We start from the raw sequence: 57,092 nt of genomic DNA, 5'->3' as shown, positions 1-57,092 counted from the left end.
GCGAGCAGGGCGCCGAAGACACCCTGGAGGGCGCGGGCGCCGAGCAGCATCGCGGTGTTGGCGGCGGCGCCGCCGAGCGCGGAGGCCAGCGCGAAGCCGGTCAGACCGACGATGAAGGTGCGCTTGCGCCCCCACAGGTCGGCCACCCGGCCACCGAACAGCAGCAGCCCGCCGAAGGCCAGCGCGTACGCGGTGATCACCCACTGGCGGTTGCCGTCGGTGATGCCCAGGTCCTTCTGGGCGGACGGCAGCGCGATGTTCACGATGGTGGCGTCCAGGACGACCATCAGCTGCGCGAGGCCGATGAATATCAGGGCCTTCCAGCGCCTCGGATCAGGCTGAACGGCGGGCAGGGCATCGGTTTTTGACATGGAGGTACTCACTTCACGGTGCGAGGTGTGCGGAAGACGTGCGGTGCGGTGCAAGGGACAACGGGTTAAGGGGAGAAGAACGTCGGCGGACGCGTCGGATCAGTGGTCGCCGTGGAAGTCCTCGAAGGTCGCGGCCCGGCCGGGCAGTGTCGAACGGGCGGGCGCCCGCATGCCGTCCAGGAACAGTTGCAGGTGCCGGTGGACGAATCCCTCCAGGATGTGGCACGAGGTGCCCGGCAGCGGGCGGGTCAGCTGGCTGAGCGCGATGAACAGGTCACCGTGGGCGACGTCCGGACGGATCTCGCCCGCCGCCTTCGCCCGGTCCAGCAGATCGCCGACGACCGCCAACAGGCGCTCGCGTGCCTCCGCCAGGTCCGGATCGTTCAGGTCGACCCGGTTGGTGAGCATCGGGCAGAGCGCGCCGACCTTCTCGTCGACCGTCTCGTGGGCGAACCGCTCCAGGGCGTCGAACGGGCCGGCGGCCTCGGTGGCGGCCCGCTCGGCGATCGCCACGATGCGGTTCTTGACGAGCAGTGCCACCTCGCGGATCAGTGCCGCCCTGGTGGGGAAGTTCCGGTAGAGCGTAGCGTTTCCGACGCCCGCCCGCTTCGCAATTTCGTCCAGCGGCGCCTCGGCGCCGTGCTCGACGAACGCGTCCCGGGCCGCCAGCACGATCCGCTCACGGTTGCGGCTGGCGTCCGCACGCAGTCGGGGCGTGCGGGCCGGTTCCGTGGTCGGGGTCGGCCGGGTGGCGGCGGTGCTCACGGCTCTGCTCCTCCCGAAGCATACAAGTTCCGGGGAGAAACTCCCCGCTTAGTCCTACGAAGGGCTAAACGGGGAATCGCTCCCCGGAAATTTCACGCTTCCGTGTGACCTGAGTCACATCACGGTCCGTGTCGGCGGCATCCGCCACCGTCACGACCGGCCGCGCCGCCACCGCGGGACGGACCGGGGCCGAAGGGTCACCCCACCGCGATCCGGGAGCCGGTGCCCGTCCCGGTGCGGACGGGCCGGTGCAGCGGGATCTCGAAGTGGACGGTGGCCACACCGGGGCCGTGCTCGCCGGTCGGACGGGCGTCGTGGACCTCCTCGGCGAGGCTGCGCCAGAACGGCTCGGCGCCCGGGATCGCGGTGTTGGTGTGCAGGTAAAGCCGCCGGTAGCCGCCCTCCGCCGCGGCGAACGCGCGGGCGCGCTCGACGAGTTCGCGGGCCAGGCCCTGCCGCCGGTGTTCCGCTCGGACGTACACCCGGACCAGCTGGGCGGTGGTCCCCGAGGGGTAGCGCTCGGCGACCTCGCGCGGGTGCGGCGGGTGGAGCGGCCCGGTGGAGTGCAGCGCGGTGGTGGCGACCACCTCCCCGGCGTGGACGGCGACCAGCAGGGCGTGCCGGGGGTGGTCCAGGTAGTACCCCTGGAGGTCGACCACATCGGCGTGCCACTCGGGCACGTAGCCGTAGCCGAACTCGCGGTAGAAGGTGTCGAGGATCAGTCGGCGCGCCCCGGGAACGTCCTCCGGCACGGCATGGCGGATTGCATAAGGAAGTTGACGCTGCATCAGAAACTCCGACCGAAGGTGGGGCGGGAGGGTGATGGTCAGCGTACATGAAAACCACTTTCATCTGATGCGTCGGCGGAAGTGCGGTCCGGCGTGTTGAAAATGAAAACGAATCCCGTTACCGTCCTGCCTGTCCACCGATCGTCGTGTCCGTCGAAGGGGAGAACCGTGGCGCATCTGCTGGTGATCGAGAGCTGGGTCGGCTCCATGAGCAGGCTGCTGCCGAGGGCCCTGGGGGAGGGCGGCCACCGCTTCACCTTCCTCACCCGCGACCTGCACCACTACCTGCGCGCCGCCCCCGTCGACGGCCCGCACCCGCTGCTCGCGGCGGAGAACATCCTCACCGTCGACACCAACGACGCGGCAGTGCTGCTCCCGTACGCCGAGCGGCTGCACGGCCTGCTGGGCTTCGACGGGGTGCTCTCCTCCTGCGACTACTACCTCCCCCAGGTCGCACGGGTGGCCCACCGACTCGTCCTGCCCGGGGCCGCCCCCGAGGCGGTCGAGGCCGCCTGCCGCAAGGACCTCACCCGGCGGAAGCTCGCCGAGGCCGGCGTCCCCGGGCCCGCGTACGCGCTCTGTACCGACCGCGAGCAGGCCCGGGCCGCCGCGCGGGCGATCGGCTACCCGCTGGTGGTCAAGCCGGTCGACCTGTGCGCCGGGATGTTCGTCCGTGAGGTCGTCGACGAGACCGAGCTCCTGGTCGCGCTCCGGGCCCTGGAGGGGTTCCCGGTCAACGCGCGCGGCCAGCGCCGGGAGCCGGTGGTACTGCTGGAGGAACTGCTCACCGGGCCCGAGGTCAGCGTCGAGACGGTCTCGGCGGGCGGCGCCGCGCACGTCGTCGGGATCACCGACAAGAGCGTCGCCGGGGCGCCCGCGTTCGTCGAGACCGGGCACATGTTCCCGGCCGCCCTGGAGCCGGCCGAGGCCGGGGCCGCCGCCGACACGGCCCTCGCCGCGCTGGCCGCGCTCGGACTTGACCAGGTCGTCGCGCACACCGAGATCAAGCTGACCCCGAGCGGGCCCCGCGTGGTCGAGGTCAACCCGCGTCCGGCCGGGAACCGGATCACCGAGCTGGTCCGGCGGGTCACCGGCGTCGACCTCGCGGCCGCCGCCGTCGACGTGGCCCTCGGCCGCCGGCCCGACCTGGCCGTCCACCCGACCGGGGTCACCAGTGCGGCGATCGCCTTCCTCGTCCCCGAGGGCGGGCAGGCCGGACTGCTGGACGGCTTCGACGGCGAGGACGCGGTGCGGCGCGACCCGGCGGTGGTCGAGCTCGCGCTCGCCGGGGCGGGCCGCGAGGTCCGGCCGGCGACCAGTAACAACGAGTACCTCGGGCACGTCATGACCGCCGACAGCGTGGGGGCCGGGGCCCGCGGCGCGGCCGAGCGGCTGCTGGCCGGGCTCACGCCGCGCCTCACGGCGACGGGTGCCGAGGCGGCCGTCGAGCACGCCTCCGGCGACGCCGACGCGGTCGCACCCGCAGGGATCGCACCCGTCGCGGCCGCACCCGCAGGGGTGCTCGCATGAGCGTCGCCGTCGCCACCACCGGCACCGCCGTCGCCCCTCCGGGTGCCGGTGTCCCCCCGGGCGCGGACACCCCCGCGCTCGACCTGATCACCGGGCGGGCCCGTACGGGGGCGTACGGGCCCGACCCGGCCTCCCTGCGGATCGCGCTCGCCTTCACCACCGCCCAAGCCGTCCGGCACGCCGGCCGCGCCCGCGGCTACCGCAACGAGGCGCTCAGTCTGCGGCTCGGCGCCGCCGTCGGCTCCTGTGCCGTCGAGCCGGGCGACCTCTCCGCCGACACCCTCACCGACTGCGTCGGCGCCACCGTCGACGAACTGCTCGACCACCCCCGCGTCGCCGTCCGGGTCGCCGCGCTGGACGCCTATCTCGGCCACTGCCGCCCGCACGGGCCGGCCGAGGGCGCCCGCCCGGTCTCCCTGCCCGCGGGCTCCTCGCTGGCGAAGTCCCGCGCCCGCGCCGCCGCCGTGGTGGGACTGCTGCCGCTCGCCGGCGTCCGCCGGGTGCTGGTTGTCGGAGTCGTCAACTCGCTCCTGGAGCAGCTCCGTTCGCGCGGAACGGAGTACGTTCCCTGTGACCTCAAGGGCGGTACCACCGAGTGGGACGAACCGGTGCGCACCGACGCCCTCGCCCACCTCGACGACTGCGACGCCGTGCTCGCCTCCGGCATGACCCTGGGCAATGGCTCGCTCGATCCACTGCTCACGCACGCCCGCGCCACCGGCAAGCCCTTGGTGCTGTTCGCCCAGACCGGCAGCGCGGTGCTGCCCCGACTGCTGGGGGACGGCGTCACTGCCGTCAGCGCCGAGCCCTACCCCTTCTTCTGGCTCGACGGCGGCCCCACCGTGGTCCACCTCTACGGCGGCCCGACGGGCCGAGGGGGTGCGGCCCGGTGACCGCCCTGCTCGACCCGGGGGCCGCGCTGGGCAATCCGGACCTGCTCCCGCTGCTCGGCGGCACCCCGCTGACCCGCATCACCACCCCGCTGCCGCACCCGCACCCGGGCTTCTGGGCCAAGCTGGAGGGGCTGGGCGCGGGTGGCATGAAGGCCCGCTCGGCCGTCGCCATGCTGCGCGGTGCCCACGCGCGCGGCGAACTCCGCCCCGGCGCCACGGTGGTGGAGTCCACCTCGGGCACCATGGGGGTCGGCCTGGCCTTCGCCGGGCAGGCCCTCGGGCACCCGGTCGTGCTGGTCGGCGACAGCGAACTCGAACCGTCCATGCGGCAGTTGCTGCACGCCTACGGTGCCCGGCTGGAGCTGGTCGAGCGGCCGGCCCGGCACGGCGGCTGGCAGGCGGCCCGGCTCGCCCGGCTGCGCGCCGTGCTCGACCTGCTGCCCGACGCCTACTGGCCCGACCAGTACAACAACCCCGACAACGCGGCCGGCTACCGGGCGATGGCCCAGGAGATCACCGCCGAGCTCGACCACCTCGACGTGCTGGTGTGCAGTGTCGGCACCGGCGGGCACAGTGCGGGGCTCGCCGAGGCCCTGCGCCGCCGCTGGCCCCGGCTGCGGATCATCGGCGTCGACTCGGTCGGCTCCACCATCTTCGGCCAGCCCGCCCGGCCCCGGCTGATGCGCGGCCTGGGCAGCTCGATCCACCCGCGCAACGTCGCCCACCAGGCCTTCGACGAGGTGCACTGGGTCGGCCCGGCGGAAGCGGTGGACGCATGCCGGCGGCTGGCCCGGGGTGCGTTCGTCAGCGGCGGCTGGTCCACCGGCGCGGTCGCCCTGGTCTCGGCCTGGGCCGCCCGGGTCCATCCGGGCGCCGCCGTGGCCACCGTCTTCCCCGACGGCCCGCACCGCTACCTCGGCACGGTGTACGACGACGCGTTCTGCCGGCGGCACGGTCTGGACGCCGAGCGGGCCGCGCCGCGCCCGATCGAGATCCCGCACCCGGCGGCCGTCGAGGTCAGTGGCTGGGCCCGCTGCAGCACCGGCCGGACGGCACCCGTCACCGCCTCCGCCGTCGTCACCGCCCCCGCCCCCGCTTCCGCCGTCGTCACAGTCCCGGCCGCCGCCGGACCCGCCCGCACCGAGGAGGACCGATGAGGCTCGACATCCGTACCGGACGGCTCCGCCTGGCCACACCGCTGCGCATCTCCCGCTCGGTGACCACCGAGCGGGACGCGGTCCGGCTCGCCCTCGGCCACGGCGGGCTGACCGGCCACGGCGAGGTGGTCAGTAGCCTCCACCTGGGCCTGCCCACCCACCGGATCCACCATGAACTCGCCTTGCTGCGGCCCGTGCTGGAGCGCCATCAGGACCCCGAGCAGGCCCTCGCCGACCTGTCCTCCGGTGCGGCCCCGTTCGCCGCGCTGCCGCCGGGCGTGCTGGCCGCCGTCGAGGCCGCCCTGCTGGACCTGGTCGGCAAGCGGGCCGGCGAACCCGTCCACCGCCTCCTCGGCCGGGCCGACCCGGTCGCCGCCGTCACCGCCCGCACCATCGGCATCGAGCCGCCCGCCCGCGCCGCCGTCCAGGCGGCCCGGCTCGCCGACGCGGGCTTCACCGTGATCAAGATCAAGGCCGGCAGCGCCGACCCCGGCCTCGACCTGGTCCGGGTCCGGGCCGTCCATGAGGCCGCGCCCGGGGCCCGGCTGCTGCTCGACCCCAACGGCGCCTGGACCCCGGCCGAGGCCCTCCGGCTGCTGCCCGCCTTCGCCGCCACCGGGGTCGAGGCCGTCGAGCAGCCGATCGCCCCGGGCGACCCCGACGCGCTCGCCGCCGTCGCCGAGCGCTCGCCGATCCCGGTGATCGCCGACGAGGACGCCGTCGACCACGAGGACGCGTGCCGGCTCGCCGGTCGGGTCCAGGGCGTCAACCTCAAGCTCGCCAAGTGCGGCGGCGTCCACCAGGTGCTGCGCATCGCCGAGGCCCTGCGCGGCAGCGGCACCGAGCTGATGCTCGGCTGCCTGGTGGCGAGTTCGCTGGGCATCGCGCCCGCCGTCCACCTCGCCGACCGGGCCCGCTGGCTCGACCTCGACGGCCACCTGCTGCTCGCCCACGACCCCTGGCAGGGCATCGGCGGCGCCGACGGAACCGTCCGCACCCCGGACCGGGCCGGCCTCGGCGTGCTGCCCGCGCCCGACGCTCCCGCTCCCGTTCCCGACGTCCCGGCCCCCGGGTCCGGGGCTCCCGCGCCCGAAGGCCGCGCCGGGTCGTTCGCCGAGGCCCGTCCGGCGGCCGGCCGGTGAGAATACTGCGCGCCGTACGGACCTTCCCCCTGCCCGTACGGCTGCTGCTGGTCAACCAGCTCGGCGTCAACACCGGTTTCTACCTGCTGATCCCGTACCTGGCCGGGCACCTCGGGCACGACCTCGGCCTGTCCGCGCTCGCCGTCGGCACCGTGCTCGGGCTGCGCAACCTCAGCCAGCAGGGCCTGTTCATCCTCGGCGGCTCGGCCGCCGACCGGCTCGGTGCGCGTCGCGTCATCATCGCCGGGTGCGCGCTGCGCAGCGTCGGCTTCGGCCTGTTCGCGCTCGGCGACACCCTCGGCGTGCTGCTCGCCGCCTCCGCCCTCAGCGGGCTGGCAGGTGCGCTGTTCAACCCGGCCGTGCGCACCTACGTCGCACGCGAGGCGGCGGACCGCAGGGCCGAGGCGTTCGCGCTGTTCTCGGTGTTCGCCACCACCGGCGCGCTGGCCGGCCCGCTGATCGGCACCGTCCTGCTGCTGGTGGACTTCCGGACCGCCGCGCTCACCGCGGCCGGCGTCTTCGCCGTCCTCACCGTCGCCCAGGCCTTCGCCCTGCCCGAGCGCGCCGCCGAGCCCGCCCCGCGCGGGGTGCTCGCCGACTGGCGCGAAGTGGCCTCGGACCGGCGGTTCCTGGCCTTCTCCCTGGGCATGGTCGGCCTGTTCGGCATGGAGAGCCAGCTCTACCTGCTGCTGCCCGACGCGGCGCGCCGCGCCACCGGCTGGGAGGGCGCCGTCAGCCTGGTCTTCCTGACCGCGACCCTCGCCAACCTGACCCTGCAACTGCGCATCACCACCCGCCTGCAGCTGCACGGCCAGCCCTCCCGCTGGATCCCGCTCGGCCTCGCCGTCGCTGCCACCGGCTTCCTGCTGCCGCTCGCCGCACCGGGCCTGCCCGGCGTCCTCGGCGGTGTCCTGCTGCTCCAGCTCGGGCTGATGATCGCGCAGCCCTTCGTCCTCGCCCTGATCCCGGCCTTCGGGCGCGACGGCCTGACCGGCACCTACTACGGCCTGTACTACGTGGTCTCCGGCTTCGCCGCGGCGCTCGGCAACACCCTGGTCGGCCGGGCCATGGACAGCGCCGCCACCGCACCCTGGCTGCTCTGCGCCGGCCTCGGCCTCGCCTCCGCCACCGCGCTCGCCCGGCTGCACCGCACCGGGCGGCTCCCCGCCCCCGCCCGCCCTCTCCCCAGCGAGGCCCGATGAACCGCCGCCCGACCCCGCCGCCCCCCGCCGGGACCCACCGGAACCTGCTCACCGACCGTCCGGAACTCTACGAACTGCGGTTCCCCGACCCGGAGTCCACCGCCGCCCGATGGGCCGAGGCGATGCTCCGCGCCCACGGCGCCGGGCCCGAGGTGCTCGACCTCGGCTGCGGCACCGGGCGGGACGCGGGATGGCTGCACCGCGTCGCCGGGCGCACCGTCACCGGCCTGGACAGCTCGCCGGAGATGATCGCCCACGCCCGCGCCCGCCACCCCGGACCGGCCTACCACATCGGCGACATGCGGGACTTCACGCTGCCCGGGCGGTTCGACGCGGTGCTCTGCCTGGACAGCGCACTGCTCCACTGCCACACCAACGAGGACCTCGACGCCCTCTTCGGCCGGATCCGCCGCCATCTGCGCCCCGGCGGACTGCTGGTCGCCGAGATGCGCAACGGTGCCTTCTTCCTCGGGCGCACCGAACTCCTCGACGCGCCGAGGCTGGACAGCATCACCCACGAGGGCATCACGCTCACCTCGCGCACCGTGCTCTGGATCGACCACGCCGCCCAACTCCTGCGCCGCACCCGCAGCTGGGCCGGGGACGACGGCGCGCCGCCGGTCGAGCAGCACTCCGCCTGGCGGCTGCTCTTCCCGCAGGAGCTGCGCCATCTGCTCGCCCACCACGGCTTCACCGTCCTCGCCCTGCACGACCGGCCCGGCCCGCGCACCGACCCCCCGTGGACGGACGACGTCGGGGCCGCCGGGACCGGCGACACCTCCTGCACCCCCGGCACCCCCGACAGCGCCGACGGCGACCGGCTGCACCTGGTCGCCCGGCTCGAACCCCCTGCCCGAAAGGGAAGTTGACCCCGATGCCCCGCCCACTCGCCCGCCGCACCCTGCTCACCGCCGCCTCCGCCTCCGGCGCGGCGCTCGCCCTCGCCGCCTGTTCCGCCCCGGGCGGCACGGCCGCCGCCGACCGCGAACCGGACGCCGCCACCCCCCGGCGCGGCGGCCGGCTGCGCGCCCTGTTCGCCGGCGGCGGCGCCGACGAGACCCTCGACCCGCACCGGGTCAACCTCTTCGCCGACGCCGCCCGCGCCAAGGCGCTCCACGACAAGCTCGCCGACTGGGGCCCCGACCTCGCCGCCGTCCCCCGGCTCGCCAGCGGCTGGGAGCCGGGCCCGGGCCTCGACGTCTGGACCGTCCGGCTGCGCGAGGCGGCCTTCCACGACGGCCGACCGGTCACCGCCGCCGACGTCCTGTACAGCTACCGCCGAATAGCCGACCCCGGGCGGGCGTTCCGGGCCCGGGCCTCGCTCGAACCGATCGACCTCGCCGGGAGCCGGGCCACCGACCCGCGCACCGTGGAGTTCCGGCTGAACCGCCCGTGCGCCGAATTCCCCAACGTCCTGGCCGCGTTCGGCGCCTACATCGTTCCGGAGGGCACCGAGGACTTCCGGGCGCCGGTCGGCTCCGGGCCCTTCTCCTTCGTCTCCTTCGAGCCCGGCCGCTCCCTGCTGCTGCGCCGCTTCGACGGGTACTGGGACGGCGCTCCGCACATCGACGAGCTGGAGATCCTCGCGGCCGCCGAGGAGTCCGCCCGCGCCAACGCCCTGCTGGCCGGGCAGGCCGAGTACGCCCACGAGTTGGCGCCGGCCACCGCCCGCGCCCATGCGTCCGGAGGGCGGATCGGCATCGTCCGGCTGCGCAACAGCGCCATGCAGGGCTTCGTCATGAAGACCGACCGGCCGCCGTTCGACGACCCCCGGGTCCGACAGGCGTTCTTCCACCTGGTCGACCGGCAGGAGCTGGTCGACGGCGCGCTCTCCGGTGCCGGCGAGATCGGCAACGACCTGTTCGGCAAGGGCAGTCAGTACTACCCGGCGGGTCTGCCGCAGCGAACCCGGGACCTCGACCGGGCCCGCGCGCTGCTGCGCGAGGCCGGCGCCGAGGGGCTGCGGGTCACCCTCGACACCTCGCCGGTCGCGGCCGGGCTGGTCGAGGCGGCGGGCATCCTCAAGGACCAGGCGGCGCGGGCCGGAGTCACGATCGACGTGCGGGTCGGCAACAAGGACACCTACTGGAAGGACATCCTGGACGGCGGGGTGCTCGCCTCCTTCCGTTCCGGCGCGATGCCGATCGAGTCGCACATCTCGCAGCGGCTGCTCTCCGGCTCCACCACCAACGCCACCCACTGGCGCCGCCCCGACTTCGACGACCTCTACACCCAGGCCCAGTCCACGGCCGATCCGGCGGCCCGCACCGCCCTCTACGAGCGGATGCAGCGCCGGCTGTTCGACGAGGGCGGACTACTGGTGTGGGGCTTCGCCGACTGGATCGTCGGCCACGCCCCGCGGCTGCACGGCGTGGCGGCGGACGCCCCGGCCAACACCCTCGACTGGGCCAGGTTCGACAAGGTCCGGCTGGCGTGACGGCCACGTCGCGCGGCTGGGTGCGGCGCCGGCTGCTGCTCGGCGCCGGGCAGATCGCGGCCGTCCCGGTCCTGGTCTTCGTGCTCACTGAGGCGCTCCCCGGCGACGCCGCCGTGGTCGCCGCGGGGGACGACCCCGACCCGGCGCGGATCGCCGCGCTGCGGGCCGCGCTGCGGCTGGACCGCCCGGCGGTGGAGCGCTTCGCCGACTGGGCGGGGGAGCTGGCGCACGGCGACCTGGGCCGCTCCCTGGTCGGCGGGCGCCCGGTCGCCGACCACCTGGCCGAGGCCCTCGGCCCGACCCTGCTGCTGGCCGCGCTCACCCTGACTCTGCTCGTCCCGGCGGCGGTCGGCCTCGGGCTGCTCGCCGCCCGGCGGGAGGGCGGACCGCTGGACCGCGCTGTCAGCACAGTGACCCTCGCGGTCTACGCGGTACCGGAGTTCGCCCTGGGCGTGCTGCTGACGGGGGTCTTCGCGCTGTGGCTGGGCTGGCTCCCGCCGACCGCCGTCGGCGGGATCGGCCGGCAGCCCGCCGTGCTGGTGCTGCCGGTCGTGGTGCTGCTGGCCCGCCCGGTCTGCTCGACCGCGCGGCTGGTCCGGGCCGGGCTGCTCGACGCCATGGCGGCCCCGTACGCCGTCCACGCGCTGCGCTGCGGAGTCCCGCCGCACCGGGTCCGGCTCGGCCACGCGCTGCCCAACGCCCTCGCCCCGGTGGTGCAGCACCTCGCCCGCACCACCGAGTGGCTGCTCTGCGGGGTGATCGTGGCGGAGGCGCTGTTCGTGGTCCCCGGGCTCGGCACCGTGCTGCTGGACGCCGTCGCGGCCCGTGACGTGCCGGTGGTCCAGGGCCTGGCGGTGCTGTTCGGCACCGTGACCGTCCTGCTGAACCTCGCCGCCGACCTCGCCGCCCGCCGCCTCGCCCCCCGAACGGAAGTCGCCGTATGACCGCCCTGCCCCGTGCCACCCGGCTCCACCGTCCCGTCGGCCGCCGGCCCGACCGCGGACCTGCCGACCACCTCACCGCCCGTCGCTGCGACTGCGGCGTCTGCCGGGCCCTCGCCCGGCGCTGCCGGTGGCTGGTCCGCCGGGTCGGCTGGTCCGCCGCCGGGCGCCGCCGGGCGAGGGCCTCGGTGGCACCGTGAGGCGCTACGCGCTCGGGCTCGGCCTGGTCGCCGTGCCGCTGCTGCTCGCCCTCGGCGGGCCGCTGCTGGCGGGCGGGCCGGGGCCGCGCGGGGTCTCGTTCACGGCGGGCGCCGGACACTGGCTCGGCACCGACTTCGCCGGCCGCGACGTCCTGCGCCAGGTCCTGCTCGGAGGGCGCCCGGTGGTGCTGGTGGCGGTCGCCGCGACCGTCCTCGGCTACGCGCTGGCGCTGCCGCTCGCGCTGGCCGCCTCACTGACCGGGCGGACCTGGGTCGAGGAGCTGCTGCTGCGGCCCCTGGACGTGCTGATCGCCGTACCGGCGCTGCTCCTGGTCCTGCTGGTGGCCACCGCCGCGGAGCCGGGACCGGTCGGACTGGCCGTGCTGGTCGGGTTGACGGCGGTACCGGACATCGCCCGGGTCGCGCACGCGGCGGCGGTGGCGGCGGCGTCCCGCCCGGTGGTCGAGGCGCTGCGGCTGCACGGCGAGTCCTGGTGGCGGATCGCCTTCGGGCAGGTCGCCCGGACGATCCGCCGCACCCTGGCCGCCGACGCGGGCACCCGTCTGGTGGGCGCCCTGTACCTGGTGGCGACGGCGGCCTTCCTCGGCGTCGGGGTGCGGCCGGACACCGCCGACTGGGCGGTGATGGTGGACCGCAACCGGGCGGGGCTGTTCCTGCAGCCCTGGGCGGTGGTCGTCCCGGCACTGCTGGTGGCCGGGCTGTCGACCGGCACCAATCTGCTGTTCGACACGGCACTGGCCCGGCCGCGCGGGCGCGGTTCGGGAGCGGGCCGGTGCGGACCGGGGGCCGCCGCGTGAGTGGGCCGGAGCTGGCCGCCGTGGACGGCCTGCGGGTGCGGATCGGCCCCCGGGTCCTGGTGGACGGGGTGTCGCTGCGGGTGCGCGCCGGCCGGGTGACGGCCCTGGTGGGTCCGTCCGGCAGCGGTAAGACGACGACCGCGCTCGCCCTGCTGGGCGCGTACCCCGAGGGCGCCCGGGTGTCCGGCACCGTCTCCCTCGCCGGGGCGGGCGGTGCCCCGGTCGGCCATGTGCCCCAGCACCCCGGAACGGTGCTCAACCCGGCCCGTCGGGCGGGCGTCCTGCTCCGCGACCTCGCCAGGGTGCACGGCGGCGGCCCGGAGGCGGTCCGGCGCGCGCTCCACGACACCGAACTGTCCGAGGTGGAGGGCCTGCTGCGCCGCTACCCGCACCAGCTCTCCGGCGGCCAGCAGCAACGGCTGGTGCTCGCCCAGGCGTTGCTCACCGGAGCACGGGTGATCGTCGCCGACGAACCCACCACCGGCCAGGACCCGGCCGCCGCGCGCCGGTTGGCCGCCCTGTTCCGCCGACTCGCCGCGCGCGGCACCGGGCTGCTGCTGCTCAGCCACGACCTGGACCTGGTCCGGGAGTCGGCCGACGAGGTGGTGCTGCTCGCCGACGGCCGCGCGGTGCGGGTGGGCCCGCCCGACGAGGTCCTGCGCGTACCCGCCCGCCCGGTGGTGCCCCCGGCCCGGTCCGCACCGGTCCCGGCACCGGTCCCGGCCCCGACTTCGGGTGCGGCCGCGCCGGTCCGGCTCGACGTCACGGGCCTCACCGCCCGCCACCCCGGCGGCGCGGTGGTGCTGCACGAGGTCGGGCTGAGCCTGCGGGCGGGGGAGTGCCTGGCCCTCACCGGCCGCACGGGCAGCGGCAAGACCACCCTCGGCCGCTGCCTGGCGGGGCTGCACCCGCGCCACGAGGGCACGGTCCTGCTGGACGGCGAGCCGCTGCCGCGCAGCGTCCGGCAGCGCGGACGGCGGCGGCTGGCGGCCGTGCAGTACGTCTTTCAGGACGCCCGGTCGGCGTTCGCGGACCACCGCCCGGTGATCGACCAGGTCGCCCGGGCGTCCGTGCGGCTGCGCGGCCGCACCCCGTCGGAAGCCGGGGCGGAGTCCGCCGCCCTGCTCGCCGCACTCGGCCTCGATCCGGCGAAGGCCGCCCGCCCGCCCGCCGGCCTGTCCGGTGGCGAGCTTCAACGGGCCTCACTGGCGCGGGCGTTGATCGTCGGCCCGGCGGTGCTGGTGTGCGACGAGATCACCGCAGGACTGGATGCGGACACCCGGGCCTCGATTCTGGCCCACCTCGCCGACCGTCGGGACCGGGCGGGTCTGGCGCTCCTGTTCGTCTCCCACGATCCGGCGGCCGTCGACGCCCTGGCCGACCGGGTGGCCACCCTGGCCGACGGCCGGCTGCACCCCGCCTCCACGGCTCACCCGTTCGGGCGACAGGACACCGCCCCGCCCGGGTAGCACCGCCGGCCGCCCTCCGCACCCGCGCGTCGACCGGGTCGGGAACGCCCAGGTCGCCGAGCGCTCCGGCCGGGTGAGCCCCGGCCGGAGCGCTCGGTCCTCCCATCCTCCTCACCACCACCGCACCGGCCCCACACCCACCCCCGCGCGCGTGGTGCAGCACGATTTGTCGGACACGTCCTAGGCTGAACCCGCCCGGACGGCCGGACGGCCGTGGGAGTCGGGAGGGGCCCGGCGGCCGGGATCTCGGAGGTGGTGCGCGATGGGCAGCGACGGTTCGACGAGCGACGGTTCGACGGCCGAGGTGCGCTGCGTGGCGGCCGTCCCCTGCTGGGTGAGCCTGATGGCCCGCGACCTCGACACCGCCCGTGCCTTCTACGGGCCGCTGCTGGGCTGGGAGTTCGAGCCGGGCCCGGACCGCTTCGGCCCGTACGTGCACGCGGTGGTCGGCGGCGAGGCGGTGGCCGGGGTCGGCGTGGCGGGCGGCGGCTGGGACATGCCCGTCGCCTGGACCAGTTACTTCGGCACCGAGAGCGCCGATGCGGCCGCCGACGCGGTGCGCGAGCGCGGGGCGACCCTCGCGGTCGGTCCGCTGTCCTTCGACGCCGGCCGGCTGGCGTTCGCGGCCGACCCGGCGGGTGCGGTGTTCGGCATCTGGGAGGGCCCGCCGGGCCGGGCCCGGCGGCTGGACCTGCTGGGCGCCCCGGTCTGGATCGAGCTGCGCACCCCGGACCCGTTCGCGGCGGCGCTCTTCTACGGCGAGGTGTTCCGCTGGGACGGCCGCGACCCGGAGCGCTTCGAGGTCCGCTGGGAGCACGACCGGGTGGTGCTGCGGGCGGAGGGGCACAGCGTCGCCGCGCTGGCCCGGGAGCAGGCGGGCGGGCCGACGGGGCTGTCCCCGCACTGGGAGGTCTCCTTCTCGGTGCCGGACACCGACGAGGCGCTGCTCCGGGCGGAGCGGCTCGGCGGCAGCGTGCTCGGTCAGGCCTTCGACTCGCCGTACGGGCGGGTGGCCAGGCTGCAGGATCCGGAGGGCGGCCGCTTCGCGGTGATCAGCGCCAAGCCCTGACCGCGCCGGTCGAACACCTCCCTAGTCCCCGGCGATCTCCGCCCGATCGGCCCGCAGCCGTTCGCCGAGCGCGGCCCGCTCGGCGGCCGGCAGGGCCTTGCGGGCGGCGGTGAAGAGCTGCTTCTCCTCGGTCGCCAGGTGCCGCCGCAGCAGCTCGGTGAGTCCGTTCAGCAGGATGCCCAGCGCGGGGTCGCCGGAGGGGAGGGCCTGCAGGTCGGCGAGGTACTGGCCGATCGCGAGGTGGTCGTGGATGCACCGGAACACCACCGCGCCACCGTCCGGCACATCGTGCTGGACGACCGGGAAGAGGTGTTCCTCCTCGGCCGCGCAGTGGCTGAGCAGCAGGTCGGTGAGCTGGTCCAGCAGCACTCCGGGTGCCCGTTCCTCGGCCCGGCCGGCCTCGATCCGGACGAGCAGTTCCTCCACCGCGCGGTGCTCCGCGGTGAACTCACCCAGGATGTCCGGCCTGCGGCTCATGGCGCGCCCGCCTCTTCTCCGTCGACGTCCGGTGCGCCCCCCGACACCTCCAGTATCCGGCGCCGCCCGGCGAACCGGGGCCTCCGCCGGACCCGTCCGAGGACGGGCCCGTGCCACCACCGGCCCGAGGCCCCCGCGGCGCTGCCCGCTCAGGGGTGGTCCCGCCGCCCGGCGAGGGCCAGCAGCCGGGTCTGCGGCCCGGCGTCCCCGGCCACCGGGAGCGGCGGATCGAACAGTCCGCTGCCGGAGAGGTCCCCGTAGCCGGAGAACTCGGCGAGCGCGAAGTCCACGAGCTCCGCCGGGAGCCGGGTGCGCCTCCCGATGCCCTCGGCGAGGTCCCAGCTGTGGACCACGGCGTCGGTGGTGAGCTGGTCCAGGTAGTACTGGCCCGGGACGTCGCCGAAGGAGAGGTGGACGGTGAGCTCGGTGGCGCCGGGGACGGCGAAGGCCTCGCGGGCGGCGTCGGCGGCGGCCGTCCAGGCGGCGACCGGGTCGTCGCCGAGGACGTCGCCGTCGAAGCGGCCGCCGACCTCGGAGATCGTCGCGCCCATCAGCAGTTCGGGCACCCAGAGCTGCTCGCCGGTGAGGTGGTTGACCAGGTCGCGGACGCTCCAGTCGGTGCACGGGGTGGGCGCGTCCCACTGGTCGGGGGTGACCAGCCGGATCCGTTCGGTGAAGGCGGCGAGGGCCTCGGCGTGCGGGGTGCCCCGGTCGGCCGGCCGCCGGTGTTCGTTGCGATGTGCCATGTCCTGAGCGTGCCCCGTCGCGCACTTCCGTACGCCGGTCTACACCACTTGTGACCCGGCCACGCCAATATCCTCGGTTCGGCCGGTTGTTCAAATTCAAACTTCCAGGTACGGTCGACACACCCCAGCTGGTTCGAATTTGAACAAACAGATTCGGCCGGTATCGACGAACCCCCCTTTCTGATGGAGACGCGCATGCCGAGCAGCAGCCCGAGCACGACCGCCGCCACCACCCCCCTTTCCGCATCCGGGTCGGCCCCCGGATCGGTGACCACCTCCCCGCACGCCTACGACGTCGGCCTCCTGCTGCTGCGGGTGGCCCTCGGCCTGACCATGGCCGCGCACGGCAGCCAGAAGCTGTTCGGCTGGTTCGGCGGCGGCGGCATCGACGGCACCGGACAGTTCTTCGAGGCGAAGGGCTACCCCGCGCCGAAGGTCATGGCCGTCGTGGCCGGCCTCACCGAGGCCGGCGGCGGACTGGCGCTCGCCGTCGGCCTGCTGACCCCGCTGGCCGCCGCCGCGATCCTCGGCACCATGCTGAACGCCCTGGCCGTCACCTGGAGCAGCACCTTCTTCGCCGCCAAGGGCGGCAGCGAGTACGAACTCCTGCTGATCGCCGCCGCGGCGGCGCTCGCCCTGACCGGCCCCGGCCGCTACGCCGCGGACCGCTACCTGCCGGTGGTGCGCGCGCACCGGCTGAGCTACGGGGCGGCCGCCGTGGTGCTCGCCCTCGTCACTGCGGGCGCCGTGCTCCTGGCCCGCAACTGACCATCGGTGAATGGCCGTTGAGGCCGTGACTCCCCGCGAAGGCCGCCGGTCCACCGACCGGCGGCCTTCGCCGTTCCGTGGTCGAACGGTGAATTTCCTGTGCAGGCGGGGCAGTTGCCGGAGATTGTCCGTTCCGAGGGTTCCCCGGCTTTGTGATGTATGCCATTGTACATGTCACACTCCCCAACGGTGTTCGGCGCCACCGCCCCAACGGTGCGCCACAACGGCCCTCATTACCGCACCGGCCGCGCCCCCACGCGACCGACGAAGGCCCGGAGGCCCCCACGTGAGAAGCGCACGTTCTTTAACGCAAATACCGCACGTCGCAAAGGTCCTGGCGCTGATCCTGGCGCTGTTCGTGACGGTCGGCCTGTTCGCCCCGCGCGCCCAGGCGACCACCGACAAGACCCGTCCGGACTTCGGCGGCGGCTCTCCCGCCGCCACCTCGACCGGCCCGGCCGGGCTCGCCCCGAGGCCCGCCGTCGGTGACACCCCCGACTCGGGCGGCAGGAACGAGTCGGTCCCGGCCCGCGACCGCGCCCCGTTCTCGACCGCCTCCCCGGACCGCTCCGACATCCCGTCGGCGGCCCACCGGCAGGCCGAGATCGTCAAGACCTTCGGCGCGGCCGCCCCCAAGGCCCTCGCCGAACAGGCTTGCAACATCCCGGACTTCACCGGTCGCACCGGCAGCGCCCTGGTCCAGGCGGTCAAGGCCGCCGACCTCGGCTGCATCAACAGCCTGTTCAACCTGGTCGGCACCGACGCGCGCGGCGCCTTCCGCGAGGCCCAGATGGTCTCGGTGGCCGACGCCCTGCGCGACAACGCCGCCGCCTACCCGGGCGACAACTCCACCTCCACCGGCCAGTTGGTGCTCTTCCTGCGGGCCGGCTACTTCGTGCAGTGGTACCACGCCACTGACGTCGGCACCTACGGCACCGCCCTGCAGAGCTCGATCCGCGGCGCGCTGGACAGTTTCTTCAACAGCGCGCACTCCCGCGACGTCACCTCCGCCAACGCCGGCACCCTCGGCGAGGCGATCACCCTGATCGACAGCGCGCAGGAGAACGTCCGCTACCTCCCCGTGGTGAAGCGGCTGCTGGGCGCCTACGACGCCGCCACCCACAACCCGACCAACATGGGCAACGCGCTGAACAGCGTGTTCACCGTGCTGTGGCGCGGCCACCAGACCACCGGTTTCGTCGACGCGGTGGCGGCCGACCCGAGCGTGCTCGACGCGCTCTACTCCTTCGCGTCCGCCAACAGCGGCCTGCTCGGCGGCGACTACACCTTCCTGGTCTACAACGCCACCCGCGAGCTGGGCCGCTTCGTGCAGTACCCGGCGCTCCAGTCCAAGGTGCGCCCGCTGCTGAAGGGGCTGGTCGACCGCTCCTCGCCCAGCGGCAACACCGCCTACCAGTGGGCCGCCGTCGCCGAGATGTCCGACGCCTACGACAAGGGCAACTGCTCGTACTACGGGACCTGTGACGCCGCCGCCCGGCTCAAGTCGGCTGTCCTGACGGTCAACTACACCTGCAGCCCGAGCATCCGGATCCTCGCCCAGGCGCTGGACTCCACCCAGCTGGCGACCGCCTGCACCAGCCTGACCGGCCAGGACGCGTACTTCCACGGCGTGGCCAAGGACAACGGCCCGGTCGCGGACGACCGGAACACCACCATCGAGGTCGTGGTCTTCCACAGCTCCTTCGACTACGGGGTGTTCGCCGCCTCCATCTACGGCATCAACACCGACAACGGCGGCATGTACCTGGAGGGCAAGCCCAACGAGGTCGGCAACCAGCCGCGCTTCCTCGCCTACGAGGCCGAGTGGGCGCGCCCGGACTTCCAGGTGTGGAACCTCAATCACGAGTACACCCACTACCTCGACGGCCGGTTCGACATGTACGGCGACTTCGACGCCGGCGTGACGACCCCGACCATCTGGTGGATCGAGGGCTTCGCGGAGTACGTCTCCTACTCCTATCGCAAGGTCAACTACGACGCGGCGATCTCCGCGGCGGGCCTGCACACCTACAAGCTCTCCACGCTGTTCGACACCACCTACGAGAACACCAACACGGAGCGCACCTACCGCTGGGGCTACCTCGCGGTGCGCTACATGCTGGAGCAGCACCGCGCCGACCTCGACGCCGTGCTCGCCAAGTACCGCGCCGGTGACTGGAACGGTGCCCGCACCGTCCTCAAGACCACCATCGGCACCCGCTACGACGCCGACTTCGACGCCTGGCTGACCCGCTGCGCGGCCGGTGCCTGCTCCGGCAGCACCAACCCGCCCGGCAACCAGCCGCCCACCGCCGCCTTCACCACCTCGATCGGCGAGCTGGGCGTCACCTTCGTCAACCGCTCCACCGACTCGGACGGCAAGATCGCCGCCTACGCCTGGGACTTCGGCGACGGCACCACCGCGACCACCGCCAACCCGACCAAGTGGTACACCAAGGCCGGCACCTACACCGTCACCCTCACCGTGACCGACGACAAGGGCGCGACCGCGAGCGCCAAGCAGAACGTCACCGTGGCGGGCCTGCCGGAGTGCTCCGGCACCGACACCCGGCAGCTGGACAAGAACTGCCGCCGCAGCAACCTCTCGGCGGCCACCGGCAACTACGCGCACTTCTACCTGTACCTCCCGGCCGGGGTGAAGCAGCTGAAGCTCACCAGCACGGGCGGTACCGGCAACGCGGACCTCTACTACAACGCCACCAACTGGGCGTACACCAACTCGTACACCGCCAAGTCCACCAATGCGAGCAACAACACCGAGACCCTGACCATCACCAACCCGCCGGCCGGCTACGTCTTCCTGAGCCTCTACGGCCAGCAGGCCTTCTCCGGCGCGAACATCAAGGCCGAGTACTGACACCGGAGTTCCGATCCCGGAAGCACGGAAGCACTCGGAAACACCCGGAGGCCCCCGGCGGCGCGCGAGCGGCGCGCCGTCGGGGGCCTCCCCGCGTCCGGCCCCGGAGCGACCGCACCGGTATTGCACCGACCGGTCCAAAAAGGCTAACGTGCTGCCATGGCGAGACCGCGCACCTTCGACGAGGGCCGGGCGCTCGACGCGGCGATGCACGCGTTCTGGGCGAACGGCTACGAGGCCACCTCCACGCAGGACCTCTGCGAGGCGACCGGTCTCGGGCGGAGCAGCATCTACAACACGTTCAGCAGCAAGCACGACCTGTTCAAGCGGTCCCTGGCCCGCTACATCGAGCTGATGACCGTCCCGCAGATCGAGCTGCTGGAGGATCCGGAACTGCCGCCGCTGGAGCGGATCCGGGTCCTGCTCGCGCGGATCGTCGAGACGGAGTTCGAGCACCGCCCGGAGGGTCGCAGTATCGGCTGTCTGACCGTGAACACCGTGGTGGAGCTGGCCGGCCGCGACCCGGAGGCGGACGCGATGCTGGTCCGCGACCAGGAGGTGCGGCTCGCCGCGCTGCGGGCCGCGATCGCCGCCGGGCAGCTGGCGGGCGCGATCGCCGCCCGGCGGGCGCCGGAGGAGCTGGCCCGTTTCGTCAACGCGGTGATCGGCGGCATGCGGGTCGCCGCCAAGGGCGGGGCCGACCGGGTCGCCGTCGAGGCCGTGGCCGCCACCGCCCTGGACGCCCTCACTCCCTGATCCGTCCCGGCCTGATCCGTCCCGGCCTGTCCCGCGCGGCTCGCTCCGTGCGGCTCGCTCCGTGCGGCTCGCTCCGGGGTGTGCCCACGCCTGCCCTCATTCTGTACTGATCTATCCAAAACCAACGGGGGAGCCCTTCCCATGCCACGTGCCGTGTACGTCCTCGCCCTCGGCGTCTTCGCGATGGTGACCAGCGAGTTCGCCGTCGCCGGGCTGATGCCCCAGCTGGCGGAGGGCCTGGACGCCACCGTCCCGCAGATCGGCTACCTGATCACCGCCTTCTCGGTGGCGATGTCCTTCGGCGGCCCGCTGCTCGCCGTCGCCCTCCTCCGGATGCGCCAGCGGGCCGCGCTGATGCTCCTGTTCGCGATCTTCCTGGTCGGCAACCTGCTCGCCGCGACGGCCTCCGGCTACCCGGTGATGCTGGCGGCCCGGGTGCTCTCGGGCGTCGCCGCGCAGGCCTTCTTCGGCATCTCGATCTCGCTCTGCGCCCAGCTGGCCCGTCCGGAGGTCCGCGGCCGGGCGATCGCCGTCCTGATGAACGGCCTCATGCTGGGCACACTGCTCGGCCTGCCGCTCGCCACCGTGATCGGCGAGCACCTCGGCTGGCGCGCGGCGTTCTGGGCGGTGGCCGTCCTCACCGCGGCGGTGGCGCTGTGCACCCTCGCCGGGGTCCCGGACGCCGACCACGCCGAGGGCACCGGCTCGCTCCGGGACGAGCTGGGCGCGCTGCGCAACCGGCGGCTGTGGCTGGCCTTCGTCACCAGCACCCTGATCATCGGCGCGACCTTCACGCTGTTCAGCTACGTCAACCCGATCCTGACCGAGCTCACCGGCTTCTCGGCCGGGTCGGTCCCGCTGCTGCTCGTCGCCTACGGCGCGGCGACCGTGGTCGGCAACACCGTGGTCGGCCGGCTCGCCGACCGGTACGCGCTGCCGGTGCTGGCGACCGGCCTGGCGCTGAACACCGTGTTCCTGGCCGGCCTCGCGCTCCTCGCCCAGTTCCGGGTGCCCGCCGTCGGCCTGCTGCTGGGCGTCGGCCTGGTCGGGGTCACCATGAACCCCGCGATGGTCTCGCGGGTCCAGCGGATCGGCGGCTCCCGTCCGCTGGTGAACACCGTCCACAACTCGTTCATCACGCTGGGCGTCATCCTCAGCTCACTGCTCGGCGGCCTCGCCATCGACGCCTTCGGTCTGCGCGCCGTGCTGTGGCTCGGGGCCGCGATGGCCGTCGCGGGGCTGCTCAGCCTGCTGCCGGACCTGCCGCGCGGTCGCCGTGCGCTCCCGGACCGGGTGCCGGGCACTCGGGGGAATAACCCCGAGGGGGTGGATGCTAAGGTGGTTGAAACTTTGACGATCGGATCCTGAACCGGCTTCCGGGGCGGGATCAGCCAGGAGTGTGGTGAGCACCATGCAGTTCGGAATCTTCACCGTCGGCGATGTCACCCCCGACCCGACCACCGGCCGCACCCCGACCGAGCACGAGCGGATCAAGGCGACCGTGGCCATCGCGCGCAAGGCGGAGGAGGTCGGCCTGGACGTCTTCGCGACCGGCGAGCACCACAACCCACCGTTCGTGCCGTCCTCCCCGACCACGCTGCTCGGCTACATCGCCGCGCAGACCGAGCGCATCGTCCTCTCCACCTCGACCACGCTGATCACCACCAACGACCCGGTGAAGATCGCCGAGGACTACGCGGTGCTCCAGCACCTCTCCGACGGCCGGGTTGACCTCATGATGGGCCGGGGCAACACCGGGCCGGTCTACCCGTGGTTCGGCAAGGACATCCGCCAGGGCATACCGCTCGCGATCGAGAACTACGCGCTGCTGCACCAGCTGTGGCGCGAGGACGTGGTCGACTGGTCGGGCCGCTTCCGCACCCCGCTGCAGTCCTTCACCGCGACCCCGCGCCCGCTGGACGGCGTCCCGCCGTTCGTCTGGCACGGTTCGATCCGCAGCCCGGAGATCGCCGAGCAGGCCGCCTACTACGGCGACGGCTTCTTCGCGAACAACATCTTCTGGCCCAAGGAGCACTTCCAGAAGCTGGTCAACCTCTACCGGGAGCGCTACGCCCACTACGGGCACGGCACGCCCGAGCAGGCGATCGTCGGCCTCGGCGGCCAGGTGTTCATGCGCAAGAACTCGCAGGACGCGGTGCGGGAGTTCCGCCCGTACTTCGACAACGCGCCGGTGTACGGCCACGGCCCCTCGCTGGAGGAGTTCACCGCGGAGACCCCGCTCACCGTCGGCAGCCCGCAGGAGGTCATCGAGAAGACCCTGGCCTTCCGCGACACCTTCGGCGACTACCAGCGCCAGCTGTTCCTGATGGACCACGCCGGCCTGCCGCTGAAGACCGTGCTGGAGCAGCTGGACCTGCTCGGCGAGGAGGTCGTGCCGGTGCTGCGCGAGGAGTTCGCCAAGGGCCGCCCGGCCGGCGTCCCGGACGCGCCGACCCACGCCGGCAGGCTCGCGGCCGAGCGCGCCCGTCAGGAGCAGGACGCCGACAGCGCGGGGCAGACCGCGGAGACCGTGGAGGTGGCCAAGTGACCGCGTACCGACTGGTGGTGATCAGCGCCGGACTGAGCAAGCCGTCCTCGACCCGGCTGCTCACCGACCGGCTAGCCGAGGCCACGGTCCGCCGACTCACCGCCGAGGGACGGGAGGTGGACGTCCAGGTGGTCGAACTGCGCGACCTCGCCACCGACATCGCGCACAACTTCGTCACCGGCTTCCCCGGCCCCGCACTGCGCGAGGCGATCGAGGCGGTCGGCGGGGCGGACGGCCTGATCGCGGTGACGCCGATCTTCGCCGCCTCCTACAGCGGGCTGTTCAAGTCGTTCTTCGACGTGATCGACCCCGACACCCTCACCGGCAAGCCGGTGCTGATCGCCGCCACCGGCGGCACCGCCCGGCACTCGCTCGCGCTGGAGCACGCCGTCCGCCCGCTGTTCTCCTACCTGCGCTCGGTGGTCGTGCCGACCTCGGTCTACGCCGCCACCGACGACTGGGGCACCACCGGGGACCGCCTCACCGACGGCCTCCCGGGCCGGATCGACCGCGCGGCCGGAGAACTCGCCGGACTGCTCGCCGGCCGGGCCCCGAACGGTCCGGCCGGGGGTGGCGCGGCCCAGGAGGAGGCCGTGGTGCCGTTCGAGCAGCAGCTGGCGGCGCTGCGGGCCTGAGCCCGCGGGGTGGGCGCACACGCACATGAAGGGGCGGGTCCGGAGTCCTCGGACCCGCCCCTTCGGCGTGCCCTCACCCCACGCGCGCGTCGTACGAGGCCCGGGCCGTCGCGATCTCGCGCTGGTGCGTCTCGGTCCAGGCGACCAGCGAGCGGACGGTCTCGTGCAGCGTCCGCCCGAGCGGCGTCAGCGCGTAGTCGACCCGGGGCGGCACCACGGGGTGCACGGTCCGCTCCACCAGACCGTCCCGCTCCAGCTGCCGCAGGGTGACGGTCAGCATCCGCTGGCTGACCCCGTCGATCTCCCGCCGCAGCTCGGTGAAGCGCAGCGAGCCGCGGTCCAGCAGCGCGATCACCAGCAGCGACCACTTGTCGGCGATCCGGTCGAGGATCTGCCGCACCTCGCAGTCCTCCCGGGTGTCCCACTGGAGCACGTCGTAGTCGTCCCCGGTAACCGCGCAGTGCGTCGGTGACTTCAAAGTGCCTTCTTCCATGCTCCCTGATGCTGCCTCAGGATGGCACTGGTTACAAGAGGGAACCGGCCGGACGAAAGGGAACCGTCCCCGTCCGGCGTCCCCGCCCCCCGCGCACTCCACAGGAGACCACTGTGTCCACGTCCTCAGCCGTGCCCGAAACCGGTCGCCCGGCCGCCGCTCCGGCCGGCTCCCCACCGGCTGACCCCTCCACCCGCTTCACCGGCCGGGAGGCGGCCGTCCTGCTCGTCCTCTGCGGCGCGATCTTCCTGGAGGGCATCGACGTCGCCATGCTCAACGTGGCGCTCCCCTCGATCCGCGCCGACCTCGGGATGGACACCGGCTCGCTGAGCTGGGTGCTGAGCGCCTACGTGCTCGGCTACGGCGGCTTCATGCTGCTCGGCGGCCGCACCGCCGACCTGCTCGGACGGCGCCGGACGTTCCTCTTCTGGCTCACCGTCTTCGTGCTCTGCTCCGGCCTCGGCAGCCTGGCCGGCGCCCCCTGGGTACTGATCCTGGCCCGCTTCCTCACCGGCCTCTCGGCGGCCTTCATGACCCCCGCCGGCCTCGCGATCATCACCACCGCCTTCGCCGAGGGCCCCCGCCGCAACCGCGCGCTGCTCGTCTACGCGGGCACCGCCGCGGCCGGCTTCTCCCTCGGCCTGGTGGCCGGCGGACTGCTCACCGCCGTCGGCTGGCGCTGGGTCTTCTTCGCCCCGGTGCTGCTCGCGGGCGGCCTGCTGCTCGCCGCCGTGCCGCTGCTCCCGCGCGACCAGGCACCCGCCCGCCGCCCCGGCCAGCGCTTCGACCTGGGCGGCGCCGTCACCGTCACCGGCGCCATGCTGCTGCTGGTCCAGGCCGTGGTCCGGCTCGGCGAACCCGGCGCCGGCGCCGGCCCGACCCTCGCCCTGTTCGTCGGCGGCGCCGCCCTGCTGGCCGCCTTCGTCGCGATCGAACGGCGTTCGGCCGCCCCGCTGCTGCGCCTCGGCCTGCTGCGCTCCGGCCCGCTGCTGCGGGCGAACATCGGCGCGCTGCTGTTCGCGGCCTCGTTCTTCGGCTTCCAGTTCACCGTCACCCTCTACCTCCAGGACCTGCGCGGCTGGTCCCCGCTGCAGACCGGCCTCGCCCTGCTCGCGGTCGGGGTGGACGCGGTGCTCGCGCCGACCCTCACCCCCCGGCTGGTGGAGCGCTTCGGCAACGTCCGGGTGGTCCTCGGCGGCTTCTGCCTGGCGGTGGTCTCCTACGCGCTGTTCCTGCCCGTCGGGCCGGACTGGACGTACCCGATGATGTTCCCGACCATGATCCTCACCGGACTGGCCTTCGCCCTCGCCTACGGGCCGCTGACCATCGCCGCCACCGACGGCGTCGCCGAGGAGGAGCAGGGGCTGGCCGGCGGACTGCTCAACACCGCCTTCCAGTTCGGCGCGGCGCTCGGCCTCTCGGCGGTCACCACCGTGAGCCTCACCGTCGGCGGCTCGGACGGTCTGCGGGCCGCGCTGGTGGTGCCGGTCGCGGCGGTCGCGCTCGGCGCCCTGGTCACCGCCCTCGGCCTGCGCCGCAGCCGCGCCTGACCCGCGCCCGCCCTCACCCGCTCGTCGCCCCTCCCGCTCCCGCGCGGTGAGGGGCGTACGGCCGACCGGCCCGCCGCCCGCGCCGAAATGTCCGCTCCGGGGTGTAATCGTACGGATGATCAGGCCCCGGAGACCGGAGTCCGCCCATGCCGCCACAGTCCCCCCAGGCGCAGCCGCAGCCGCGGCCCGCCGACCCACCGGCCCCGCAGCCGGTCCTCACCCCGCTCACCACCGCCGCGATCTTCCTGGTCCTCACCGTCGACCCCGGCGGTGAGGACGCGGTCCGCGCGCTGCTGCCCGACCTCGCGGGCCTCCGTCACGCGATCGCCTTCCGCGCCCCCGACGTCGGCCTCACCTGCGTCACCGGCATCGGCTCCGACGCCTGGGACCGGCTCTTCGACGGCCCCCGCCCGGCCGCCCTGCACCCGTTCCCCGAGGTGGCCGGCCCCCGCCACCGCGCCCCGGCCACCCCCGGCGACCTGCTCCTGCACATCCGGGCCGCCCGGATGGACGTCTGCTGGGAGCTCGCCGGCCGGATCACCCGGCGGCTCTCCGGCGCCGCCACCGTCGTCGACGCGACCAACGGCTTCTCCTACTACGACGCCCGCGACCTGCTCGGCTTCGTGGACGGCACCGAGAACCCGGAGGGCCGGGAGGCCGCCGAGGCCGTGCTGATCGGCGACGAGGACCAGGACTTCACCGGCGGCAGCTACGTCATCGTGCAGAAGTACCTGCACGACCTGGCCGGCTGGGAGCATCTGACCGTCGACCAGCAGGAACGCGCGGTCGGCCGCACCAAGGCCGACGACATCGAGTTCGACGACGCGGCCAAGCCGGCCGACTCCCATGTCGCGCTCACCTCCGTCACCGGCCCGGACGGCGAGGAACGGCAGATCCTGCGGTTCAACATGCCCTTCGGCCGGCTCGACGGGGGCCCGGCGGGGCGCGGCGAGGCCGGCACCTACTTCATCGGCTACGCGCGCGATCCCGAGGTGCCCGAGGAGATGATCCGCAACATGTTCACCGGTCGGGGCCCGGCCGCCCACGACCGCCTGCTCGACTTCTCCACCGCGGTCACCGGCACGCTGTTCCACGTCCCCACTGCCGACTTCCTCGCCGACCCGCCACCGGCCCCGGCCGCCCCCGGCACGCTCGCGGCCCCGGCCCCGGCCGCCGCGCTCCCCACCGCCGCTCTCCCCACCGCCGCTCTCCTCACCGACGGCTCCCTCGCCATCGGCAGCCTGAAAGGCACCCCCGCGCCATGAACAACCTGCACCGCGAACTCGCCCCCGTCTCCGCCGCGGCCTGGGAGGAGATCGAGGAGGAGGCCAGGCAGACCTTCAAACTCCACCTCGCCGGCCGCCGGGTCGTCGACCTGGACGGCCCGGACGGCCCCACCCTCGCCGCGGTCGGCACCGGCCACCTCACCACCATCGAGCCGCCCACCCCCGGCGTCCAGGCCCACGCCCGCGAGGTCCGCCCGCTGATCGAACTCCGGGTCCCCTTCTCGGTCGACCGCGCCGCCGTCGACGACGTCGAACGCGGCTCCGGTGACTCGGACTGGACGCCCGTCCAGGCGGCGGCCCGCACCCTCGCCCTCACCGAGGACCGCGCCCTCTTCGACGGCTACCCGGCCGCCGGCATCGAGGGCATCCGCGCCGCCGCCACCAACCCCGCCATCCCGCTCCCCGCCGACGTCCGCGAATACCCGGAAGCCGTGAGCCGCGCCCTCACCACCCTCCGCCTCGCCGGAGTGGGCGGCCCCTACGCCCTCCTCCTCGGCGCCGACGCGTACACGGCGGTCAACGAGACCTCGGACCACGGCTACCCCATCGCCAGCCACATCGCCCGTCTCCTCGACGGCGAACTGATCTGGGCCCCCGCCATCGAGGGCGCCCTGCTCCTCTCCACCCGCGGCGGCGACTTCACCCTCGTCCTGGGCCAGGACGTCTCGGTCGGCTACCTCTCCCACACCGCCGACACCATCGCCCTCTACCTCCAGGAATCCCTCACCGCCCGCCTCCTCACCCCCGAAGCCGCCGTCCCCCTGACGACCTCCTGAGCCACACGAAGGGGCCGGTGCGACCGGCCCCTTCGTGGCCGTCGTCCCGGCCAACTGCGCTGATGGCGAGGCCGATTCGCTCGAACAGGTGTGACAGTGCCCGGTGTCGGCGATAATTGGCCGATGTCGACGATCGACCCGGCTGCCCTCGCCGCCCCGTGCCGTCGTCACTCGTTTTTCTGCGGGCAGGGGGAGCCGATGGAGCCGGATCGATCTGGTCGGCCGGGAGTCCGACCCAGTCGGCCCGCCAGGCCGGCCGGTGAGTGAGATGGACGGAGTGGGTGAGACGCCCTTCACGGTGCGCAACTCGGCCGTCGGTGCCCGGATCTCCGGGCCTGTCGTCCAGGCCGGACAGATCCGCGACCTCACCGTGTACGGCCAGACCGTCGCGCCGCCGGCCGCCGCCCCGGCGTTTCCAGTGCCGCGCCAACTACCTTCGACACCAAGTCACTTGATCGGTCGAGAGAAAGATCTCGCGTGCCTGGAGCACGAGTTGGGATCGGAGGTGGGGGTTGGCGATGTGACCGTGGTGGTCACCGGGCCTGCCGGGGTCGGGAAGACCGTCCTCGCCGTTCATTGGCTGCGCCGCCATGCCGACCTCTTTCCGGACGGCCAGTTCTACGCCGACCTGCGCGCTCACGCCGTCGGCGGTCCCGTCGACCCCGCCGAGGTGCTCGGAGGATTCCTGCGCGCCCTCGGTGTTGCACCGGCGCCGCGCGACACAGCCGAGGCCGCGGCGCTCTGGCGCTCGCTCAGCGCCGGACGCCGGATCGGTGTGCTGCTCGACAATGCTGCGACCGCAGAGCAAGTCCGTCTGCTGCTGCCCGGCTCCGGGCACGCCGTGGTCGTGGTGACCAGCCGCCGCCGGCTCACCCGGCTCGGTCTGGGCGGTGCCGCGTTCCACGAGGTCGGTCCGCTCTCACGCGGTGCGGCGGTGCGACTGCTCGCCCAGGGAGTCGGTTCCGGGCGGGTGGACCGGGAATCCGCAGCGGCCGTCCTGGTGGTCGAACGCTGCGGGCGCCTCCCGCTCGCCGTCTGCCTCGCCGCTGCCCGGATCGCCGCCCGCCCCGCACAGCCGCTCGCCGTCACGGCCGAGGCGCTCGGCCTCGAGTCCAGACGGCTCGAAATGCTCGATGTCGGGGGAGAGGGTGTGCGGCACGCCCTGGATGCGTCCTTCGAGGCTTTGGGGGCGGGAGCTGCCCGCCTGTACCGCTTGCTCGGCCTGCTGCCCTTCCCCGTCGTCACCCCGGACATCGTGTGCGAGGTCGGCGGTCTGGACCCGGCCACGGCCGAGCCACTGCTCGACGAACTGGCCGACATCCACCTGCTGGAGGAGACCGACGGCGGTTTCCGTCTCCACGGTCTGGTGAAGCTGCACGCCCGGGCGCATGCCGACGCGATCCACGACCGGGCGGAGGGGCAGGCCGCCGTCGACCGCGTACTTGACCGGTACCTGGCCTCCGCCACGGCCGCCGAGGCCCTGCTGAGCCCCAGCCATCGCACCCTGCGCCGCGACTACGCCACCGAACAGGGCCATCGGGAAGGGGAGTTCGCCGACGAATCGGCCGCGCTCGAGTGGCTCGAAGCGGAGACCGAACGGCTTGCCGACGCCGTCCGCTGGGCCGCCGCGACGGGCCGGGCCGCGACCGCCTGGCAGCTCGTCGACGCCATGTGGCCGGCGTTCCTGCGACTGCGCCCGGCCGCGCTGTGGATCGAGCTGCACCGGATCGGCCGGACCGCCGCCCGTTCGGTCGGTCACCGCGGCGGCGAACTGCGGATGCTCACTTCAGGCGGCGCCGGCCTGCGCAACGCCGGCGCTTCGGAGGAGGCCGCCGAGTGGTACGCCGAGGCTCTGCACCTGGCCCGTGCGGCCGGTGACCCGCTTGCCGAGGCCGACGCCCTCTACGGCCTCAGTCAGACCCACCGCACAGCGGGTCGGCTGGCCCAGGCGGCCGACTGCCTGCGCACGGCCGCCGACCTTCGTGAAGCCTGTGGCTACCTGCGGGGCACAGCGCTTGCCCGGCTCGCTCTCGGCGACCTCCGGGTCGCGGACGGCCGGCCCGCCGAGGCGGTCCCTGTCATCGCAGACGCCTACCGGGACCTCGCCGCCGTCCGCGCCGTCTACGAGGCGGCCCGTGCGCTCGCCTTCCTGGGCCAGGCCCAGGCCGCCCTGGGTGCCAACGACGAGGCCGGCCGTTGTTACGCGGAGGCGCTCGCGAGGTTCCGGGCGAGCCGGTCCCGTCACTGGGAGGCCCGTGTCCTGCGGCTCCTCGCCGATCTGGCGCGTGACCGGGGCGACCTCACCGAGGCCGCAGCCCGCCAGCGGGAATCCGAATCCCTCTACGCGGCCCTGTCCGCTCGCACCGGAGACCGTCGCGCCGACGCCGCGGCACTCGACGCCCCCGTCCTCCCGCTACCCCCTGCGAAACCGCCCGCGGCGGACTGACTCCGGTCGTCAGCGCCCGCGCGGGAGCGCCATGGCCGGATCGGCGGCATGCCAGGGGCGCTCGCCCCGGCCATGTGGCCACAGTGGTGTGGGCAGCGGCAGCACGGTAGGACCGGGAGTCGGGACGGACTCGTCCAGCCCGAGGACGCGGTAGAGCAAGCGCCTCATCCGTTGGTCGAACCGGCCCGGCTCGGAGCTGATCCGGGCGGCGATGTGCGCGTAGTCCGCGCGGCGGTACTGCCTGGCGGCGTCGTCGAGTTGTACGGACAGGGGCCGGGCGGGACCGAGCGTGGGAGCGGTACGGGCGAGCAGGGCGCCGGGGGAACGCGGGTTCACCGCGTGGTGCGGGTACTCGGCCAGCACGATCGGGGCTTCGGTCATGGTGGCGTAGAGGGTGACCGAGCCGTGGTCGCCGATGACGGCATCGGCGGCGACCAGCAGCGGGCGCCAGTCGTGCTGCGGCCCGAGTACGGTGACGGCCCCGCCGGTCGCGGCGGCCACCCACGAACGGAGCGGCCGGGTGCCGTGTGCCGCGGAGACATTCGGATGGACGAGCAGGGCGACGCGGTGGTCGCGACGGGGCAGTTCGGCGGCCAACCGGGGAAGGACGGTGTCGAACCGGGTGAGCAGTGCACCGCTGCCCCAGGTGGAGCAGACCAGCACCAACCGCTCGTCCGGCCGCAGCCCCAGCGCGGCCCGGTACCGCTCCCGGTGGGGGAGCGCGGCGGCGATCCGGTCGTAGCAGCCGTCGCCGACGACCTCGGCGATCGAAAGCGCCTCCGGGCAGCCCCGGCCGAGCTCGGTGCGGTCGTCGTCGTGCGCCAGCGCATAAGCGACGGGCACCAGGCGGCCCTGCCAGACGACGTACTCGGGCCCGAGCCCGGAGACGGTCCGTCCGGCCCCGACGCCGGTCGGTGACAGTTTGATGTGCCCAGCGCCGTGCGGCAGCCGGACCATCGGGCCGTGCACCTGCTCCAGGCCCTGCGAACCGGCGGCCAGAACCAGGTCGAACCTCTCGCGGACGGCCTCCGCCCACGGCAGTACCGTGCCGCCGAGCCGCCGGACGTGCTCCGCCGCGCCCCGGTTGAAGGTGTGGGGCGCCACCGTGAACCGGACGCGCACCCTCGGGTCGGCATCGAGCAGTGCATGGGCGTCGTGCAGTCGCTGCCCGTAGACGACCGAGTGCACGACCACGAGCACCTCCTTGCCCTTCGAGGTCGTGTCCGTCGCCCCTCCTCCATGCGCTGCCGGGCCCGCCGGCCTCCTTTCCGCGCATTCTTGCGGATCTCGCCGTGCCACGGCCTGCGGCCCCGGGAGAAGGGAAGGGTACTGAGTTCCTTTACGAGGGGTACTGAGTGCCGTATCCTCTTCGGAGAGCCTCTGACGCTGTTGACGAGAGCCGACAGGGCAGGCCGGTCCGGGTGGTGCCACACCGCTCGCGGGGCACGGTCGGGCCTGGTCTGGCACTCAGTACCCTCGGCGGGCTGCGAGGCCGTGGACCAGTGCATCCGACCAGTGCACCCGTACCAGGAGAACCGCTCATGAGCTTGAGGATCGTTGTCTGTGTGAAGTACGTGCCGGACGCGACGGGTGACCGTCGTTTCGCGGACGACCACACCACCGACCGGGAGGGCGTGGACGGCCTTCTGTCGGAGCTGGACGAGTACGGGGTGGAGCAGGCGCTGCGGATCGCTGAGGCGAACGAGGGTGCCGAGGTGACCGTGCTGACGGTGGGTCCGGACGACGCGAAGGACGCGCTGCGCAAGGCGTTGTCGATGGGTGCGGACAAGGCTGTGCACGTCAATGACGAGGACATCCACGGTTCGGACGTGATCGGGACGTCGGCGGTGCTGGCGAAGGCGCTGGAGCGGACCGGGTTCGACCTGGTGATCGGTGGTATGGCGTCGACGGACGGCACGATGGGTGTGCTGCCGGCGCTGCTGGCGGAGCGGCTGGGTGTGCCGCAGCTGACGCTGCTGTCGGAGGTGTCGGTCGAGGGCGGTGCGGTGAGGGGTCGTCGGGACGGTGACTCGGCGACGGAGCTGGTGGAGGCGTCGCTGCCGGCGGTGGTGTCGGTGACGGACCAGTCGGGCGAGGCGCGCTACCCGTCGTTCAAGGGGATCATGGCGGCGAAGAAGAAGCCGGTGGAGTCCCTGGACCTGGACGATCTGGGCATCGAGGCCGGCGAGGTCGGTCTGGCGGGTTCGTGGACGGCGGTGGAGTCGGTGACGGCGCGTCCGGCGCGTACCGCGGGCACGGTCGTCAAGGACGAGGGCGAGGGCGGCAAGGCGCTCGCGGGCTTCCTCGCCGACCAGAAGTTCATCTAGTCCCGGCCCCACCGAGCACCGGCCCCTGCTGCCCCACCCCACAACACGGAGACATCGAGTTATGGCTGAGATCCTCGTCCTGGTCGACCACGCCGACGGCGCGGTCCGCAAGCCGGCCCTGGAGCTGCTGACCCTGGCCCGCCGCATCGGCGAGCCGTCCGCCGTCATCCTCGGCGCCGGCGACAAGGCGGCCGAGCTGGCCGCCAAGGCCGCCGAGTACGGCGCCGCCAAGGTGTACGTCGCCGACGGCGCCGAGTTCGCCGACCAGCTGGTCGTCCCGAAGGTGGACGCGCTGGCCCAGATCGCCAAGGCCGCCGACGCGGCCGCGGTGCTGGTCACCTCCTCCGGCGAGGGCAAGGAGGTCGCCGCCCGCGTCGCCCTCCGCCTGGGCTCCGGCGTCATCACCGACGCCGTCGACCTGCGCGCCGGCGACAGCGGCCCGGTCGCCACCCAGTCCGTCTTCGCGGCCTCGTACACCGTCGACTCCCGCGTCAGCAACGGCGTGCCGGTCATCGCGGTGAAGCCGAACGCCGTCGCGCCGGAGGTCGCCCCGGCCGCGGGTGCGGTGGAGGACGTCGCCGTCGCGTTCACCGGCAACGCCGCCAAGGTCGTCTCGCGCACCCCGCGCGTCTCCTCCGGCCGCCCGGAGCTGACCGAGGCCGCCATCGTGGTCTCCGGCGGCCGCGGCGTCGGTGCCGCCGAGGGCTTCGGCGTCGTCGAGGAGCTCGCCGACGTGCTCGGCGCGGCCGTCGGTGCCTCGCGCGCCGCCGTCGACGCCGGCTGGTACCCGCACAGCAGCCAGGTCGGCCAGACCGGCAAGCAGGTCTCCCCGCAGCTCTACATCGCCAACGGCATCTCCGGCGCGATCCAGCACCGGGCCGGCATGCAGACCTCGAAGACCATCGTGGCCGTCAACAAGGACCCCGAGGCCCCGATCTTCGAGCTCGTCGACTACGGCGTGGTCGGCGACCTGTTCGAGGTCCTGCCCCAGCTCACCGGCGAGGTGAAGGCCCGCAAGGCCTGACACCGGCCGGACCGGACACCGGAAGGGCGTGGCACCGAGTACCCCGGGGTACTCGGTGCCACGCCCTTCTCGTTCAGCGCCCAGCGCCCAGCGCCCAGTGCCCAGCGCCCCGCGCTCGCCGTTGGCCGTGCGCCGAAAGGCCGCGGCCCCCGAGGGAGCCGCGGCCGCCGTCACTCCGCGAACGCCGCCAGGTGCTGGGTGAACCCGCCCTGGTTCGGCGGCAGCGGCCGCGGTTCGGGGGCCGGCTCCCGAACCGGCTCCTCCGGCGACAGCACCGTCAGCTCCGGCTGCTCCACGCCTTCGGCCCCGCTGAGCCGGACCCTGGTGCCCACCGGCACGGTGGAGCGCAGGCCGCTGACGATGCACCAGACGTCGAAGCCCTCGGACATCCGGATCAGCGACTTCTGCCGGGCCAGCGGTGTGCGGGCCTGCTCGACGGCGCACCGCCGCACCACCCCGGTGCCCTCGCTGCGCTCCAGCCGCAGCTCGGTGGAGCCGCAGGTGGGGCAGAGCAGCCGCTGGAAGGTCGGATTGTGGCACCAGTCGCAGCGCTGGAAGTACAGCGGAGCGCTCTCGGTGTCGGCGTCGATGGCTGAGTGGACCACGGTGTCATCTCCCTGCGTTTGTACGGGCCCGGTGCTACGGCTACCGCCAAAAAGAGGATAGGGAACTCAGTGCCGCTCTGTGAAGGCACTGAGTTCCCTTTTCCTTGCGCACGTGCATAATGAAGGGTACTGAGTACCGTCGTGAACGTCGTGAAACAGGAGTGGCCGCTCATGAGCCAGGACTTCGATCTCTTCCGGATCTCCGAGGAGCACGGGATGCTCCGTGAGGCGGTGCGTTCGCTGGCGGAGGCGAAGATCGCTCCGTTCGCGGCGGAGGTGGACGAGGTGGGGCGGTTCCCGCAGGAGGCGTTGGACGCGTTGCAGGGCAATGACCTGCATGCGGTGCATGTGCCGGAGGAGTTCGGGGGTGCGGGGGCGGACGCGCTGGCGACGGTGATCGTGATCGAGGAGGTGGCGCGGGTGTGCGCCTCGTCGTCGTTGATCCCGGCGGTGAACAAGCTGGGTTCGTTGCCGGTGCAGTTGTCGGGTTCGCAGGAGTTGAAGGCGAAGTACCTGGGGGCGTTGGCGCGCGGGGAGGGGATGTTCTCGTACTGCCTGTCGGAGCCGGAGGCGGGTTCGGACGCGGCGGGGATGAAGACCCGGGCGGTGCGGGACGGGGACTTCTGGGTTTTGAACGGTGTGAAGCGCTGGATCACCAACGCGGGGGTGTCGGAGTTCTACACGGTGATGGCGGTGACGGACCCGGAGCTGCGGTCGAAGGGGATCTCGGCGTTCGTGGTGGAGAAGGGCGACGCGGGGGTGTCGTTCGGTGCGCCGGAGCGCAAGTTGGGGATCAAGGGGTCGCCGACGCGTGAGGTGTACTTCGACGATGTGCGGATCCCGGCGGACCGGATGATCGGTGCGGAGGGCACGGGCTTCGCGACGGCGATGAGGACGCTGGACCACACGCGGGTGACGATCGCGGCGCAGGCGCTGGGGATCGCGCAGGGCGCGTTGGACTATGCGAAGGGGTATGTGCGGGAGCGTCGGCAGTTCGGTAAGCCGATCGGTGATTTCCAGGGTGTGCAGTTCATGCTGGCGGACATGGCGATGAAGCTGGAGGCGGCGCGTCAGTTGACGTACGCGGCGGCGGCGAAGTCGCAGCGGGGGGACGGGGACCTGACGTTCTTCGGTGCGGCGGCGAAGTGTTTCGCGTCGGACGCGGCGATGGAGATCACGACGGACGCGGTGCAGTTGCTGGGCGGGTACGGGTACACCCGGGACTATCCGTTGGAGCGGATGATGCGGGACGCGAAGATCACGCAGATCTACGAGGGCACCAACCAGATCCAGCGCATCGTGATGGCCCGCAACCTCCCGTAACCCCACCCCTCCCGACCCGTCGGGGCCCGTCCTCGGGCACCCGGACCACGGCCGCACACGGGCCGGTCCGGGTGTTCGAGGCCGATGCTATGTTCCGGGAATGAGCGAGAAGGAAGAGCAGGACCAACCGATGAACGACGGGCAACCGAAGCCCGCGATGCGTGAGGCGCTGGTTGCCGCGGCCTTCGAGCTCTTCCTGGAGCGCGGCTTCGAGCAGACCACGATCGACGACATCGTCTCGCTCGCCGGGGTCGGCCGGCGGTCCTTCTTCCGCTACTTCCCGGCCAAGGAGGACGTGGTCTTCCCCGACCACGAGCGAGGCCTCGCCGAGATGACGGAGTTCCTGGAGTCCGGCAGCGGCGAGGAGGACCCGGTCCGGCACGCCTGCGACGCGGCCCGACTGGTCCTGCGGATGTACGCCGAACAGCCCTCCTTCTCCGTCCAGCGCTACCGCCTGACCCGCAAGGTGCCGGGCCTGCGCGCCTACGAGCTGTCCGTCGTCTGGCGCTACGAGCACACCCTCGCGCACTACCTGCGCGGCCGGTTCGCCGGGCGCCCGGACGGGCCGCTGCGGGCCGACGTGGTCGCCGCCGCCGTGGTCTCCGCGCACAACCACGCCCTGCGCACCTGGCTCCGCTCCGGCGGCGAGAGCGACTGGGTGACCGAGGTGGACCGGGCGATGGCCTTCGTCACCGACACCTGGGGCGAGCGCTCCGCCGGCGCCGACCAGGCGGCGGACGGCGACGGCCCGGGGGAGCAGGACGACGTCGTGGTGCTGGTCGCCAGCCGCCGCGCGCCGCTCTGGCGGATGGTCCAGGGCATCGAGAGCGCCCTCGGCGACCCCCGCCGGGTCCCCCAGGACTGACCGGTCCGCCTGCGGGCCCCCTCACCCTGATGGCGCAGGCCCTGCGGGACGCGCCGGGACCGGACCCGCGGCTGCCGTGCGCGGCCCCCGGTGCCGGGCGAGACTCGGTCGCAGGACGTGGCCGGAGCCGGACCGGCGCGGGGAACGCGACGGAGGCGGACGATGCCCGAGCCGAGCGGCGGTCCGAACAGGAGCGAGGACCCGACGGCGAGGCCCGACCCGACGGCGGGCACCGGCCCACCGCCCCCTCCCGCCCAAGCGGCCCCCGCACGGCCGGCCCCCACCCTGCACGGCGTGCTGCGCACCAAGGGCTACCTCGGCCTCCTGGTGATCTCCGCCCTGGTCGGCGTCCCGGTCTCGCTGGCCGCCTTCTGGTTCGTCGGTCTGGAGCACCAGCTCCAGCACTGGGTCTGGGAGAGCCTGCCCGACGCCCTCGGCCTCGACCGCGCCCCCTGGTGGTGGCCGCTGCCCGCGCTGCTGCTGGCCGGACTGCTGCTCGCGCCGATCGTCACCCGGGTGCCCGGACGCGGCGGCCACATCCCGGTGGACGGTATGGGCGGGCCGCCCGTCCCGCCGAGGGCTGTGCCCGGCGTCGTGCTGGCCGCACTCGCCTGTCTGCCGCTCGGCGCGGTGCTCGGCCCGGAGGCGCCGCTGATGGCGATGGGCGGCGGACTGGCGCTGCTCGCCGTCCGGCCGTCCCGCCGCGCGGCCCGGCCCCAGTTGGTGCCGGTGCTCGGGGCCGCCGGTTCGGCCGCGGCGATCTCCACCATCTTCGGCAGCCCGCTGGTGGCCGCCGTGATGATGATCGAGGCGGCCGGCCTGGGCGGGCCGCAACTCCTGCTGCTGATCATGCCCTGCCTGCTGGCGAGCGGGGTCGGGGCGCTGGTGTTCACCGGCTTCGGCCACTGGACCGGGCTCTCGGTGGGTGCGCTGTCGCTGCCCTCGGAACCGCCCGCCGGGATCCCCGACCCGGGCGACTTCCTGTGGGGCCTGCCGGTCGCGGTCGCGGTCACCCTGGTCTGCGTGTCCGGTCAGCTGCTCGGCCACCGGGTCAAGGCGTTCACCGTCGGCGACCCGGGGCGGGCCGTGCCGACGCCGACGACCCGGCAGACGGCCCTGCGCACGGTGCTGTGCGCGGTCGCGGTGGGCGGCTGCATCGCCGCGTACGCGCTGCTGACGGGCCGCTCGCCGGAGGAGGCGGCGCTCTCCGGCCAGGCCACCCTGGGGACCCTGGCCGCGAATCCGGCGGCCTGGTCGGTCTTCGCCCTGCTGATGCTGACGCTCTGCAAGACGGCCGCCTGGGGCATCGCCCTGGGCAGCCTGCGCGGCGGCCCGATCTTCCCTGCGGTGCTGATCGGCGCCGCCCTCGGGGTGGCCTGCGGCCCGCTGCCCGGCCTCGGCGTCGAGTCGGGCCTGGCCGTCGGCCTGGCCGCCGCAGCCACCTCGGTCACCCGGCTGCCGGTCACCAGCACGGTGCTGGCGGCCGAACTGCTGGGGCCGGACGCACCCGACTCGCTCCCGCTGATACTGGTGACCGCCGTGACCTCCTTCGTGGTCGGCGAACTGCTGCGCGGGCACCTCGAGCGGCGTGCGCCGAAGCCGGACACACCGAAGCCGGACGCCCCGCAGGGGGCCCCGCGGGCCGCCTGAGGGCCCGCCGACGCCCCACGTCAATACCGATCCGGCTTTTCCACTCCTTCGAATCAATCCGGGGTTCAGGGTCGTCACCCCGGGCAATCCCGCTCCCATGACCACCTCCTCGCCGCACCGCCGCGGCCGCCGTTCCACCGACCGCCGTTCCACCGACCGGCGCCCCACCGACCGCCACCCCCGCCGCCCGCTGCCCACGCCCCCGCCGAGCGCGTCCGGGCCCAACGCGTCCGGGTCGAGCGCGCCCGGGTCCGCGCCCGCACCGTGCGCCCCGCCGGCCGCCGCCTGCTGCGCCGTCTCCACGACCGAGCGCCGCTCGCTCGGCGGGACGGTCATCCGCACCCACCGCCACCACCCCCGCTGCCCGGTCTGGGCCGCCCGCTGAAAACCCCGTGCCCGCCGTCGGCGCCCGGTGGTAGAACAGGCCGGACACCGAGGGGGAACACATGTCGGAAGCCGACGAGCCGATACACGAGTACCTGGTGGACGAGGCGGCACTGCGCCCGGGCGGGCGGGTGCTCGACCTCGGCTGCGGCACCGGCCCCACCCTGGCCGTCTTCTCCCGCCGCCACCCCGACGCCCGGCTGCTCGGCCTCGACCACTCGGCAGACAGCGTCACCACCGCCCGGCACCTGCTCGCGGACCACCCGGGCGGCATCGCCGTCGAGACCTCGGACCTGGCGCGGCCGCTCCCGCTGCCCGACCACGACCTCGACGCCGCGGTCTCCTACAACGTGCTCGAATGCCTGCCGGACCCGGCCGCGCTGCTCGCCGAGACCGCCCGGGTGCTGCGGCCCGGCGGCCGGGCGGTCCTGGCACACGTCGACTTCGACTCACTGGTGATCGCCGGCGCGGACCGTGACCTCGACCGGCGGATCTGCCACGCCTTCACCGACGACCAGCAGCCGTGGATGGACCACGTGGACGGGCGGATCGGCCGCAAGCTCCCGGGCCTGGTCCGGAACTCCCCGCTGCGGCTCGGCCGGGTCCACCCGGTCGTCACCAGCTCCACCGAGCTGACCGGCCACGCCGCCCGCCGGATCGAGGGCATCCGCCACGCCCTGACCACCGCCGCCGAGGAGGGCCGGGGCACCCTCTCCCCGGCGGAGATCGAGGCCTGGCACACCGCCGTCCGCCTCGCCGCCGCCCAGGGCCGCTTCTTCCTCGCCGAAACCGCCGTCACCGTCACCGCCCACGCCGCCTGACCGGCGACCACCCCGCACCCCGCTCGCGCGGGCGGCGCGGAGAACGAAAAGGGGCCCCGGACGAATCCGGGGCCCCTTTTCGCGGTGTGCCCGTGCTCCCGCGGCGGTCACGCCGGTTGGTCACGCGGTCGGTCACGCCGCTGGGGAGAACGAAAAAGGCCCCAGACGAATCTGGGGCCTTCCGCTGTGTCCGAGGGGGGACTTGAACTCTCCTCTCGGGCACCAGCTTTCGTTGGCTCTGACCTGCGGAAACGTCTCCTACAGGCCGATGGTTTGACAGCTTCCCTTGTCTGTGTGTCCTGCCTGTTTCTGGCCGTTTGGGAGCGCTGTTGGTCATGCGTTGGTCACGCGCCCAGACACCGGGGCCCGTGGCGTACTTCAGGGACCCGCCCCGGTCGGCTTCTTAGTTTGGAACGGGAGTCTTGCGCTGGCCGGTGGGCGGTCGACGCGGTTGCGCTCGTACTGGTTCTCGACCACGGGCGCGGCGGCGCAGTGGAACGTTTTGTAGACGGTCTGGCCGTGCTCGATACGGCGGAGCAGGACCGTCGTACGTTGGACGCGGATCCCCGTGGGGTCCCCATGACGAGTGCGCTTCAGGAGGGTCCATACACGCCCGTGCCCGCCCGTGAACTGCCCCATCAACCCGGGCAGCCCAAGGTTCTCGACGCACCCTCCTTCGCGTCGTCGCGGGCAGTTGCAGCTCAACGCCTCGACGAGTGACGGCGCGTCCGCGCCCGATTCGTACGCGCCCCACTTGTCGTGTTCCGGAACGCTCCCGTAGCCGACGGTTTCAGCGAACCGCTTCTTCCGAGACACTGGCTCCCCTCCTGGTGGTGTGGTCGGTGGCTCCGTCCGTCCCGCCGGGGGGTGTCGGTGACGGACGGAGCCCTTCCCCTGCCCGCCGTTTCAGCCCCGGACCGGCAGGGGGTTCGTCCGGCGTCAGCTGTCACGTGACGTGCCGGACGTTGGAACCCGTCCCGAACGCGCTTCCCCATGACTGCTTCGCATTCGGGACGGGGGTCTTGTAGGTGTCCTACTCGGGGGGTGCAGCGGCCTGTTCGATGCGCTGAAGAACCTCGAACTCGTCCGTGACGAGCAGCACCAACGGCGTGTCATCAGAGAGGGAAAGCTCTCGGCGGACACAGTCGGCAACGACCTTCTCAAGCCGCCCTTCGACGTCGACCGCCCCCACGAACGGGACGCTCTCCGCTCCCTCGATCTCCAGCTCGTACCCGACGGCCGGAACCACTTCCACACGGATCTCACGCGGCCCCGGCCTACGCTTCCGGCCGCAGACCTGAACGGGCGGCTCCTCCGGGTGACGCGTGGCGTAGGTCGGCGGCAGCAGGAAGCCGAATCGGCCGCAGCCGCAGCGCCATTCCAGGATGTCGTCCGTCTCCGGCCCGGTCAGTTCGACCGGGTTGCCGCACGGGCAGTTGGGGTTGCCGCCGATCACTTCCGCGCCTTTCGTCCGAGGGGAGCTGTTGCGCCTTCCATGAGTGCTGCCGCGCCCACGCTGCCGCCACCGAAGACGGAGCAGAACGCCAGGAGGAACGTCACGCACCTGAACCACCAGGGCGTGGTGTGCATGGACCGGGCTGCCAGCAGAGCGACGGCCAGGGCGACGACGAACGCCACCAGGACCACCGCACCGAAGCGGCCGCGCGTCACAGCGCCGGTCTAGGAGGCGCCCCAGACAGGTCGGCCGGCTGGAGGTCGAGACCAGGGTTCAGAGGCTCGATCCGGTCCGGGGGCGTGGTCCACTCGCACCCACCACCGGGCGGACGCAGATGAACTAGCCCCGCCTGTGTGCCCATGTACTCGCCGACCTGTCCCGACCGTTGATCGCGCACCTGTTCGTGGTGCTTCGGGGTGTAGATAGTGCCCACCGCCGCCGCCTTCCGTCGCTGCTGTGCAGTAACCAGCCAACGACACCGGGTGGTCGAAGCGGTATACCTAGCGTCCCGACAGATGTACTGTCCTGAATTAATCGAGACAGCCCCAACTGTCCTGAATGACAGGCGGATTACGTGGCAGGAAGACCAGCATCGAAGCGGACGCTCACCCCCGAAGCCTGGGCTTGGCTGTTGCAGAACACGAGGCTGAGGGCTGGCTACGCATCCGGTGCAGCTCTCTCGCGAGCGCTGACCCTTGATGACAGCTACGTACGTAAGTTCGAATCCCTGGAGCGGCAGCCACCACGTGACTTCGCGGAACGATGCGATGCGCTGATGAACACGGGCGGGCAGCTTGTTGAAGCGTGGGACGACGTCGACTGGTCGGCAGCCCCAGACCACCCAGATTGGTTCAAGTTCTTCGCAGGGCTGGAAGCGCGTGCACTTCAGGTCAGGGAGTACAGCACCGACAGGGTTTCGGGACTCCTGCAGATCCCCGCGTACACCCGTGCACTCTTCCGCTTTGCCAAGCCGCATGACGACAACGAAAAGATCGAGCGAGGGGTAGCCGCGCGAATCGGTCGGCAGGCAAGGTTTCTAGTCGCCAGAGACGGCCCATTCCTTGTGGTCGTCCTGGACGAAGCCGTGATCCGCCAACGCGTCGGGGGTCCGCTTGTCATGCGCGACCAACTTCAGCACCTGCTCGACGTCCCCAAGCGGTACCCGAACATCGTCATCCAAGTGACACCCTTCGCCCTGGGCGAGAAGACAGGTGCGACAGGCGGCTTCACCTTGCTGGAGCTGCCAGACGGAGAACGCTGGGCGTACTCGGAGAGCATGAGTCGGGGCCATGCAGTAAGCGATCCGACAACGATAGAGAAGCACATCCGGGCCTATGATCGGCTCCGGGCCGAGGCTCTGTCCGCCCAGGACTCCGCCCGATTCATCACGAGCGTCAAGAGGGAGCTAGTCAACGTGACCCCAACCAGTCCCATTGCCGTCAACTGGCGCCCGCCGCGCGATTGGAAGACAGCTTCGTACTCCCAGGGTGACGGCGGGCAATGCATCGAGGCAGCCCCGGGATCAGCCGCAGTCGAGGGTGTGGTTCCCGTGCGGGACAGCAAGGATCGGAGCGGCCCGGAGCTGGGGTTCTCCCCTGATGCGTGGTCGGCGTTCGTCGCTGGCATCCGGGCCGGAGAGTTCGGCACCGTCTGACCGAACGAAAGAACCGCCCCGGCCGAGTTGGCCGGGGCGGTTTGCTTTGCTTCGAACGTTCAGAGGAGGGCGAGGAACGGGTTCGCGGCCGCGACCGGCTCAGGGCGGGGAGCGGGTACGGGGGCCGGGGCGGGGGGCGTGGTCTTGGCAGGACGGTAGGTGTCCATGCGGACCACGGTGGCCGGGCGTTCGTCACTCTGGGTTCGCGGCCGGCTGAGCGGAGCGTGACCGGCCTCCTCCTCCGCCAGGGTGTAGACCGTGGCCGGTCGGCCCAGGCCGGAGCGGTCGAGAGTGACCTTCACCCCCGGCAGTGCCTTGACCTCATCGGCGGAGGCCCCGACGTACGGCAGCAGTTCGGAGGACTTGGCCTTACCACCGTGCATCTCGATCCGGGCCCGGACTTTCTCCGCCAGGGTCGGCACCCGGCGAGCGGGCTTGGCCGTCCCGGCCGTACCACCCGTGATGCTCACCGCACAGCGGACGCTGTAGCGCACCAGAGAGAACGCAGCCGACAGGCAAGCACGGTCGATCACCTCCGACCGCTCCGAGGCAGCCAGGCAGGCCGCTACCCGGATAGTTTGTTCGGCGGTCCGCTCCACATAGACGGCCTGTGCTTCGGGGAGGTTCTCGGAGATGATGCGGGCGTACCGGCGGACGACCTTCCACAGGGGCCGGGCGTCGTCCCCGAGGGTGACCGTGTGCCTGTCACCGGCCGCCCAGTAGTACGCCTGAGTGATGTCCCACCCGTCCACCTCCGGCAGGGTGGCCGCGTCGTCGTCCAGCATCGGTACGGACCCCAGGGTGAAGGGCATGATGCGGTTGTAGGACCCACCGGCCGCTTCGGTGGCGCCGATGTACTTGGTCCAGTCGGACGGCGTGATGTGGGTATGCATCACAAGGGCCGGATCCTCGACGGCCTGGGCACCTTCCTTCGTGGTGTTCCGCAGCGGAGCCCCGTCCCAAGCACCACGCAACTTGGCGGTGAACGAGGCGTCCCGCCGCACCCGGCGGAGTACTTCGGACCACTCCTCCTCACACACGAAGGCGCGGACGTCGCGTCCGGCCTCCGTCTCCTCCGTGGCCTCGACCTGTTCGGCGAGGTGGTTCACCAGGCTCGCACCGCTCGTGATCCCCGAGGTGGTGTGCGTCTCCAGGAAGCGGCCCAGGGCAGGCTTCATGACGTGCTGCGCGGCCCGCAGAGCCGTGCCCTTCCCCTTGCCCGTCCCACCGACCAACGCGGACCACAGCAGGGCCGGACGGGCGTTGCCCCGACTGGACACCTTCACCGTCTGGCCGATGGCTGCGGACCACATGCTCAGGGCGGCCACGTAGATGCCGACCGGATCGCACTCGACGTACGGGCTGACCTCCTCAACGGCGCGACCGATGGGCCCGTACAGGGTGATGGTGCTCAACTTCTCTTCTCCTGAGACTGGTTGGGATCGGGTGGCCGGGCCGACCCCGGCCACCCCAGGTACGTGCTGCTGGTCAGGCCGCTTGCTTGGTAGCCACGCGGTAGGCGTGGCGGACCGATGCGGGGATGGGGCCCTTGGCGTTCACCGTGTAGCCCTGGGCCTTGGCCCAGTCACGTATGGCCTGAGCCTCGGACTTGGCCCTGACGGCCTGAGCGTCCACCCTCACCGGCTCGGGGAGCGGGTCACCACCCTTGAACTCTCCGGCGCACACGGCGTCACGGAAGGCGCCCGGCTTGGACGCGTCGAAGCAGGGGATGCCGAACTCAACTGCGTCTTGCAGCTTCTTGGTTGCCCGCTCTGCCCCCTCACCACAGATGATCAGCACCGTGTTCGCGTCGGCCCTACCCACCACCTCATAGCCGAGGTTGCGGACAGCTTCCCGCGCGTCGTCCCACTCGTAACCAGGGATCTCCCCGGACACCAGCACCGTCGGACGGACCTCCGGCTCCACCTCGGTCACGTCGTCTTCTTCGGTGTCGTCCTGGTGGTCGGCCTCGACCTCCGGCAGCGCAGGTTCGGCAACAGCCACGGACTCCTCAGCGGCAGTCGGCACAGCCTCAGGCTGACCAGGCACACCGAGCGCATCCACCAGGTACTGGGTGAAGACGGCCCCGTGCTCCAAGCACAGATCCCATGCGTGACCGGCAACAGTCAGAGACTCCGTGGCCTCTTCCTGACTGCCGTTCTTGGCAAGGTGGGCATCACAGAACGTCTTCTCTACCGGCACCAAGACAGTCGTGCGCATGGGTTCTTTCGATCCTTAGTGGAGTGATTTCCAGTGGTTCAGCCGGAGCCTTGCTTCTTACGGCTGCCATTCGCGCCCACCGGCCCGACCGGCGAACGTCTCCATTCTCCCAGCCAAACCCTCCGAGTCACCCCACCAGGCATCACGGATGCATTTCTTCTAGGTAACTGGATGATAAATACAATTGGGGGTAATGCTTCGTTCGTAATGCACAGGACCCACCGGGGGTGCCCTCCTCGAACCGCGTTTGCCAATCAAAATATGGACGCTAGATCAGGTCAATAAGGCGCGTGAATCTCCGAGGCGGGTATCCCGCTGCGCGTGCTTCCTCGTAGTCCAGTCCGAGAAGGTCAGTCCGCCACCTCTCCACGAAGGACCGACTTGGTGGATAGCCGATCCAAGTCCGAGAGACAAACCACCTTCGGCGAATGGGGTCGGCTATCTCGGCACTGGCCCTCTCTATTCGTTCAATCGCCTGAATAGATGCCGCATGGTTGACTTCATGTGCCACCCGAAAGAACATGGCGTCCCGGGGAGCTTCCGAAGCGTCGCCGGATGAAAAGCCGACAGTCGAGATCCATGAAGGGAAAAGCCGATCGTTCTTGCTCTCATTACAAGCTGTGCATGCGGGGACGAGATTTGAGAAGTGGTCCAGGCCGCCTCTGGCGAGCGGGATAGCGTGATCCATCACTTCGGATCGGGCGCCGCAGTAGACGCAACAGCCATCATTTGCCATCAACACCATGAGGTGAATCCACAGTTGGTGCTTGTCCCGTGCCACGCTAGCCCTCCCCGACGATCGTCGAACGCCGCATCATCTCAACTGGCACTGACACTCCTTCGGCACTCGAAGCAGAGCGGCGCCGCGTGCTCGTGATCGTGGCCCCACGGGCGGGACTTGCCAGTCAGCATCCAAGCAGTGTGGACGGCGAACTCGGTCACGCATTCTGCGCACTGGGGTTCGGCCCAGGGACACTCCACCCCGGGCCGATGCCGGCCGTTATGGGAGCCCGCGGCTCCGGCCTTGGCCGCCCGCCGGGCGCTCACTCCGTGTCTCCTTCGAAGGCCCATCCAAGGCGCTTCATACCCTCTGCGGTGAGACCAAGGGAAGTCGAGAGATGGCGGAACTCCATCTGATGCGTGCTGGTCGCGGTGCCATCAAGGATCTTGCCGAAATAGGTCAGCATGACAGCTACGGTCGGAATGAATGACTCGTCCCACAATGCGGCTTGAGGAGACTCCCACCACTGGCGCCACTGATCAGCTTCAGCCCCGGTCCACTCCCGGACGGCAGGCATCTCCGGTATTGGAAGGCCATGATCGGACGGCAGCTCTACCAGGCCCTTGTAGCGAGAGTGTGGGCTATTTGGATTGCGGAACTTTGGCACTGATTTTCACCTCTCAAACAAAAGAAGCGGGCCCCTGCCGAACAGCAGGGGCCCATACGTCTTAAAGGATTAGGCAGGCCACTCGATGGCGGCCTTGACGATGCCCTTGGTCGGCTTGCTCTCATCAAAAGTGTGATCGGCCTTGGCGGTATCCAGGCCCGGATACCGAACAATCTTCCCGCCGTAAAGGTGGAGATTGTCCACGTAGTCGGCGCGGTAGCGCTCACTGGGGCCCGAACGGAACCCGGTGAACTGCGAAGCGTAGGTAGCGAAATCGGAGTGTCCGGCCACGATGTCGACCCCGGCCGGCATGGCCGTGGTGGAAAGGATCGTGAAGCCCGCCAGGCGCGCCACAACGCCGTTAGCCGTTACCCCGGCCTCACCGTACGCACCAGCATTTGCAACGGCTGGATGCTCCACCAGGTACCGCTTCACCTTCGAAGAGATCACCACATACCGGCCGTCTGGGATGTCGTTGCCGTCCAGGGCAAGCATCATGTCGAGAATTCCGCTGTAGAGCGTCTGAGGGATGCTCCCGGCCCCGGGCTTGATGTTCGGCATGGCGGTGGCGCCACCGGAAATCACCCGGCCCATGAAGCTGTCCGCCTCCCGCGCCAGAGCCCGAATCATCTGCTGATTAATCGGGGATTCCATGGTCCCCGCGGCCTGCACGCGCTCAATGTCTTCAACGAGAAGCTGAAGGTACTTCGCTTCGGTGATGGTGAGCTTCTGCTCTACGGTCTCGGGCCGCTGAGCGGTCATCCCGTCAGGAAGCTTGTAATCGCCCACGGTCGGTGTCGCAAGGCTGTTGATGCTGACGACGTCACCCTTGCTGCGGATATCGCCTTCGTACTTCCGATTCGCCACAAGCTTGGAAGCCCAAACGAGCAGCGGATCGTACTGCATGAGGAGCGTCGAGTCCCAGACCTCAGGAACAAAGGAATGGGTGGCGGGGTTCTGGTATGCCTGGGCCATATGGTCTCCTAGGTGTTATCGGTTTCGGGCATCAAGGGAAATTGGTGCACTGTTGTAGGGAGATCCTCGGTGAAAACCGGCACCCTGCAGTTGCGGCCATTCCGGCTTGCGCAGCTCATCGAAAGGCTTCAGCGCCAGAGTGATCGAATCAGTGCATGGCTCGCCGTCCTCTCCGAGGAGCTTCGAAGAATCAAGCAGATCGAGGAAGCCGTCAGGGAACTGGAAACCGCCGAGGGCTGCCTGAATCCTCAGTTCCGCGTGAACAAGGCGAGTCGAATATTCCTTGTGAATCTCAGCTCGAATGGCCTGGGTCGGATCTGCCTGGGTCGCAGGGATCTCCTCGGCCTGGGCCTCTGGCGCCGCTTCAAGGGACTCTGAAGTTTCATATGAAGTCTGTTCGTCGCTCATGGCGACACCTCCTAGTCAGAACTAACAATCAAGAGAGAAGAGAGAGCATGAGAAGTAAGCCGCCTTAAGGGGCGGCTGTATCTCACAACAGGACAACGTAGAGAAGATGGGCCCCTTCCCCCAGGAATTTAACTTCACAGGGGACAGGGGCACTCTCCGGTTGTGTGCTGTGGCCTCACAGGCAGGTATCCGCAGAGCCGCATTCGAGCATCTTCACAACATGCTCTGGACTTCGAACGGGCCCGGACTCTCGTCCGCGTCAGAGGACCACCGCCCAGTGGCCTTGACTCCAAGGGAGAACTTCCCTCACCTATAAGAATTAACGGACGCACCCATGGTGAACGGTTCCATGGCGGGTGCTGGGCCCCGGGTGCACATGGGCTCCGCATGCCACCAGGGCCGGGCTGATCCGATCACTGACAGCCGGGTATTGGTCCGTCCCGTTTCCGGTCCGGTCTTCGCCTCCCTCGTGTCCCGGAACCACAGTTGGACCGTATGGCGATCTTCAGTACTGGAATATCTGAGGTCGGGGTGAACACGTCGCTCCCTTTCGGAGTGGCTGTCGTGGGCCATGGGCGGGATTTCGAACTGCAAGACGTCTTCGGTACGGGCCCCGGCGCGCCACGCGATGTCGAGTGCGTCCGCCCTGTCAGGCTGACGCTTTGGCTTCAGGCCGTCCCGTTTGCGCTGGCGGGACTGCGCGCGGCCCACGTTTTCCCGCCTCCGTCGGCATTGGGGATGGGAGGGATTCGTAGCTGGATTCGGTCCTCGCTTGCCGATCGGACGTTCATGGACGTACGGCTCACGGCATGTCGCGCATACGAGCTTTACTCTCTTCGCGGCTGATGCGGTCAGGTTCTGCCTCCGGAATGACGAAGGCCCCCGAAGTGCCTCGGGGGCCGTGTGGGTGGTTCACGAGAATTAATGCGCCTGCTGGTCCAGCCATCTCTCCAGGTCTCCAGGTCGGCACCGGAGGGACTGGCCGACCTTCCGGAACGGGATGCCTTCATGCTTCCACTGGGAGTAGACCCAACTTCTGGGCTTGTGGAGGTAGTTGGCCACGTCGTCAACGGTCATCAGGATGCGGTCCAAATGTTGTCCCCTGCTGCGGTCCGGTGGACGGGCAGTCCCGTTCGTTGCTGTCCGGCCTGTGCCCAGAACAACATGTCCGAACTAGTGGCAGCAAGTCCAAATCTAGTGATCCCCGACACTTCTCCGAACTTGACGCAGCATGTTCGATGTGAGCTATGGTCGTGTCATGACCTCACGAACGAACGAATCCGACCTCCCGCCGGGATGGCAGCGCGAGGGTGAGTCGCTGGTCTGGACGCGGTCCTACGGGCCGTGGGTGGTCAAGGCCCGCTGTCCCTCTGGCGCACCCTTCACCGGCCCTTCGGAGCTGATCATCCGCCTCGGTGTGGGTGGCAGTGTCGAGGAGATCGAGCAGGACATGGCCGCCGCTCTGGAGACGGACGGCATCCCCGCCGGCCTGCTGCGGCAACTGCCCTTCGCGGAGATCAAGGCCCAGGCCCGCGCCGTTCTGGCGCAGGAGACGGGCAACGAGATGGGCGAGCCGTGGCCGGTGCCGACGCGCTGCCGGACCGTCCTGGACTACGCCTTCCTGGTGGCCGAGCTGGTCCGGATGAGGGCAACGGGAACCACGGCACCGCAGCAGGAACTCGCCGACCGTCTGGGGATCGGCAAGGCGACCATGTCGGAACGGATCAAGCGGGCCACGGTCATCGGCCTGTGGGACGGCAAGCAGCTCACAGGCAAAGCAAAGGAACTGCTCGCCGAGTGGCAGAGCGGGCGAGAGGAGTAGTAGCACCAGTGGCAAAGCGCGGCAACGGGCTCGGCGGGACTCCGGTGGAGATCCCGCGCAAGGGCCGACCGAACACCTGGGGCGTCCGTACGCCCCAGCACCTCAACAAGGTGACAGGAAAGAACGAGCGGTACTGGATAGGGCGGGAGTACAGGACCAAGACCGAGGCGGCGAAGGCACTCCGCCAGTGGCACACCGACCATGACGCGGGCAAGGTGGCCGTCCGTTCTGACATGACCCTCGGAGACTGGTTGGACAAGTGGCTGGGCACCCACCGGAAGGAGGGGACCACCCTCGCCGGGTACGAGTCGAAGATCCGGTTGCACATCAAGCCGCACATCGGCGCAGTGAAGTTGAACGAGGTCACCGACGACACTTTGGACGACCTGTACCGGCTGCTGGAGACGGCACCGTGCCCGACGAATGCCGGGAAGCCCCTCGGCAAGAAGTCCGTGCGCCACGTCCACAACATCCTGTCCGGCGCCCTCGGGGCGGCGGTGATCAAGAAGCTGATCCCGTCGAACCCGGCCAAGACCGCCAACCCCCCGACACAGAGGGAGATCAAGGGCCAGGAACAGAAGTACCCGACTCTCGACGACGCGGACACGGCCAGGTTCCTGGCGGCGGTCTGGGAGTCGTGCGGGAACAGCAATTGCGGCCCGTCCCACCACTGCCTTCGTGACGCGCCTCTCTGGACGTTCATCGCGGTGACCGGCTGCCGACGCAGCGAGGCCCTGGGCCTGCGCTGGGAGGACGTGCACTGGGACAGTGGAGCCATCGACCTGCAATGGGTCGTGGTGGAGGAGGGCAACACCTTCCGCCACCGCCCGCTGACCAAGGACGGGGACGACGCCGCGAGCATCTACGTCGACCAGGCCGTCATGAGCGTGCTCAAGCGGCAGAGGGAGCGGCAGCAGGAGGAAAGGGTCGGTCTCGGTCCGGCCTGGAACGATCACGACCTCGTGTTCGCCCGTGACGGCTTCAAGCTGTTCAAGGCCGGACGCGCCGGGGGCCCGCAGGACCCGGAGAAGGTCTCTGCCCGGTGGCGCACGCTCCGTAACCGTCTGGGCCTGCCGGATGACTTCCGGATTCACGACCTGCGGCACTCGCACGTCACCAACGCTTTGGAGGCGGGGGAGAACCCGGTGGAGGTCTCGGCGAATGTTCGGCACCACTCGCCGGGCTACACGATGGCCCGGTACGGACACAGTCGGAAGGACGGGGCCAGGAAGCTGGCCGCGAGCAATGCCAGCAGGGTTGGCCTGTCTGCCCTGGTCTGACCAGGGATTCTCTGGGCCGTTGGTCACGTGGTTGGTCACGCCACTGCCTGGAAAAGCAAAAAACCCCTGATAAACAGGGGTCTTAGCTGGTGTCCGAGGGGGGACTTGAACCCCCACGCCCGATAAAGGGCACTAGCACCTCAAGCTAGCGCGTCTGCCATTCCGCCACCCGGACGGGGTGTTGTCCTCGCGGCTTCCTTCTGTTCGTCGGCCGCGCTGACAGATGTAACTGTAGCAGTGATCCGCTGTCGGTCCCAAAACGGGCCAGGGCGGGGGAGTGGGGGTTGCGGCGGTGTGTCGGCGTGTTTCCTGGGGGTGGATCCGGGTCGGGGGCTGGGAGAGGATGGGTGGACGTGCTCGTGCGACCCGGGTGCAGGTCCTGGGGCGGCGCTGGGGTGCCGGCGCGGGCCAGAGACGAGGAGTGACCGTGAGCGAGCGGAGCGAGTCGAAGGTGACGGGGGAGTCCGAGGTCGCCGACATCTGCCGCGATCTGATCCGGATCGACACCAGTAACTACGGTGACGGTTCCGGTCCGGGCGAGCGGAAGGCGGCCGAGTACGTCGCCGAGCAGCTCGCGGAGTTCGGCCTCGAACCGCAGATCATCGAGTCCGCCAAGGGGCGGGCCTCCACCGTGGTCCGGATCGAGGGCGAGGACCGGTCCCGGCCGGGCCTGCTGATCCACGGGCACACCGACGTCGTGCCGGCCAACGCGGCGGACTGGACGTACGACCCGTTCTCCGGCGAGATCGCGGACGGCTGCGTCTGGGGACGCGGCGCGGTCGACATGAAGGACATGGACGCGATGACCCTGGCGGTGGTGCGCGACCGGCTGCGCACCGGCCGCAAGCCCCCGCGCGACCTGGTGCTGGCCTTCCTCGCCGACGAGGAGGCGGGCGGCACCTACGGCGCGCGGTACCTGGTGGACAAGCACCCGGGGCTCTTCGAGGGCGTGACCGAGGCGATCGGCGAGGTCGGCGGCTTCTCCTTCACCGTCAACGACCGGAACCGGCTCTACCTGATCGAGACGGCCGAGAAGGGCATGCACTGGATGCGGCTCACGGTCGAGGGCCGGGCCGGGCACGGATCGATGGAGAACAACGACAACGCCATCACCGAGCTGTGCGAGGCGGTGGCCCGCCTCGGGCGGCACGAGTTCCCGCTGCGCATCACCAAGACCGTCCGGGCCTTCCTGGACGAGCTGTCGGACGCGCTCGGCGTCGAGCTCGACCCGGAGAACATGGACGAGACGCTCCGGGTCCTCGGCGGCATCGCCAAGATGATCGGCACCACGCTGCGCAACACCGCCCAGCCGACCATGCTCGGCGCCGGCTACAAGGTGAACGTGATCCCCGGCCAGGCCACCGCGCACGTGGACGGCCGCTTCCTGCCCGGCTACGAGGAGGAGTTCCTGGCCGAGCTGGACAGCGTGCTCGGCCCGCGGGTGAAGCGGGAGAGCCTGCACTCGGACAAGGCGATCGAGACGAGCTTCGACGGGGCCCTGGTCGAGGCGATGCAGACCGCGCTGCGCGCCGAGGACCCGATCGCCCGTGCGGTGCCGTACTGCCTGTCCGGCGGGACGGACGCCAAGTCCTTCCAGGACCTCGGGATCCGCTGCTTCGGCTTCGCCCCGCTCCAGCTGCCGCCGGAGCTGGACTTCGCCGGGATGTTCCACGGGGTGGACGAGCGGGTGCCGGTGGACGGCCTGAAGTTCGGGGTGCGGGTGCTGGACCGGTTCCTCGACGCCTGCTGACCGGCCCTGCCGACCGGCCCGCTGACCGGGACGCTGATCGGGACGGGAGCCGCACGGGAGCCGCACGGTGGACCACCGTGCGGCTCCCGCATTTCCGGACGGATGCCGGCCCGGCGGTTCGATGACCTGTTCGTCGTATCACCGGTCCGGGTGAATGCAACGTCTGTTCCGTACCCCGTTTGCCGCAATCTCGTTGCTCCCTGTGACGACCCGGAGCCGATATCCGGGTGTTCATACAGGAGGAATGATGAAGGTCAAGAAGATCGCTGCCGTGACCGCCGCCACCGGTGGCCTGGTGCTCGCCGTCGCCGGTGTGGCCTCCGCCCACGGTGGGGCCGGTGCCGAGGGCGTGGCCGCCGGTTCCCCGGGCGTCGTTTCCGGCAACCAGATCCAGATCCCGGTGCACATCCCGGTCAACGTGTGCGGCAACACCATCAGTGTGATCGGCGTGCTGAACCCGGCGTTCGGCAACCACTGCGCGAACGTCTGATCCTCGATCGGTCGTTGAGTCGGGCCCCCGGGCGGCGGACGCGCCGCGCCGGGGGCGCCTGCGTTTCCGGGGCCGCCCCCGGCGCGACCCATGACATCCCTCGAAAGAGTGAATGGGGGCTGCACGGCTCAACCTCCTTGCGGGTTGCTTCGTTTTCTCCCATGCAGCCGAGGACCTCTCCGCCCAATCGGAAATTCCGACTTTCGGAAGGTCGTCACGTCGTCTCGAAATGTCAGGGGAAAATATGAGGAACGCAGCCAAGAAGGGGCTCCTCACGGCCGTGGCCACCGGCAGTGTGCTGGCCTCGACAGCCGGCTACGCCAGCGCGACCGCCGGGGCGGAGGGCGCGGCAGTGGGTTCGCCGGGTGTCGCCTCCGGGAACTCGGTGCAGGTGCCGGTGGAAGTGCCGATCAACGCCTGCGGCAACACGGTCGACGTGGTCGGCGTGCTGAACCCGGCGTACGGCAACAACTGCGCCAACGCTTCCGGGCGTCACGGCGGGGCGCACGCGGGCGGCGGCAAGTCGGCCTCGGGCGCGAGCGCCTCGGGTGCGGCCACCGGCTCACCCGGTGTCGCCGCCGGGAACAGCGTCCAGGCTCCGGTGCACATCCCCGTCAACGCCTGCGGCAACTCGGTCGACGTGGTCGGCGCCGCCAATCCGGCGTTCGGCAACGACTGCGCCAACACGGCCGCGCCCGCGCACACCGCTCCGCCCGCCACGCCCGACGACGACTGCCCGGAGGAGCACGGCTCGCACAACCCTCCGCCGCCCGCCACCGGCCACCCGTCCACGCCGCCGGTCACCCAGACCCCGAGCAGCGGCGAGACCACGACCGGCACGCCCAGGAACGGCGGCCCGTCGGAGGCCACCCCGTCCGGCAACCGGGCGACGGGCGGCTCCGCGAGCGGAGCGGCCGCCACCCCGGGCAGTGCCGCCGGTGTGCAGCAGGGCGGTCCGGCGGGTCAGGCCCGCCCGGCGGCCGCGCGCACCGGAAGCCCGTCCGCGGCCCCGACCGCCGCTACGGCCGGCAGCCAGCTCGCCTCCACCGGCGCCGGTGACACCGAGTTGCTCGGCGCGGCCGGTCTGGCCCTGCTGATCGGCGGCGGCGTGCTCTACCGCCGCGCCCGCGCCGGCGCTCGCTGAGCACCGACGGCGCCGGACTCCCCGGCACACCGGCCCCGGGCCCCACGGCCCGGGGCCGGTGCCGTGCTGTCACGGAGTCCAGAGGGCCCGACAGGGGGCGGAGCCGGGCCGGGAGGCGGGCGCGGGCCGGGATGCGGCACCCCTGCGGCACCCCGGCCCGTACGGCCGCCGTCACCGGCCCCGCTCCGTCACCGGCCCGTCATCGAGCCCGCTCCGTCACCGGCCCGTCATCGGCCTCGGACCGTCACCAGCTCCGAACCTGCCGGATGATCCGCCGGCGCAGCAGCACCGTTCGGCTGCCGTCCGGGAGCAGTCGGAGCCGGTCCAGCTCCCAGTGCCCGTACTCGGCATGATCGGTGAGGAGTTGGCGTGCCGCGTTGCGGGACGTCCCGCGCGGCATGCGCAGCGACTGGTACTCGTACTCCGGCTGCCGGACCAGCTTCGGTGGGGTCAAAATGCTCCTCCTGTGGGACGCCTCCGAGCAAGCCTACGGCCTGCCCCCGACAGCGGGCCCGGGTATTTTCGGCCGCCCCGACCCGCACCTGACTGACTGGACATCAGTTCCGTTGCTCCTGTGGTCGGCATACCCCGGGCGCGCCGGGTGAAGCGGCTCCGGGGCGGGCTCGCGCGTGCGCCCGGCGTGCGCCGTGGAGCGCTTCCCGACGGGGGACAGATGCATGCGGAACGGACATCAAGGGGGAAGTTGCGGTGAAATCGCGGGTGTAGGTGACAACCGCTGTGCGTACCGGCACCGGGGGGAGATAGCGTCTGCACCATGTCTGATGCCGCGCAGCCCACCATTGCCGAGGTACGCGCCGCCGCCGAGGCGGTCAAGGCCGCCATCGACCGTCATCTGGAAGCGGTGTCAAGCCCCAGCGCAGCGGACGATTCCGCTGTGTCCACCGCCTACGAGCAGCTCGCGACGGCGGCCATCGCGTACGACCAACTCCTGTACGAGGTCTACGACGAGGTGACCCCCTTCGAGGTCCCCGGCGACGAGGGCCCGGGCGGGTTCCACGGGCCCGAACAGCCCGAGGCGATCAGCGTGCTGATCCGCCGCGACTACCACATCGTCGACCCGAAGCGGCTGCGTGCCCAGGCCGAGCGGCTGGACGACTCGCTGACCCCGGAGGGGGCCGCGGGCGACGGGGTGAACGCGGCGATCGGCGTGCTGTTCGGCGAGTTCGAGCCGGACGAGATCGCCGCCCGCAGCGAGGAGTTCGGGCTGGAGGAGGGCGACTCGACGCTCTGGGTGGCGGCGGCCGAGCCGAGCGAGCCGGGGGAGTGGCTGCCGGAGCCGTTCGAGCACGCGGACCCGCAGCTGCTGATCTGCCGCTTCGACGTCAGCGAGGTCTACGACGACGAGGACCTCGACGACTGACCGCTGTCCCGTGTCCGCCCCGCGCGCCCGGCGCGCGCGGGGCGGGGCCCGCTCAGCCGGCGGCGGCGCCGAGCTGGGCGAGGAGGGTGGTGTTGTCCTCGATGTGCCAGTCCTCGGTGATCCGCCGCGTGCCGACGTGCTGGATGTCGATCGCGGCGAACTCCACGGCCTGCCCGCGACCGGCCCGCCCCTGGAACACCCCGGTGAAGTGCCCCCGGAACACCAGCCGGGCGGTGAGCTTGTCCCCCGTGACCAGGAGGTCGGCCAGCTCGCAGCGGAGGTCGGGCACGGCCGCCCGGAAGGCGCGCGAGGCGACGGCCGGGCCGGTGGGGCCCTGCGGCCGCCCGGCCGGGAGGGTGTTGTCCCGGAAGTCCCGGTCGACGGCGGCGTCCAGGTAGCGCTGCTCCCCGGTGTTCCAGAAGGTGTAGAGCTGCTGGGCCAGCCGGATCTCCTGCGCGGCCCGGCGGGCCCCCAGCGAGCCGTCCACGGTGAGCGCCAGGGGCCGGACGAGGTCGGGCGAGCGGTCCACCAGCCGCCAGGCCCGGTCCGCCCCGGAGGCGGAGCCCCGGTCGGCGGAGTCGCGGGCGGTGGCGGCGGTCGCACCGCCGAGCACGGCGCCGGCGGCGAGCAGGGCGGCCAGGGAGCCGGCCAGGGTGGCGGAGGCGGGGCGGAAGCGGCGCTTCGGACGCATGATTTCGGACGTTCCTCTCGGGGTGCGGCCGGCGCGGAGGTGCGCGCCGGGGGACGTCCTCACCCTCCGTCGGCCCGATGCCATGCGTCCAAGGCTTGCTTTCTACCGGAACGATGAATCCTGTTCATGGCGCGGGGACCGGGAGGTCGCCCCGGCCGGTGGCGCGCGCGAAGGCCGGAGGGCCCCCGTGAACGTCCGAGGACGTACCCGGGGGCCCTCCGTGCGGACCGGACGCCGTCCGGCCCGTCAGTACTCCTGCGCGGCGTTCTCGGCGAGGATCGCGCGCAGCCGCGTGGTGCGCGGCGCGGCCGGGCGCTCGGCGACGGCCTGCGGGAGCGCCGGTCCGGCGGCGTGGACCACCGAGAGGTGCCGCTCGCCCCGGCCGAACGCGGTGTACACCCACTGCCGGCTGAGCGCCGCCGCCGCGTCGTCCGGCACGACCACCACCGCGCCCGGCCAGTGCCGGCCGACCGCCTGGTGGACGGTCAGCGCCCAGCCGTGCCGCAGCTTCTGGGCGTCGGCGGGCGCGACGGTGCGGCGGGTGCCGTCCGGGTACTCCAGGTGCAGGCCGGCGGCGTCGCCGTCGACCACCCGGGCCAGCCGGGTGTGGCCGGGCGCGGGCGAGTCGGCGACCCGGTCGCCCGGGTCGAAGCCGGCGAACCGGCCCGGGCCGGGGTTGAGCCTGGCCTTGGCGGCCGCGTTCAGCGCGCGGGTGCCGGCCCCGCCGCCGTGGCCCGGGGTGAGCAGGACGACCTGCTCGGACGGGATGCCGAGGGCGCGGGGGATGGAGTCGGTGAGCAGCTGGACGGCGCGGTGGACGGCCTCCCCGCTGTCCTTGGCGGTCAGGATGACCACCTCCTTGTCCGGTGCCTCGACCGGCTGGAGCTCGCCGATGCCGACGCCGGAGACCAGCTCGCCGATCGGGCCGAAGTCCGGGGTGCGGGAGGCGACGGCCGGGCAGACCTTGGCGGTGAGCAGGTCGGCGAAGAACCGGCCGGGACCGGCGGACCACAGCTGGCCCGGGTCGCCGCTGAGCACCAGGCGGGTGCCGTCGGCCAGCGACTCCAGCAGGGTGGCGGCCAGCTCGACGTCCAGCAGCGGGGCGTCCAGCACAACCAGCAGGTCGAGTGCGAGCGTGCCGTCGGGGGACCGGCCGGGACCGGCGGCGCCGGCGAGCAGCTCGGCCAGCGTGGCGACGGGCGCGGGGGCCGGGGTGTCGGCGAGCGGCGCGAGCGCGGCGAAGGCGGCCCGGCCGTGGTCGGTCCAGGTGGCGGCCCAGGCGCGCAGCCCGAG

The 57,092-nt window shown here is 72.0% G+C and carries 56 protein-coding genes and 1 tRNA gene (1 of these 57 cut by a window edge); 36 read left to right on the top strand and 21 right to left on the bottom strand.

Annotation, left to right across the window (positions count from 1 at the left end; genetic code table 11):
• From BI06_RS26280 to BI06_RS26270, 3 genes are all read right to left on the bottom strand, one after another.
• Positions 1-371, bottom strand: partial view of an MFS transporter gene (locus BI06_RS26280; protein ID WP_030391102.1) — the beginning only. It extends 1,162 nt beyond the left edge of the window; 371 of the gene's 1,533 nt are visible here — the first part of the coding sequence; the start codon lies at positions 369-371; its stop codon lies beyond the left edge, outside the window.
• 99 nt (positions 372-470) lie between these two features.
• Positions 471-1,136, bottom strand: a complete 666-nt coding sequence (locus BI06_RS26275) for a TetR/AcrR family transcriptional regulator (protein ID WP_030391101.1) — start codon at positions 1,134-1,136, stop codon at positions 471-473.
• 197 nt (positions 1,137-1,333) lie between these two features.
• Complete coding sequence (locus BI06_RS26270) at positions 1,334-1,924, bottom strand: GNAT family N-acetyltransferase (protein ID WP_051741867.1); 591 nt, start codon at positions 1,922-1,924, stop codon at positions 1,334-1,336.
• Positions 1,925-2,092: 168 nt separating this feature from the next.
• On the opposite strand from BI06_RS26270, the gene BI06_RS26265 reads away from it, so the two are divergent.
• The 12 genes from BI06_RS26265 (at position 2,093) to BI06_RS26210 (ending at position 14,782) form a co-directional block, all read left to right on the top strand.
• Positions 2,093-3,454: an ATP-grasp domain-containing protein gene (locus tag BI06_RS26265; protein WP_082558691.1), complete on the top strand. Its 1,362-nt coding sequence runs from the start codon at positions 2,093-2,095 to the stop codon at positions 3,452-3,454.
• Entirely contained in the window at positions 3,451-4,347 is an 897-nt protein-coding gene (locus BI06_RS26260; RefSeq protein ID WP_082558690.1) for a Rossmann-like domain-containing protein, read from the top strand. Before BI06_RS26265 ends, BI06_RS26260 begins: the two co-directional genes overlap by 4 nt.
• 5 nt (positions 4,348-4,352) lie before the next feature.
• Complete coding sequence (locus tag BI06_RS26255) at positions 4,353-5,504, top strand: PLP-dependent cysteine synthase family protein (RefSeq protein ID WP_369826257.1); 1,152 nt, start codon at positions 4,353-4,355, stop codon at positions 5,502-5,504.
• Positions 5,501-6,646 carry a dipeptide epimerase gene (locus BI06_RS26250; protein ID WP_063764103.1) on the top strand — a complete coding sequence of 382 codons (1,146 nt, stop codon included), beginning with the start codon at positions 5,501-5,503 and terminating at the stop codon, positions 6,644-6,646. Before BI06_RS26255 ends, BI06_RS26250 begins: the two co-directional genes overlap by 4 nt.
• Positions 6,643-7,848, top strand: a complete 1,206-nt coding sequence (locus tag BI06_RS26245; RefSeq protein ID WP_030391095.1) for an MFS transporter — start codon at positions 6,643-6,645, stop codon at positions 7,846-7,848. Before BI06_RS26250 ends, BI06_RS26245 begins: the two co-directional genes overlap by 4 nt.
• On the top strand, positions 7,845-8,717 hold the full coding sequence (locus tag BI06_RS26240) for a class I SAM-dependent methyltransferase (protein ID WP_051741865.1): 873 nt from the start codon (positions 7,845-7,847) through the stop codon (positions 8,715-8,717). Before BI06_RS26245 ends, BI06_RS26240 begins: the two co-directional genes overlap by 4 nt.
• Before the next feature lie 5 nt (positions 8,718-8,722).
• A complete protein-coding gene (locus BI06_RS26235) occupies positions 8,723-10,285 on the top strand; it encodes an ABC transporter substrate-binding protein (protein ID WP_043472044.1) in 1,563 nt (520 codons plus the stop codon).
• Positions 10,282-11,229: an ABC transporter permease gene (locus BI06_RS26230; RefSeq protein WP_233290296.1), complete on the top strand. Its 948-nt coding sequence runs from the start codon at positions 10,282-10,284 to the stop codon at positions 11,227-11,229. The genes BI06_RS26235 and BI06_RS26230 overlap by 4 nt, the downstream gene beginning before the upstream one ends.
• On the top strand, positions 11,226-11,426 hold the full coding sequence (locus tag BI06_RS52540; RefSeq protein ID WP_043472041.1) for a hypothetical protein: 201 nt from the start codon (positions 11,226-11,228) through the stop codon (positions 11,424-11,426). The genes BI06_RS26230 and BI06_RS52540 overlap by 4 nt, the downstream gene beginning before the upstream one ends.
• A complete protein-coding gene (locus BI06_RS26220; protein ID WP_043472039.1) occupies positions 11,423-12,244 on the top strand; it encodes an ABC transporter permease subunit in 822 nt (273 codons plus the stop codon). Before BI06_RS52540 ends, BI06_RS26220 begins: the two co-directional genes overlap by 4 nt.
• The gene (locus BI06_RS26215; protein WP_233290295.1) at positions 12,241-13,713 is read left to right on the top strand and encodes an ABC transporter ATP-binding protein; all 1,473 of its coding nucleotides are present in this window, start codon (positions 12,241-12,243) and stop codon (positions 13,711-13,713) included. The genes BI06_RS26220 and BI06_RS26215 overlap by 4 nt, the downstream gene beginning before the upstream one ends.
• Before the next feature lie 262 nt (positions 13,714-13,975).
• Positions 13,976-14,782 (top strand): VOC family protein, encoded by an 807-nt coding sequence (locus tag BI06_RS26210; protein WP_107113408.1) that lies wholly within the window; start codon positions 13,976-13,978, stop codon positions 14,780-14,782.
• 21 nt (positions 14,783-14,803) lie between these two features.
• Here BI06_RS26210 and BI06_RS26205 read toward each other — a convergent pair whose 3' ends face one another.
• Both BI06_RS26205 and BI06_RS26200 read right to left on the bottom strand, forming a co-directional pair.
• Complete coding sequence (locus BI06_RS26205) at positions 14,804-15,259, bottom strand: hemerythrin domain-containing protein (protein ID WP_043472037.1); 456 nt, start codon at positions 15,257-15,259, stop codon at positions 14,804-14,806.
• A 149-nt stretch (positions 15,260-15,408) separates the two neighbouring features.
• Entirely contained in the window at positions 15,409-16,005 is a 597-nt protein-coding gene (locus BI06_RS26200) for a TIGR03086 family metal-binding protein (protein WP_030391086.1), read from the bottom strand.
• 195 nt (positions 16,006-16,200) lie between these two features.
• On the opposite strand from BI06_RS26200, the gene BI06_RS26195 reads away from it, so the two are divergent.
• From BI06_RS26195 to BI06_RS26170, 6 genes are all read left to right on the top strand, one after another.
• Positions 16,201-16,773, top strand: coding sequence for a DoxX family protein (locus BI06_RS26195; protein WP_043472035.1), 573 nt, complete (start codon positions 16,201-16,203; stop codon positions 16,771-16,773).
• 286 nt (positions 16,774-17,059) lie between these two features.
• Positions 17,060-19,651: a collagenase gene (locus tag BI06_RS26190; protein WP_233290294.1), complete on the top strand. Its 2,592-nt coding sequence runs from the start codon at positions 17,060-17,062 to the stop codon at positions 19,649-19,651.
• Between the two features lie 159 nt (positions 19,652-19,810).
• A complete protein-coding gene (locus tag BI06_RS26185; protein ID WP_030391083.1) occupies positions 19,811-20,407 on the top strand; it encodes a TetR/AcrR family transcriptional regulator in 597 nt (198 codons plus the stop codon).
• Between the two features lie 141 nt (positions 20,408-20,548).
• Entirely contained in the window at positions 20,549-21,775 is a 1,227-nt protein-coding gene (locus BI06_RS26180; protein WP_051741863.1) for an MFS transporter, read from the top strand.
• 43 nt (positions 21,776-21,818) lie between these two features.
• Positions 21,819-22,955, top strand: a complete 1,137-nt coding sequence (locus BI06_RS26175; RefSeq protein ID WP_043473074.1) for an LLM class flavin-dependent oxidoreductase — start codon at positions 21,819-21,821, stop codon at positions 22,953-22,955.
• Entirely contained in the window at positions 22,952-23,590 is a 639-nt protein-coding gene (locus BI06_RS26170; protein WP_043472033.1) for an FMN reductase, read from the top strand. Before BI06_RS26175 ends, BI06_RS26170 begins: the two co-directional genes overlap by 4 nt.
• 73 nt (positions 23,591-23,663) lie before the next feature.
• On the opposite strand, the gene BI06_RS26165 is transcribed toward BI06_RS26170, so the two are convergent.
• On the bottom strand, positions 23,664-24,083 hold the full coding sequence (locus BI06_RS26165; protein ID WP_030391079.1) for a helix-turn-helix domain-containing protein: 420 nt from the start codon (positions 24,081-24,083) through the stop codon (positions 23,664-23,666).
• Positions 24,084-24,196: 113 nt separating this feature from the next.
• Between BI06_RS26165 and BI06_RS26160 the strand changes: the two genes are divergently transcribed.
• From BI06_RS26160 to BI06_RS26145, 4 genes are all read left to right on the top strand, one after another.
• Positions 24,197-25,633, top strand: coding sequence for an MFS transporter (locus BI06_RS26160; RefSeq protein ID WP_369826230.1), 1,437 nt, complete (start codon positions 24,197-24,199; stop codon positions 25,631-25,633).
• 146 nt (positions 25,634-25,779) lie between these two features.
• Positions 25,780-26,898 (top strand): Dyp-type peroxidase, encoded by a 1,119-nt coding sequence (locus BI06_RS26155; RefSeq protein WP_051741862.1) that lies wholly within the window; start codon positions 25,780-25,782, stop codon positions 26,896-26,898.
• On the top strand, positions 26,895-27,695 hold the full coding sequence (locus BI06_RS26150; protein WP_030391076.1) for a family 1 encapsulin nanocompartment shell protein: 801 nt from the start codon (positions 26,895-26,897) through the stop codon (positions 27,693-27,695). The genes BI06_RS26155 and BI06_RS26150 overlap by 4 nt, the downstream gene beginning before the upstream one ends.
• 268 nt (positions 27,696-27,963) lie before the next feature.
• Positions 27,964-30,141 (top strand): NB-ARC domain-containing protein, encoded by a 2,178-nt coding sequence (locus tag BI06_RS26145; protein WP_233290342.1) that lies wholly within the window; start codon positions 27,964-27,966, stop codon positions 30,139-30,141.
• Positions 30,142-30,150: 9 nt separating this feature from the next.
• Here BI06_RS26145 and BI06_RS26140 read toward each other — a convergent pair whose 3' ends face one another.
• Complete coding sequence (locus BI06_RS26140) at positions 30,151-31,335, bottom strand: hypothetical protein (protein ID WP_055731149.1); 1,185 nt, start codon at positions 31,333-31,335, stop codon at positions 30,151-30,153.
• 347 nt (positions 31,336-31,682) lie between these two features.
• Between BI06_RS26140 and BI06_RS26135 the strand changes: the two genes are divergently transcribed.
• Positions 31,683-32,468, top strand: coding sequence for an electron transfer flavoprotein subunit beta/FixA family protein (locus BI06_RS26135; RefSeq protein WP_043472031.1), 786 nt, complete (start codon positions 31,683-31,685; stop codon positions 32,466-32,468).
• Positions 32,469-32,529: 61 nt separating this feature from the next.
• The gene (locus BI06_RS26130) at positions 32,530-33,492 is read left to right on the top strand and encodes an electron transfer flavoprotein subunit alpha/FixB family protein (RefSeq protein ID WP_043472029.1); all 963 of its coding nucleotides are present in this window, start codon (positions 32,530-32,532) and stop codon (positions 33,490-33,492) included.
• A gap of 170 nt (positions 33,493-33,662) precedes the next feature.
• Here the strand turns inward: BI06_RS26130 and BI06_RS51190 are convergent, their stop codons facing one another.
• Entirely contained in the window at positions 33,663-34,097 is a 435-nt protein-coding gene (locus BI06_RS51190) for a hypothetical protein (RefSeq protein ID WP_051741856.1), read from the bottom strand.
• Between the two features lie 171 nt (positions 34,098-34,268).
• Here BI06_RS51190 and BI06_RS26120 point away from each other — a divergent pair, with 171 nt between their 5' ends.
• The 5 genes from BI06_RS26120 (at position 34,269) to BI06_RS26100 (ending at position 39,140) form a co-directional block, all read left to right on the top strand.
• Positions 34,269-35,420 (top strand): acyl-CoA dehydrogenase family protein, encoded by a 1,152-nt coding sequence (locus BI06_RS26120; RefSeq protein WP_043472027.1) that lies wholly within the window; start codon positions 34,269-34,271, stop codon positions 35,418-35,420.
• Between the two features lie 157 nt (positions 35,421-35,577).
• A complete protein-coding gene (locus BI06_RS26115) occupies positions 35,578-36,285 on the top strand; it encodes a TetR family transcriptional regulator (RefSeq protein WP_082558770.1) in 708 nt (235 codons plus the stop codon).
• 294 nt (positions 36,286-36,579) lie between these two features.
• The gene (locus tag BI06_RS26110; RefSeq protein WP_233290293.1) at positions 36,580-37,935 is read left to right on the top strand and encodes a chloride channel protein; all 1,356 of its coding nucleotides are present in this window, start codon (positions 36,580-36,582) and stop codon (positions 37,933-37,935) included.
• A 97-nt stretch (positions 37,936-38,032) separates the two neighbouring features.
• Entirely contained in the window at positions 38,033-38,320 is a 288-nt protein-coding gene (locus BI06_RS26105) for a hypothetical protein (protein ID WP_043472022.1), read from the top strand.
• Between the two features lie 61 nt (positions 38,321-38,381).
• Positions 38,382-39,140: a methyltransferase domain-containing protein gene (locus BI06_RS26100; RefSeq protein WP_043472019.1), complete on the top strand. Its 759-nt coding sequence runs from the start codon at positions 38,382-38,384 to the stop codon at positions 39,138-39,140.
• Positions 39,141-39,518: 378 nt separating this feature from the next.
• On the opposite strand, the gene BI06_RS52925 is transcribed toward BI06_RS26100, so the two are convergent.
• A complete protein-coding gene (locus BI06_RS52925; RefSeq protein ID WP_043472016.1) occupies positions 39,519-39,956 on the bottom strand; it encodes a hypothetical protein in 438 nt (145 codons plus the stop codon).
• A gap of 217 nt (positions 39,957-40,173) precedes the next feature.
• Positions 40,174-40,596 (bottom strand): hypothetical protein, encoded by a 423-nt coding sequence (locus BI06_RS26090; protein WP_043472013.1) that lies wholly within the window; start codon positions 40,594-40,596, stop codon positions 40,174-40,176.
• Between the two features lie 631 nt (positions 40,597-41,227).
• On the opposite strand from BI06_RS26090, the gene BI06_RS26080 reads away from it, so the two are divergent.
• Positions 41,228-42,250, top strand: a complete 1,023-nt coding sequence (locus tag BI06_RS26080) for a DUF397 domain-containing protein (RefSeq protein ID WP_149030481.1) — start codon at positions 41,228-41,230, stop codon at positions 42,248-42,250.
• A gap of 59 nt (positions 42,251-42,309) precedes the next feature.
• Here BI06_RS26080 and BI06_RS26075 read toward each other — a convergent pair whose 3' ends face one another.
• The 7 genes from BI06_RS26075 to BI06_RS46780 form a co-directional block, all read right to left on the bottom strand.
• Positions 42,310-43,665, bottom strand: coding sequence for a DUF3987 domain-containing protein (locus BI06_RS26075; protein WP_043472008.1), 1,356 nt, complete (start codon positions 43,663-43,665; stop codon positions 42,310-42,312).
• Between the two features lie 73 nt (positions 43,666-43,738).
• Entirely contained in the window at positions 43,739-44,470 is a 732-nt protein-coding gene (locus tag BI06_RS26070; protein WP_043472005.1) for a histone-like nucleoid-structuring protein Lsr2, read from the bottom strand.
• 268 nt (positions 44,471-44,738) lie between these two features.
• The gene (locus tag BI06_RS46790; protein ID WP_255360266.1) at positions 44,739-45,206 is read right to left on the bottom strand and encodes an HNH endonuclease; all 468 of its coding nucleotides are present in this window, start codon (positions 45,204-45,206) and stop codon (positions 44,739-44,741) included.
• A gap of 307 nt (positions 45,207-45,513) precedes the next feature.
• Entirely contained in the window at positions 45,514-45,858 is a 345-nt protein-coding gene (locus BI06_RS26065) for a hypothetical protein (RefSeq protein ID WP_233290292.1), read from the bottom strand.
• A 69-nt stretch (positions 45,859-45,927) separates the two neighbouring features.
• Positions 45,928-46,833: a hypothetical protein gene (locus BI06_RS26060; protein ID WP_043471999.1), complete on the bottom strand. Its 906-nt coding sequence runs from the start codon at positions 46,831-46,833 to the stop codon at positions 45,928-45,930.
• Positions 46,834-46,848: 15 nt separating this feature from the next.
• Positions 46,849-47,241 (bottom strand): hypothetical protein, encoded by a 393-nt coding sequence (locus tag BI06_RS46785; protein WP_082558684.1) that lies wholly within the window; start codon positions 47,239-47,241, stop codon positions 46,849-46,851.
• A gap of 921 nt (positions 47,242-48,162) precedes the next feature.
• Entirely contained in the window at positions 48,163-48,318 is a 156-nt protein-coding gene (locus tag BI06_RS46780; protein ID WP_082558769.1) for a helix-turn-helix domain-containing protein, read from the bottom strand.
• A 181-nt stretch (positions 48,319-48,499) separates the two neighbouring features.
• On the opposite strand from BI06_RS46780, the gene BI06_RS26050 reads away from it, so the two are divergent.
• Positions 48,500-49,063 (top strand): helix-turn-helix domain-containing protein, encoded by a 564-nt coding sequence (locus BI06_RS26050; RefSeq protein WP_158516464.1) that lies wholly within the window; start codon positions 48,500-48,502, stop codon positions 49,061-49,063.
• Between the two features lie 8 nt (positions 49,064-49,071).
• Positions 49,072-50,343, top strand: a complete 1,272-nt coding sequence (locus BI06_RS26045; RefSeq protein ID WP_043471990.1) for a site-specific integrase — start codon at positions 49,072-49,074, stop codon at positions 50,341-50,343.
• Between the two features lie 87 nt (positions 50,344-50,430).
• Here the strand turns inward: BI06_RS26045 and BI06_RS26040 are convergent.
• A tRNA-Leu gene (locus BI06_RS26040) sits at positions 50,431-50,518 on the bottom strand.
• Positions 50,519-50,770: 252 nt separating this feature from the next.
• On the opposite strand from BI06_RS26040, the gene BI06_RS26035 reads away from it, so the two are divergent.
• The 3 genes from BI06_RS26035 to BI06_RS55190 all read left to right on the top strand — a co-directional run bounded on the left by BI06_RS26035 (position 50,771) and on the right by BI06_RS55190 (position 53,727).
• A complete protein-coding gene (locus tag BI06_RS26035) occupies positions 50,771-52,093 on the top strand; it encodes a M20/M25/M40 family metallo-hydrolase (RefSeq protein WP_043471987.1) in 1,323 nt (440 codons plus the stop codon).
• Positions 52,094-52,337: 244 nt separating this feature from the next.
• A complete protein-coding gene (locus tag BI06_RS26030) occupies positions 52,338-52,583 on the top strand; it encodes a chaplin (RefSeq protein WP_030395879.1) in 246 nt (81 codons plus the stop codon).
• A 244-nt stretch (positions 52,584-52,827) separates the two neighbouring features.
• Positions 52,828-53,727, top strand: coding sequence for a chaplin (locus BI06_RS55190; protein WP_043471984.1), 900 nt, complete (start codon positions 52,828-52,830; stop codon positions 53,725-53,727).
• Positions 53,728-53,971: 244 nt separating this feature from the next.
• Here BI06_RS55190 and BI06_RS26020 read toward each other — a convergent pair whose 3' ends face one another.
• The gene (locus BI06_RS26020; protein WP_255360265.1) at positions 53,972-54,166 is read right to left on the bottom strand and encodes a DUF5703 family protein; all 195 of its coding nucleotides are present in this window, start codon (positions 54,164-54,166) and stop codon (positions 53,972-53,974) included.
• Positions 54,167-54,502: 336 nt separating this feature from the next.
• On the opposite strand from BI06_RS26020, the gene BI06_RS26015 reads away from it, so the two are divergent.
• Positions 54,503-55,108 (top strand): hypothetical protein, encoded by a 606-nt coding sequence (locus BI06_RS26015; protein WP_030395881.1) that lies wholly within the window; start codon positions 54,503-54,505, stop codon positions 55,106-55,108.
• A gap of 52 nt (positions 55,109-55,160) precedes the next feature.
• Here the strand turns inward: BI06_RS26015 and BI06_RS26010 are convergent, their stop codons facing one another.
• Positions 55,161-55,799: an ester cyclase gene (locus BI06_RS26010; protein WP_043471981.1), complete on the bottom strand. Its 639-nt coding sequence runs from the start codon at positions 55,797-55,799 to the stop codon at positions 55,161-55,163.
• A 246-nt stretch (positions 55,800-56,045) separates the two neighbouring features.
• Positions 56,046-57,092: ATP-dependent RecD-like DNA helicase (locus BI06_RS26005; protein ID WP_043471978.1), on the bottom strand; the 1,047-nt coding region annotated here is incomplete at its 5' end.

Source organism: Kitasatospora sp. MBT66, from assembly GCF_000710405.2.
Classification (GTDB): Bacteria; Actinomycetota; Actinomycetes; order Streptomycetales; family Streptomycetaceae; genus Kitasatospora; species Kitasatospora purpeofusca.
This window is presented reverse-complemented; position numbering and strand designations above follow the sequence as displayed.

Coding starts and splice junctions, on each gene's coding strand:
- BI06_RS26195 (WP_043472035.1), top strand. CDS start 16,201: ATGCCGAGCAGCAGCCCGAGCACGACCGCCGCCACCACCCCCCTTTCC.
- BI06_RS26010 (WP_043471981.1), bottom strand. CDS start 55,799: ATGCGTCCGAAGCGCCGCTTCCGCCCCGCCTCCGCCACCCTGGCCGGC.
- BI06_RS26165 (WP_030391079.1), bottom strand. CDS start 24,083: ATGGAAGAAGGCACTTTGAAGTCACCGACGCACTGCGCGGTTACCGGG.
- BI06_RS26180 (WP_051741863.1), top strand. CDS start 20,549: ATGCCACGTGCCGTGTACGTCCTCGCCCTCGGCGTCTTCGCGATGGTG.
- BI06_RS26100 (WP_043472019.1), top strand. CDS start 38,382: ATGTCGGAAGCCGACGAGCCGATACACGAGTACCTGGTGGACGAGGCG.
- BI06_RS26235 (WP_043472044.1), top strand. CDS start 8,723: ATGCCCCGCCCACTCGCCCGCCGCACCCTGCTCACCGCCGCCTCCGCC.
- BI06_RS55190 (WP_043471984.1), top strand. CDS start 52,828: ATGAGGAACGCAGCCAAGAAGGGGCTCCTCACGGCCGTGGCCACCGGC.
- BI06_RS52540 (WP_043472041.1), top strand. CDS start 11,226: ATGACCGCCCTGCCCCGTGCCACCCGGCTCCACCGTCCCGTCGGCCGC.
- BI06_RS46780 (WP_082558769.1), bottom strand. CDS start 48,318: ATGACCGTTGACGACGTGGCCAACTACCTCCACAAGCCCAGAAGTTGG.
- BI06_RS26150 (WP_030391076.1), top strand. CDS start 26,895: ATGAACAACCTGCACCGCGAACTCGCCCCCGTCTCCGCCGCGGCCTGG.
- BI06_RS26060 (WP_043471999.1), bottom strand. CDS start 46,833: ATGGCCCAGGCATACCAGAACCCCGCCACCCATTCCTTTGTTCCTGAG.
- BI06_RS26250 (WP_063764103.1), top strand. CDS start 5,501: ATGAGGCTCGACATCCGTACCGGACGGCTCCGCCTGGCCACACCGCTG.
- BI06_RS26050 (WP_158516464.1), top strand. CDS start 48,500: ATGACCTCACGAACGAACGAATCCGACCTCCCGCCGGGATGGCAGCGC.
- BI06_RS26105 (WP_043472022.1), top strand. CDS start 38,033: ATGACCACCTCCTCGCCGCACCGCCGCGGCCGCCGTTCCACCGACCGC.
- BI06_RS26210 (WP_107113408.1), top strand. CDS start 13,976: ATGGGCAGCGACGGTTCGACGAGCGACGGTTCGACGGCCGAGGTGCGC.
- BI06_RS46790 (WP_255360266.1), bottom strand. CDS start 45,206: ATGGCAAATGATGGCTGTTGCGTCTACTGCGGCGCCCGATCCGAAGTG.
- BI06_RS26130 (WP_043472029.1), top strand. CDS start 32,530: ATGGCTGAGATCCTCGTCCTGGTCGACCACGCCGACGGCGCGGTCCGC.
- BI06_RS26135 (WP_043472031.1), top strand. CDS start 31,683: ATGAGCTTGAGGATCGTTGTCTGTGTGAAGTACGTGCCGGACGCGACG.
- BI06_RS26185 (WP_030391083.1), top strand. CDS start 19,811: ATGGCGAGACCGCGCACCTTCGACGAGGGCCGGGCGCTCGACGCGGCG.
- BI06_RS26145 (WP_233290342.1), top strand. CDS start 27,964: ATGGACGGAGTGGGTGAGACGCCCTTCACGGTGCGCAACTCGGCCGTC.
- BI06_RS26270 (WP_051741867.1), bottom strand. CDS start 1,924: ATGCAGCGTCAACTTCCTTATGCAATCCGCCATGCCGTGCCGGAGGAC.
- BI06_RS26175 (WP_043473074.1), top strand. CDS start 21,819: ATGCAGTTCGGAATCTTCACCGTCGGCGATGTCACCCCCGACCCGACC.
- BI06_RS26240 (WP_051741865.1), top strand. CDS start 7,845: ATGAACCGCCGCCCGACCCCGCCGCCCCCCGCCGGGACCCACCGGAAC.
- BI06_RS26200 (WP_030391086.1), bottom strand. CDS start 16,005: ATGGCACATCGCAACGAACACCGGCGGCCGGCCGACCGGGGCACCCCG.
- BI06_RS26015 (WP_030395881.1), top strand. CDS start 54,503: ATGTCTGATGCCGCGCAGCCCACCATTGCCGAGGTACGCGCCGCCGCC.
- BI06_RS26260 (WP_082558690.1), top strand. CDS start 3,451: ATGAGCGTCGCCGTCGCCACCACCGGCACCGCCGTCGCCCCTCCGGGT.
- BI06_RS46785 (WP_082558684.1), bottom strand. CDS start 47,241: ATGAGCGACGAACAGACTTCATATGAAACTTCAGAGTCCCTTGAAGCG.
- BI06_RS26030 (WP_030395879.1), top strand. CDS start 52,338: ATGATGAAGGTCAAGAAGATCGCTGCCGTGACCGCCGCCACCGGTGGC.
- BI06_RS26120 (WP_043472027.1), top strand. CDS start 34,269: ATGAGCCAGGACTTCGATCTCTTCCGGATCTCCGAGGAGCACGGGATG.
- BI06_RS26205 (WP_043472037.1), bottom strand. CDS start 15,259: ATGAGCCGCAGGCCGGACATCCTGGGTGAGTTCACCGCGGAGCACCGC.
- BI06_RS26155 (WP_051741862.1), top strand. CDS start 25,780: ATGCCGCCACAGTCCCCCCAGGCGCAGCCGCAGCCGCGGCCCGCCGAC.
- BI06_RS26115 (WP_082558770.1), top strand. CDS start 35,578: ATGCGTGAGGCGCTGGTTGCCGCGGCCTTCGAGCTCTTCCTGGAGCGC.
- BI06_RS26070 (WP_043472005.1), bottom strand. CDS start 44,470: ATGCGCACGACTGTCTTGGTGCCGGTAGAGAAGACGTTCTGTGATGCC.